The sequence below is a fragment of the Bowmanella denitrificans genome (assembly GCF_039522935.1).
In the GTDB taxonomy this organism is placed as follows: domain Bacteria; phylum Pseudomonadota; class Gammaproteobacteria; order Enterobacterales; family Alteromonadaceae; genus Bowmanella; species Bowmanella denitrificans.
In genome coordinates this window covers 1-45,872 of sequence record NZ_BAAAEI010000007.1, presented here as the reverse complement: position 1 = coordinate 45,872, position 45,872 = coordinate 1, and the positions used below count along the sequence as shown (strand labels likewise).

Genomic DNA, 45,872 nt, shown 5'->3' with positions numbered 1-45,872 from the left:
TTTATATCCCGTCGTGGGACGGGGTGAGAACCTCCCAGGTTCGACAAAAATGTCAGGAGCATTTTTGAACGTCGCTGCCTTACAGCGACGGCCCGCAGGGCGCTGGGCAGGATAGCCCAGCGTAATCCTTCCACGCAGTGACGCGAGCACCGTAGTCAGTAGTGGTCAGCTATCAACAAGAGCCGGGGCCTTTTTCTTTTAGATCGTCGAGGGACGGGGTGACTAAAACACCAGGAGTGTTTTAGAACAGCTTCAGCTGGCCCTTGGGCGAAGGCAGGATGCCGGAGTAAAACCTCCCAGGTTCGACAAAAATGCCTGGAGCACTTTTGAACATCGCGCTGTACAGCGAAGGCCCGCAGAGCGCTGGGCAGGATAGCCCAGCGTAGTCCTTCCACGCCGTAACGCGAGCCCCGCAGTCAGCTATTACAAAGCCACAGAGCCTTTTTCTTTTATTCGGTATGTCGAATGAAGGGGTCAAGGAATGTGTTGAAAGCAAGCATATTCAATTCTCGCTATGACCAAATACCACACCCTCAGTCATTCCCAATATTCAATACCCCATGATAAATCGCTATATATCATCAGGTAAAAATCCATGATTCTTCCTGTTTGGTGGTTAAATATGCCAAATAAATGAATAAATAGTTATTTGTTATGGCTTTTTAGCCGGATGGTCAGGTTGTTTTTTAGTGATCCCCATGTTACTTATCTGCACACTTATTTTCAGGGACTCGCTGGGATGAATGCCGATATTCAAGCACTTTTACTAGATGCTGGCCTGCTCTTGCTGGTTGGTATGGCGGTAGTTTTTTTATTTCTTTCCTTGCTGATTGGGGTGGTTAATCTGATTAGCTGGCTATGCAGTCGTTTTGCCGAACCCCAGCCTGCGGTGGTTACACCGAAAAGAACCCAGGTACCAGCCTCTGTCAGTGCGGCTGAAGTGGCAGCTATCAGTGCCGCTATTCATCAATATCGCAATCCAAGCTAACGGGAGAAACCATGTCCAAACCACTCGCTATTACCGAACTTGTGCTGCGTGACGGCCATCAATCCCTGCTGGCTACCCGTATGCGTCTTGAAGATATGCTGCCCATTGCCGAGAAACTGGATAAGGTTGGCTACTGGTCAATGGAATCCTGGGGCGGGGCTACCTTTGATGCCTGCATTCGCTACCTGGGCGAGGACCCCTGGCAACGTATCCGCGAATTGAAAAAAGCCATGCCCAACACGCCGCAACAGATGCTGCTACGGGGCCAGAATCTGCTTGGCTATCGGCACTATGCGGATGATGTGGTGCGTAAGTTTGTTGAACGGGCACACAGTAATGGCGTAGATGTCTTCCGCATTTTTGATGCCATGAATGATGTGCGCAACTTACAAACGGCGGTTAAGGCCGCTATTGAGGTAGGAGCACATGCCCAGGGCACCATTTCCTACACCGTCAGCCCGGTACATAATCTGGAACTGTGGCTGACCATGGCCAGAGAATTGGAAGATATGGGGGTGCATTCCATCTGTATCAAAGATATGGCTGGACTGCTTAAGCCGTATGAGTGTGAAGAACTGATTACCCGCCTTAAACAAGCGGTCGCCGTTCCTATTGCGATGCAATGTCATGCCACTACGGGGTTAAGCACGGCGACTTATCAGAAAGCCATTGATGCGGGCATCGATATGCTGGATACCTCCATTTCTTCCATGAGTATGACCTACGGCCATTCGGCGACCGAAACTATCGTGTCCATCGTTGAGGGCACGGAGCGGGATACCGGGCTGGATATGTTACTGCTTGAGGAAATCGCTGCGTATTTCCGGGAAGTACGTAAGAAGTACGCCAAATTTGAAGGCAGTTTGCGTGGTGTTGACTCGCGTATTCTGATTGCTCAGGTGCCAGGCGGCATGCTAACCAATATGGAAAATCAGCTACGAGAGCAAGGCGCTGAAGATCGTTTGGATGACGTGCTTAAGGAGATCCCCTCGGTTCGCGAAGATTTGGGCTTTATTCCGTTAGTCACTCCCACATCGCAGATTGTTGGCAGCCAAGCGGTGCTGAACGTACTAACCGGTGAGCGCTATAAAAGCATTACCAAAGAAACTGCCGCTGTATTGAAAGGGGAGTATGGTGCCACGGCAGCCCCGGTCAATACAGAGCTGCAGGCCCGGGTACTCAATGGAGACAAGCCAATTGTATGTCGACCCGCCGATCTGATTGAAGACGAACTGCAGAAGCTATCAGAGGAGCTTAAAGAAATTGCCAGTCAGAAGTCTATTCAACTGGCCAATGAGCAGGTGGATGATGTACTGACCTATGCACTGTTCCCACAAGTCGGCCTTAAGTTCCTGCAAAATCGCAACAACCCTGCTGCCTTTGAACCTGCGCCAGGGAATGAACCCAGTAAACCAGCAGCACCACAGAATACTCAGCCAAGCACCGGGCCTGCGGTCTATTCGGTTCGGGTGGATGGTAAAGTTTATCAGGTGGAAGTGGCTGAAAGTGGGGAACTGACAGATATCAAAGCGGGCAGTGAGGAAAAGGTACCCCAAGCCACGTCAGTGCAGGGAGGGGAAACTCTGAATGCGCCACTGGCCGGCAACATCGTTAAGATCCTGGTTAAACCTGGCAGTCAGGTCAGCAAGGGGGATGTTGTGGTGATGATGGAAGCCATGAAGATGGAAACCGAAGTGCGCGCGGCCCATGACGGCAGGGTGATAGAGCTGCTGGTGAATGACGGTGATGCCGTGCAATCCGGCCAACCTTTGCTGACGCTGGGATAAAACAACATGGAGAAGTTGACAATCTTGTGGCAGTCCACCGCCCTGGCTAACTTTGAGGGCGGGCAACTGGTGATGATGGCAGTTGGCTTGCTGCTGTTGTATCTGGCCATTGTGCGTAAGTATGAGCCGTTACTGTTGCTGCCTATTGGCTTTGGTGCGATTCTCACCAATATTCCGCTGGCTGGATTCAGTGAGCCCGGTGGTTTGCTTTACTATGTGTATGAAGTTGGTATTGAGACTGGAGTGTTTCCGCTGCTGATCTTTATGGGGGTAGGGGCGCTGACCGACTTCGGCGCACTGATTGCCAATCCCAGAATGCTGTTATTAGGTGCGGCTGCCCAGTTCGGTATTTTTGCCACCTTGTTTGGCGCAATTTTACTTAATTTAGTTCCCGGTTTTGAGTTTAGTCTTAAAGATGCCTCGGCCATTGCCATCATTGGTGGTGCGGACGGCCCAACCGCCATTTTCCTGGCCTCAAAACTGGCGCCTGAATTGCTTGGTGCGATTGCGGTGGCGGCTTATTCCTATATGGCGTTGGTGCCTATTATCCAGCCGCCTATTATGAAAGCCCTCACCAGTCAGGCAGAACGGGAAATTCAAATGGAGCAGCTACGCACTGTCTCCAAACGGGAAAAAATCCTGTTCCCGCTGGCCGTATTGCTACTGACCATTTTGTTTTTGCCCACAGCCACGCCGTTGGTTGGTATGTTTTGTCTGGGCAACTTAATGCGTGAATGTGGTGTGGTGGATCGTCTGAGTAAGACCGCGCAGAACGAGTTAATCAATATTGTTACTATCTTTCTTGGGCTGGCGGTGGGCTCAAAATTGTCTGCGGATAAATTCCTGACCCTGGAAACCCTGGGGATCCTGGGGTTAGGGGCAATTGCCTTTGCCATAGGCACTGCAGCCGGTGTGCTGATGGCCAAGCTGATGAACCATCTGAGCGGTGGCAAGGTTAACCCCTTAATTGGTGCGGCTGGCGTGTCAGCTGTGCCTATGGCTGCGCGGGTGGTGAATAAAGTGGGATTGGAAGCCAACCCCCATAACTTCCTGCTGATGCATGCCATGGGGCCAAATGTGGCAGGTGTGCTGGGCTCTGCGGTGGCGGCCGGTATTTTGCTGGCGTTAGTCGGCTGATAAGGCCAATACCTGACTGGTTAGAGAGTTGCTCAGGCCGTTGTCATTAATACTGACAACGGCCGCGACCTTATTCTATGGCCCTAAGCTTATATATGGGTCAGCCAAAGTAATAGTGTATAGAATCCACCGATCACGGCTGAAAAAATCAGGATATACACAAAGCCCTGCTTACCCTGAGACAGGCTGTAGCCGTTATGACGCAGATACAGATACCAAATCAGGCACAATATCGCCGGAACAAGAAAGAGCAGGCGCAGCAATACAATCTCCTTTGCGGGTAACTGGTAGTAACCCATTGATTTTATTTCACTGATAAACTTTAGCAAGGGCCAAGTTCCTTCATTGCTGTCATCTGTTCGTCTTGAAATTGCCATTTGTCTGTCATAACGGGCGTTTGTAATGGGCAAAACCCCGACAGGATGCCGCCAATGACCTTAAGTGTATTGCCCCGCCACCAGCAAATTTTTCGCTCCATTGCTTATAGTCAGGAATTGATTCGCCGCCGGTCTATTACGCCGGATGATCAGGGCTGCCAGCTGTGGCTGGCAGACAAGCTGAGCAGGCTAGGTTTTAGCTGCCAGCATTTTGAGGTGGAAGGGGTCAGTAACCTGTTGGCGATTTTGGGGCAAGGACAGAAGACCCTGGCATTTGCCGGACATACCGATGTGGTGCCACCAGGCCCATTGGATAAGTGGTTATGCGATCCTTTTGCCGGACAAATTATCGACAATGAGTTGATTGGTCGCGGTGCAGCGGACATGAAAACCGGAGTGGCGGCCATGCTGGCGGCGACAGAGCGCTTTTTGGCAGCTAAGCAGCCCTTTAATCAGCGTCTGGTCTGGCTGATCACCAGTGATGAGGAAGGTGAGGCTGAGTTTGGCTCTAAGGTGCTCAAAGCTGAACTGGACAGGCAAAACATTCACCTGGACTATTGCCTGGTTGGGGAGCCGACAGCATCAAGACAAACCGGTGATACTGTTAAGGTCGGCCGACGCGGGGCGATATCTGCCAGGCTAAAAGTCCTGGGTAAACAAGGCCATGTGGCTTATCCCCAATATGCCGACAATGCCATTCACAAGATGGGAAAGGTGATAGCGGCGCTTAACAACATAAACTGGGACTGCGGCAGCGACGATTTCCCCGGTACCAGCTTACAGATCACCCATATCGATTCAGGTGCTTTTACCGATAATATCGTGCCGGCCCAATGCAGTATCTGCTTTAATATTCGCTACAGTCACAGATATGATCTGGCTTCTTTGCAACAGTTGATACAGGAAACACTGTTACCTGTGACTAATGGCTTTGAATTGCAATGGGAGCGCCCCTGTGAGCCCTATTTTACCAGTCAGGATAGTCATAACAGCCTGATCCATGAGGTGGAGCAGGCTATTTTTCACAACACCGGTAAGTTCCCGGTATTGTCTACCTCGGGAGGCACATCAGATGGCCGTTTCTTCGCCGGGGCACGCACTCAGGTTGTGGAGTTAGGCGTACCCAATCGCACTATCCATCAGGTCAACGAACGGGTACATATTGCAGACCTGATCGCCCTTGAAGATATTTATACCGAGGTACTGCAACGTTTACTGGCCTGAACAAACTCAGATGGTTTCCTGACGTATTCAGCGGTGGGCAGGGCGATGCCTGACAAGGTATAGTATCGGCTCAGAAACCTATCGATATGGAGTTGTTGTAGAGCCATGATAAAAAGGGCGCTTTGTCGGTTGTTGCTGTTGTTCTGCCCAGTTGTTGCCCAGGGGGCGACGCAAAGTGTGGTGCTGATTTCCCTGGATGGCTTTCGCTGGGACTATATAGAAAAACACCATGCCACTAACCTGGCCGATATGGCTGTAAAAGGCGTCCGTGCCGAACGAATGCTGCCGGTATACCCGAGTAAAACCTTCCCCAACCACCTTTCTTTGATAACCGGTTTGTTACCTGTTCACCACGGTATTGTGGACAACAAGTTTTGCCACAAACAGCGCCAGGAATGCTACAAAATGGGTGATGGTGGCAAAGACAGCACCTGGATACAGGGTATCCCGCTGTGGAATCTGGCAGAGATGCATGGTGTTAAGTCGGCGGTCTATTTCTGGCCGGAGTCCGATGCCCGCATTAACGGTATGACCCCCAGTTATTATTATCACTATGCCAAACAAGCTGATTATTCGGACCGGGTGCAACAGATCCTTGACTGGTTGGCTTTACCCGTTGCCCAGCGACCGCGTTTTATCGCCGGGTATTTTTCTCTGGTTGATACCATTGGCCATGAGTTTGGCCCATCGGCTGCTCAGACCCGAGATGCCGTGCAGCAGGTTGACAAGCTTATTGGTTTATTACGTGCCGGGCTGGCAGACAAACCCGAGGTTAATCTGCTGGTGGTGGCAGACCACGGGATGGCAGAAATCCATGCTGACAAGGCCATAGACGTGCGTACCTTGCCCTATGATGATGATTTCAAACTGGTTAACAGTGGAACCCGCCTGATGTACTACGCCAAACCAGGTGTCAGCGCCGGGCAAGTTCAGCGCTTCAGGCAAGAATTGCTGGATGTCGCGAATGGGCGCTATCAGTGGCTGAATAACCAGCGTTTAAGCGCGCTTAGCTATCAGGGACATGCCGGTGTGGCGGATATTATCCTGGAAACGCAGGCGCCGGCGTTTTTTGTCGAAAAAGATTTACAAGGGCAACAAGTGATGGGGGCTCATGGCTATATTCCCAATCAGGATATGGGGGCGGTATTTGTGGCACAAGGACCAGCCTTTAAAAAGGGTCTCAGGATCCCGGCCTTTTCGAACCTGGATGTGTATCCCATTGTAGCCAGAATTCTGGGTATCAGGCCTCTTGCACCTATAGATGGCGATGGGCAGGGTCTTGAGGAGGCGCTGACCGGGTTGGTGGCACAAACGCCGCATTAGGCGGCGTTGTGCTCGGATACGCTTCCCATATAGCGGGCGCGCTTGTTTTGTTTCAGACGGGTGATATCTACCAGCACCAGGCCATCCACACAATCGTTGAAATCCGGGTCAATACCAAAGCTGAGAAACTTTACGCCGTCAGGTTCACACACTTCTGTGTATTGTTTGTACAACGTCGGGATTGCCACGCCCATATTGGCCAGCAGATGCTTAAGCTGGGTAAAGTCGGCTTTGTAGTCCTGGCCACTGAAGGCATCCTTCAAATCCTGGGGAAGCAGATAAGGCCGGTTGGAGCGGGCAATGCCTTGCTCTGAGCCAAAATACAACTGATAGAAATACACCAGCAAATCTTTAGCTGCAGGCGGTAAGCTGCCGCTGATACTGACCGGACCGAACAGATAGCGATATTGAGGGTGGCGCTTTAAAAAAGCACCAATGCCGTACCACAAATAATCCAGGCTGCGTTTACCCCAATATTTAGGCTGAACAAAGCTGCGACCCAGCTCCAAGCCCTGTTCGAAGTATTTGTCCATATCCTGACCATAATCAAACAGGCTGGCGGAATATAAGCCGGGACCGTCCTTATCCGCTGTCAGTTGCTTGGCATCACCAAAGCGGTAAGCACCTACTATCTCCAGTTCTTCATTGTCCCATAACAGCAAGTGGTAATAGTGGCTGTCGTACTGATCAATGTCGCGACGTTTATTACTGCCTTCACCTACCGCCCGAAAGGCCACTTCACGCAGTCTGCCCACTTCACGCAGAATAGGAGAGCTGCCCTGATAACGGTAAAGGTAGATATCTTTGCCATCGGCGGTAGAGCCCAGCGGTTCACATTCCTTGCGAATCGCTTTAGTGAGCTCTCGTCTGTCTTCGGGCAATGCAATGGCTTTTTGGGTGGGGAAGATGCCTTCCTTATTTAAACCGATGCGATAGAGGTGTTTCTTAAACAGTTTGACCTGCTGGCGGGCGGATATTTTTTGTCCCTGATAAGATTCAAATGGGATCATCTCGCCAATCCGCATCGGCAGGTGTTTCTTGCGTTGTTTAAACATTTCCGCCACCAGAAACAAGGTAGCGAGTGGCTTGTACAACATGGACACACCATAGAACAGCGGTGAGTTTTTGCCATCGATAAAAATAGGCAATACCGGGGCTTTGGCCATGGATGCAATGCGCAAAAAACCGCTACGCCAGCGGGTATCTCTGACGCCCTGTGGGCGCAAACGAGACACTTCGCCGGCCGGGAAGATAATCACCACGCCTTCCTCTGCCAGATACTTCTGAATATTGCTCAGACATTCCTTGGCCGTACCGCCATTCATATTATTGACCGGCAGCAACATCGGATGCAGCGGGCCAACCGCCATCAACATTTCATTGGCGACAATTTTGATGTCTTTACGTACTTCACTGACCAGCTTCACCAGCGCCAGGCCATCTAAGGTGCCGATGGGGTGGTTGGCAATGATCACCAGGCGGCCCTGAGTGGGAATGCGCTCTTTCTCGCTATCACGTACCGAATAACTGAAATTGAAATACTCAAGCACCTGCTCAACAAATTCCAGACCTTGCAGGTAGGGATAGTCGCGGGCAAACTCCTGAAACTCGCGTTCATGCAGCAGGCGTCGCAAAACGAACTTGGCGGAATTGAAAACCAGTGGGTTGGCGGATAGTTTGGGATAGTGTTTTTGTAAAACTTCGTCAACAGTAAACATGGATCACTTTCTCGGCCAGTTATTTCACCCGAGTTTAGGTCCGCCCAATGACGTTTTTGTGAGCTTTTTATTGCGGTTTAATGACGGTAGGCTGACCTAGGCCATTGCCTAAGCCGCCCGTTTGGCACTGGCCTTGCGCGGCAACGCCTGTACCTGAGTTTGAATTTGCGTCCAGTAAACTAAGTTTAACCGGCCCCGGGTGTCTTCGGTTAGGGCCGAGCAATTCTCAATCCAGTCGCCGGTATTGCAATACAATACTTCCTGGTTTTGAGTGATTTCCGGGTGATGGATATGTCCGCACACCAGACCATCCATACCCATATCCCTGGCCGTTCTACAGCCAATGTCACGATAACGACCAATGGCTTCATTGGCCCCTCTCACCCGGCTTTTGATGTAGCCTGCCAATGACCAATATGGCTGACCCAGCCAGGCACGCGCTTTGTTATACCAGCGATTGACAAATAGCAGTAAGTCGTAGGCTTTGTCGCCTATCCAGGCGTGGAACTTGCCAAAGCAGACTTCCTGATCGAACTGGTCACCGTGCAGCAGCAGCAGCTTCTTTCCATCGGCAGTGGTATGAATATACTGACGATGAATTTCCACTTCACCGAAGGCCATACCATCATATTTTTGCGCTGGTTCATCATGATTACCTGGCAGGTAGATGACCTTTGTGCCTTCATTGGCCAGTGAAATAAGGCGATGGAACAACTGATTATGGGCTTTAGGCCACATAAACTGTTTGCTCATGGCCCACATATCGACGATATCCCCTACCAAATACAGGGTTTCGATGCGGCTGTGGCGCAGAAAATCCAACAAGTACTCGGCTTTGCAGTCTTTGTAGCCGAGGTGTATGTCAGACAGCCATACGGTGCGGTAGTGGCGTTTTTCAGTCATAAATTAGCCTGCTTTGCGTCGACTTTTGTTCAAAGACTAGGCAATGCCTCTTACAAAAACGTGACGTTAATTTGAAAGTGTCGTGACAATTGCCTCTTTTGTGGGACGCGCAACAGCATCTGGATGGCTTTTTGTTAAAGCTGGTGGTGCAGACAGGAAGCAACCGAAGTGCGGTTGAAGCTAAGCAAGTGCTAATACAAGGGGAAAACATCAGAGCAGGTGGCGTATAACGGCAGTCAACCCCTGCGTTTCTATCACTCTGTATTGCTGGCAGGTGTCGCCACGTTCGAATCTATGGCACACATGCAGATTGTTGGTGTCTTTATCTATTTTGACAAAGCTGGCATTGGCATCCAGCAGTTGTCCGGATTCGCCGAACCCTTGCCAGTAAATACTCTTGGACACAATGTTGGCACGCTCATAGGTAATTAACTGTGGCATTGGGATCAGGGTGGCCGCCAGCAACAGTAAAATGCACAGTGTGACACTGATAAAAGTAAGGTGTTGTGCCTTGTTCAACAAGAATTCCCAGGTGTCTTGGCTGACAGATTGCCTGTTTTAAAGAGCGTTGGATTCTATCAGAGCAAGCTTAAACTGTCTTGACTTGCAAGGGAGGGGAAATGTATATCAACGTAAGAAAATGTAACCGTCACAGAAACATTAGCCTGGCAAGGGGCGGTATCAGCTATTTTGATTTGTCAGAAGGCGCGTTGCCCGGGACATAAAAAAAGCGCCGACAGGCGCTTTTTTTAATACAATCCCTGATAGTCAGGATTGCAGGAACGGGCATCAGGCCAAAGCGTTGATCTTAGCAACCAGACGGCTCTTATGACGGGCAGCCTTGTTTTTGTGGATCAAGCCTTTGGTAGCCATGCGGTCCAATACTGGAACTGCAGCAGCGAAAGCGGCCTCAGCAGCAGCTTTGTCACCAGTGGCGATAGCAGCGATCACTTTCTTGATGCTGGTACGCGTCATGGAGCGACGGCTGGCGTTGTGCTGGCGACGTTTTTCGGCCTGGATAGCACGTTTCTTAGCAGACTTGATGTTAGCCAAGGTGAAACTCCCAAAAGATTCTTGTCAAAATTTAAGGGTGCGGATTATTCCCATTATTGGCGTATTTGTCAAATGCTTTTGCCGCTTTATTGGACAACATTTGCGAGGGCATTTGTGTTTCTCAACATGGCCTGGATCCCGCATAATAGAGCGCTGTTTTTGTCTGGGGACTTTGTGTGTCGGTTAAGTTGCTGAAATCCGGATTGATTGTCAGTTTTATGACGTTGTTGTCAAGAATTCTGGGCTTGGCCCGAGACGTTGTTGTTGCCAATTTAATGGGCGCTGGTGCGGCGGCGGATGTGTTCTTTTTTGCCAACAAAATTCCTAATTTTTTACGCCGACTGTTTGCCGAAGGCGCATTTGCCCAAGCCTTTGTGCCTGTGCTTAGCCAAGTGCACGCTGAGGGCGATGAGCAGAAACTGAAACTGTTTCTGGCTCGTACTGCCGGGACGCTGGGGACCCTGGTGCTGGTGGTGACGTTGCTGGGCGTCATTGGTTCACCTGTGTTGGCGGCATTGTTTGGCACCGGCTGGTTTATTGATTATCTGCAAGGTGGGGCTGATGGCGCTAAATTTGAATTGGCCGCCTTAATGCTGAAAATCACCTTCCCTTATTTGTTCTTTATCACGCTTACCGGGCTTTCCGGGGCCATTCTCAATACTTTGAATAAATTTGCCGTCGCGGCTTTTACCCCGGTATTGCTGAACGTCTGTATTATCAGTGCTGCACTGTATCTATCGCCGCAATTGGCAGAGCCGGCTGTTGGCCTGGCCTGGGGGGTGTTTTTCGGTGGTTTGGTGCAACTGCTTTTCCAGTTGCCCTTTCTGTTGCGTACGGGGCTGGTAGCCAAACCCCGGTGGGGCTGGCGAGATCCCAATGTGACCAAAGTCAGAAAGTTGATGATTCCAGCCTTGTTTGGCGTATCAGTCAGCCAAATCAATTTGTTGCTGGATACTTTTATCGCCAGTTTTCTGGTGACAGGCTCAATTAGCTGGCTGTATTACTCTGACCGTTTATTGGAATTTCCCCTGGGTTTATTCGGTATTGCTATTGCGACCGTGATCCTGCCCACCTTATCCCGCAATCATGTCAGTGCTGACAGCGTTAAGTTTCAGGCTAACATGGATTGGGCCGTACGTATGGTGTGCTTACTGGGAATTCCGGCGGCAGCGGGATTGATTGTGCTTGCCGAAGCGCTGCTAACGGTTTTATTTGTGCGCGGTGAGTTTGATGCCAGTGATGCGCAGAAAGCGTCATATAGCTTGATGGCTTATGGCTGTGGGTTGTTGAGTTTTATGCTGATCAAGGTGCTGGCACCGGGGTTCTTTTCCAGACAGGACACAAAAACGCCAGTCAGGTACGGGATCTGGGCGATGGCGGCCAATATGTTGTTTAACATTATTTTGGCATTTCCGTTCGGGTATGTTGGTCTGGCCATTGCCACTGCTATGTCAGCCAGCCTCAACGCCATTCTGCTGTATCAGAAACTGCACCGAACCGCTGTATATCAAATAAGTCGCGATACAATCTTGTTTCTGACCCGGGTGATGCTGGCGACCCTGGTTATGGTAGCTTTGTTAATGTGGTTAAAACCTGCAGCCGATGTATGGCAGCAACTGCCGCTAATAGCGCAAATCACGGAATTATGCAGGTTGATCGGCTTGGCATTGTTGTGTTTGCTGCTGAGTGCCCTGGCTCTGGGATTAAGGCCCGGCGATTTGAATAAAGCGCATGGATAGATGCTTTGCCCTTGACACTGGGCTTTAATTAAGCGGACAGTCGGTTATAATCCCGTGATTTTTGCACGGGCGAAAGCCGCAACCAACAAGGGGTAGCTGGTGGAACTGATTCGTGGCCTGCATAACATCCGTGAACGACATAAAGGGTGTGTGCTGACCATTGGCAAGTTTGATGGTGTGCATTTAGGGCATCAGGCGGTACTTAAACGTTTGATTGATAAGGCCCGTACCATGCAACTTCCGGCGACTGTCATGGTATTTGAACCGCAGCCTGAAGAGGTGTTCAGCCCCGAGAGTGCACCGGCCAGAATCAGCAGGCTACGCGACAAATACGAACAGTTGCGCAAGCTGGGCGTGGATCGCTTGCTGTGCATTCGGTTTGATAAGGCGTTTTCGCAGCTGTCGGCCAGTGATTTTGTTGAAGATTTATTAGTGAAGCGCCTGGGTATCCGGTTTCTGGTGGTAGGGGATGATTTTCGCTTTGGCAAAGGTCGCAGCGGCGATTTCACCATGCTACAAAGTGAAGGCTTGCACTGTGGATTCGATGTGGTCAGTACCCGCAGTTTTCGTTTGCAGGACTGCCGTATCAGTTCCACTGAAATTCGCCGGGCTCTGGCCTTATCTGACTTTCAACTGGCAGAGGCCATGCTGGGCAGACCCTTTGGTATTTCCGGCAAAGTCGTACACGGTGATAAAAAGGGCCGGACCCTGGGATTTCCTACCGCCAATGTGTTGTTAAACCGTTGCCGGGCGCCATTAGCTGGGGTGTTTGCCGTGCGGGTTAAGGTCCAGGGGCAAACCTATCAGGGGGTCGCCAATATCGGCAATCGTCCAACCGTAAATGGTCAGCGTAGCCAGTTGGAAGTGCATGTGTTTGATTTTTCAGCGGCCTTGTATGGTCGTCATATCGAAGTGATTCCGGTGGTTAAGATCCGGGACGAAATGAAGTTTGCTTCGCTGGAAGCATTGCAACAACAGATACGGCAGGATGCCAGTAAAGCCAGAGAGTTACTCTCGGCTTAAGGGCGACTTGCCCGGTTAAGGCGTTATGCCAGCAGTGCGATACGCCTGTTCTAATAGTGGAATTGAGGATCGATGAGCGATTACAAACATACCTTGAATTTGCCGGAAACTGAGTTTCCCATGCGTGGCAACCTGGCGCAGCGTGAGCCTGAGATGCTTAAGCAGTGGACGGAAGATGGCTTGTATCACAAGATACGTGCCGCCAAGGCGGGTAATAAGCCGTTCATTTTGCATGACGGCCCTCCGTATGCAAACGGCGACATTCACCTGGGTCACTCTATTAACAAGATCCTGAAAGACATTATTGTTAAGTCCAAAACGCTGTCTGATTTTGATTCGCCCTATGTACCAGGCTGGGATTGCCACGGTTTACCGATCGAATTGCAGGTAGAGAAGAAAGTCGGTAAACCCGGCAAAAAAGTGTCTGAGGCGGAGTTTCGTCAGCATTGCCGCGATTATGCTGAAAAGCAAATTGCCGGGCAGATGAAAGATTTTATTCGATTGGGCGTCTTTGGTGAGTGGGACAAACCCTATAAAACCATGGATTTCCAATCTGAGGCAGATATTATCCGCGCCCTTGGCGGCATCATCGACAAAGGGCACCTTGAAAAGGGCTTCAAGCCGGTACATTGGTGTACCGATTGTGGCTCAGCTCTGGCCGAAGCCGAAGTGGAATACAAAGACAAGACTTCGCCTTCTATCGATGTGGCCTTTCGTGCTATCGACGAAGCGGCTATGGTCGAGGCCTTTGCCCACCCGGAAAACCATGTGGGTGAAGGACCGGTATCCGTGGCAATCTGGACCACTACCCCCTGGACCTTACCAGCCAACAGAGCCGTATCGGTAAGCCCTAAACTGGAATATGTGCTGGTGCAGGCAGAAACCGAGCAGGGCAAACAACGTCTGGTGGTGGCCGCCGAATTAATGGACCAGTGTATGGACAGATTTGGTGTCAGCCATTACCACGCCCTAGGTTACTGCAAGGGTAAGGCACTGGAAAATCTGCGTGTTGCCCATCCATTTTATGATTTTGATGTGCCGGTGATTCTGGGCGACCATGTGACGACAGAGTCTGGTACCGGCTGTGTGCATACCGCACCGGGTCATGGTGTGGATGACTTTAATGTTGGCAAAGAGTACGGTCTGGAAGTGGCCAATCCGGTTGGCGCTAACGGTGTTTATTTACCTGACACTCCTTTGTTTGCCGGCGAGCATGTATTTAAGGCCAATGACCATGTGATTGACGTGCTGAAGGAAAAAGGCGCGCTTTTGCATCACCATGCCTATGAGCACAGTTATCCGCACTGTTGGCGACATAAAACCCCGATTATTTTCCGGGCCACCCCGCAGTGGTTTATCAGCATGGACAAAAATGGTCTGCGTGCTGACTCACTGAAGGAAATCGCCAAAACCCAGTGGATCCCGGATTGGGGACAAAGCCGTATTGAAAAAATGGTGGAAGGTCGTCCAGACTGGTGTATTTCCCGTCAGCGTACCTGGGGCGTTCCCATTGCCTTGTTTGTGCACAAAGATAGCGGCGATCTGCACCCCAACAGCCATGCACTGCTCGAGCAAGTTGCCCAGGCGGTGGAGCAGAAGGGTATTCAGGCCTGGTGGGATTTAGATGCGGCACAATTGCTGGGTGAGGATGCTGATACCTATGTGAAAGTCAAAGATACCCTGGATGTTTGGTTTGATTCAGGGGTAACCCATTATTTTGTGGTAGACAGGCGAGATGATATTCCGGCTGGTGCGGATTTGTACCTGGAAGGCTCGGATCAACATCGTGGCTGGTTTATGTCGTCATTGATGACGTCCGTTGCCGCCACAGGACATGCACCCTACAAGCAGGTGCTGACACATGGCTTCACTGTTGATGCCAACGGCCGGAAAATGTCCAAGTCACTGGGCAATACCATTTCGCCGCAGGAGATCATCAACAAGCTGGGGGCCGACATATTACGTCTGTGGGTGGCTTCAACTGACTACCGCTCGGAAATCACCGTTTCCGATGAGATTTTTAAGCGTTCCGCCGATGCCTATCGTCGTATCCGCAATACGGCCCGTTTCCTGCTGGCTAACCTGAATGGCTTTAATCCGGCCACCGATCTGGTGCCTGTTGAGCAGATGGTGGCGCTGGATCGCTGGATGCTAAGCCGCGCTAAAGATGTGCAGAAAGAGCTGATTGCTGCCTATGACCGTTACGACTTCCTGGTGGTGGTGCAAAAGTTGATGCAGTTCTGCTCCATCGAACTGGGTAGCTTCTATCTGGATGTGATCAAAGACAGACAATATACCGCCAAAGCCGACAGCGTAGCACGCCGCTCTTGTCAGACTGCCCTGTATCATATTGCCGAAGCCCTGGTGCGCTGGATGGCACCTATCATGAGTTTTACCGCTCAGGAAATCTGGCAGGCATTGCCGGGTGAGCGGGAACAGTATGTGTTTACCAACAGTTGGTATCAGGCTTTGGAAGATATGTACATTGGCCAGACCCAGGGCGATGAGTTCTGGCAACAGGTGCTGGCGGTAAAAGATGCTGTCAACAAAGCCCTGGAAGATGCCCGCCGCCTCGGTGAAATTGGCGGCTCTCTGGAAGCCGATGTGCTGCTGTATTGTCAACCTGCTTTGGCCGGTCAACTGGCCAGTCTGGAAAATGAATTGCGCTTTGTACTGATTACCTCTGCCGCCAAGGTGCAGTCTGTCGATGCTCGTCCTGCGCAGTTAGATGATACTGACGTACAAGGGCTGTGGGTTGAAGTACGCAAAGCTGCGGGCAATAAGTGTGTACGGTGCTGGCACCACCGAGAAGACGTGGGGCAGCATGCTGAGCATACCGAGTTGTGCGGACGCTGTATCGAAAACGTTGATGGTGAAGGTGAGCAACGTCATTATGCTTAATCTGTTCAAAAGCACCGGTCTGCGTTTTTTGTGGCTTAGCGCAGTGGTTATTCTGATCGACCAGTTGACAAAACTGCTGGTGGTGGATGCTATGCAGCTTTATCAGTCAATTCCTCTGGTGCCATTTTTTAACTTTACCTATGTGCATAACTATGGGGCGGCATTTAGCTTCCTGAGTAATGCCGGTGGATGGCAGCGCTGGTTCTTCACTGGTATTGCTGTAACCGTCAGTGTGTTGATCTTGTATTGGCTCAGGCAAAGTAAGCGCGAACAGGTGTTATTACCCTGTGCCTTTGCGCTGATTTTAGGCGGGGCATTGGGTAACCTGATTGATCGCATGGCCTACGGTTATGTGGTGGACTTTCTGGATTTCTACGTTGGCAACTGGCACTGGCCGGCCTTTAATATCGCCGACAGTGCAATTTGTGTCGGGGCTGCACTGCTGATTATTGATGCCTTTCGGAATAACGGAGTGAAATCCGATGACTGAGCCATTAGTGGATCACAACAGCACCGTAGTGCTGCATTTTGACCTTAAGCTGGAGGACGGCTCTGCCGCTGACAGCACCAGAGTGCATAATAAGCCAGCCAAACTGCGTATTGGCGATGGTAATTTGACGCCCAATTTTGAAGCCTGCCTGATGGGCATGCACGTAGGGGAGCGAAAAGCCTTCACCCTGGCACCACAAGATGCCTTTGGCATGCCTAACCCGGATAACATCCATCATATGGATCGCAGCAAATTTGGTAGTGAAACACCGCCGGCGCCTGGCATGATCATCGCCTTCACCCAGCCGGGTGGTGTGGAAATTCCGGGTATTGTGCGTGACGTGGCGGGCGATTCTGTGACGGTTGATTTCAATCATCCACTGGCTGGTCAGAAAGTCATTTTTGATGTGGAAATCGTTCAGATCCTTAATCAGGAACTGGATAGCTAAGTACAACTGAATAACCCAATCCGTATCGCAACAAACGGTATGGGTAAGAGAGGCAGAATGCAAATCCATCTAGCCAACCCCAGGGGCTTTTGCGCCGGCGTTGACCGGGCCATTACCATTGTGGAGCGGGCGCTGGAGATTTTTGAGCCACCTATTTACGTACGCCATGAAGTGGTGCACAACAAATTTGTGGTGGACGGGTTAAAAGCGCGGGGCGCCAGATTTGTTGACGAACTGTTTGAAGTGCCGGATGACAGTATCGTGATTTTCTCTGCCCATGGTGTATCCCAGGCGGTGCGCAAAGAAGCCGAGCGAAGGGGCCTGAAGGTCTTTGATGCCACCTGCCCGCTGGTAACCAAAGTGCATATGGAGGTCACTCGCGCCAGTCACAAAGGGATTGAGTGTATTCTGATTGGTCACCAGGGACATCCCGAAGTGGAAGGTACAATGGGACAGTATGACAATCCTAACGGCGGCATTTATCTGGTGGAGTCGGTGGATGATGTCGTGGCATTGCAGGTAAAAAATCCCACGCAACTGCACTATTGCAGCCAGACCACGTTGTCGGTGGATGATACGGCCGATGTGATTGACGCGCTGCGCAGCAAGTTTCCAGCCATTGAAGGGCCGCGCAAAGATGATATCTGCTACGCCACACAAAATCGTCAGGATGCCGTGCGCGAATTGGCAGGGCGCTGTGATGTACTGCTGGTGGTGGGGGCGCAGAACAGCTCGAACTCCAATCGGCTTAAGGAACTGGCTGAAAAGATTGGTGCCAGGGCGTATTTAATTGCCAGTGCCGACTGCATTCAAACGGAATGGTTGGAGAACACCACGAATATTGGTGTAACCGCTGGTGCATCAGCCCCTGAAGTGCTGGTGCAAGGAGTGGTGAATCGCTTACGTGAAAAAGGCGCCTCAGTGGTTATTGAAACGCCAGGGCGTAAGGAAAACATTGAGTTTGCTGTACCTAAGGAGTTGCGGGTTCGCGAAGTGTCTTAGGAACATGCGCATCTAGGTATGTAACATCATACTTTGCACTATACCACAGGCGCCTTATGGCGCCTGTGTTTTTTACCGGCCTTGGAGTGAGTCAGGCCATTCAGCCCTATTCTATGGGCTTCACCGTTAGTTTTGGTTAAACCCCAACCGCGCTTGAGGCTGGTTATTAGTCAGTCTATTCCCATACCCATCCACACCTACGTATAACCAAAAGCACCTAAATATGCAGTACCTTGTACTAAGCTGAAATAGCGTCCGGTATGCGACTGGATCGGGTTTAACGTTGAGGTCAAGGTGAAAATGTCTGCTACTGGCATGAAACTGCCAATTCAACAAGTTGGGGTCGGGATGATTGAAATCCTGGTGACCCTGTTTATTTTGTCCATCGGCTTGTTGGGCGTTGCCTCTTTACAATTTATTGGTTCATTTTCCAATGCCGATGCACTGAACCGTTCTCAGGCTGTCATCATCACCCAGCAGTTGGCTGAAAGGCTGCGAGCCAGTGCAAAGATGTCGAATACTGCCAATAGTATGGTGGTGGATAACAGCTACTTTACCAATAACCTGTATAACTTTGATAATTTGGGGGCCTGCGCCAGTGGTAATACCTACAACTGTTATTGCCTGGCGATGCCAGCTGCGATCCCGGATTGCAGCAGTGGTCAATGTACACCCGGACAATTTGCCGAGTTTGATGCTTATGAGGTGTCTTGTTCTATGGCCGCCACCAACCCCGCAGCGAACATCAACCTGACTTGCAGCGACAATGATTTATTAGATGCTGATGCCTGTAGTGCCGGGTCCAGGCACCGCATTATGATTAGCTGGCCGGCGCAAAACTGGCAGAACATCGACCGGCAACTTAACGCTTTGTGTAATCCCGCCAATTCCAATGATCCCAGGGATTGTGTGGTACTGGACGTGACCTTATGAGACAGCGCGGCTTCAGTCTGGTGGAACTGATGATCACCCTGGTGCTGGGGTTGTTGATTTCCGGTGCTATTGTGCAAGTGATGGTGTCCAACCAGGTTACCGAGAGACTGAATCGCGCCATGGCCTCAGCACAGGAAGGTGGCCGGTTTATCATTGGCCGGATGCGCAATGATCTACTGATGGCCGGATTGTACGATTCTACCTCACCCAACCTCAGCCGTATCGTGGATATAGTGGATGAAGCGGCATTTTTGCAAAACCGTCCTGTTATATTACCCGGTGACTTTATCAACCGCCCGGCGCTTGGCGCCACTCAAGGAGCCAATGGTGCGCCGGATACCCTGGTCGTAGCGTTTCAAGGGCTGCGCGACTGCCGTGGCTACAAGCTTGGTTATGCCGATCCCGAAGAATTCTTTGTGGTTAATGAATATTTTCTAGACGGTGACAGCCTGAAATGCCGGGGATTCGATGGTCGGGTGTTGCGCGGTCAGCGTAATGCGGTGGGCAATAATGCCGATGCGGCGTTTTCCCTGCTGGACCAGGTACAAAGCTTTCAGGTGCTTTACGGTATCGCCGATCACCAGGTGTCCAACGACTTTTCCGCCAGACCGGTCACCTATGTGACTGCTGATCAGTTGCCAGCGCTGCGTGCTGCAAACGCAGCCATTGTGGCGATTCGAATTGCTGTGCTTGTACAGGGGGATGGCGAAGTGACTATCGATCCTGTGCCCAGTTTTAAGCTTCTTAACGAAGCCCCTATTACACCTGCAGAGAAGCGGTTATTCAAAAAGTTTGAATCCACCATTTCCCTGCGCAATGTTAAAAATCAAATGCGAAGTAGAAAGATATGAGACAGCAAGGTTTAGTGTTAGTACTGGCCCTGTTGGTGCTGATGAGCCTGACCATATTGGGGGTTTCGGCCGTTAGCAGCAGCCTGATGCAAAACAAGATGGCCATTTCCATGGAAAAGCAATTGCTGGCCTTTGATGCCGCAGAGGCAGCGATTGCCGGCGTGATCTTTGAAGCCGAAGATCCGCAAGTGCTAACCGATGATACTCTGATGGACCCGTTATCCGAAGCCCGGCAGCTCAATGCCATTGATCTGCTAAATCAACCCTTCAGTTGCTTCGACAATGTGAATTGGGCGGAACGCAGCCTGACCGCTGCGGGCCTGACACTGGGCAATGTCCATCAGGCCGCAGGCCATTACGCCAACCTTCCCGCGACCACAGCCTGGTCTAAAACGGCTTATGTGCGCCAGGAAGCCTGTCTTGGCTCCAGCAATGTGATTGGTGGCAGTAACATCAGCTGCCATGTATTTCTGGTGCGGGGCTGTGGCCAAGTGGATGGGCAGTCTTTTGCTATTGCCAATACCCTGAAAGCGGCGGTATTTGCGCCGTCCAACCAATAGGAGAGGGTAAATGAATAAATTTAGCCTAAGCCTTGTCAGTGCAATGCTCTCTACAATGATTAGTTGGTCGGCTTTTGCTGATGATTTGGAAATCTATCTGGGCACCGGTAACAACCAGGTGACCTACCATCCCAATGTGCTGTTTATTATGGATACCTCAGGCAGTATGACCAATAAAGATGGTGGGTATACGTCCAGAATGGCGCGGGTACAGCAAGGTCTTAAGACCGTCTTGCAATCTGTTACCAACGTTAATGCAGGGCTGATGCGCTTTTCCGATCTGGGGGGGCCGGTATTGTACCCGGTTCGGGCTATTGACCAACCTGTAGAGCCGGAATTTATTACTTCGGTGCTTAATCCAAGTGATGACGCGTATGAAAGTAATAGCATTGTCACGCTGGGAGGCAATGCGCTGAAGCTGGTAGATGGCACTACCACCCTTACATCAGGACTACGATTTACCGATATCAATATTCCACGCGGTGCGCAAATTACCAAAGCCTTTATTCGTTTTACCTCAGACCAATTCAATAGTGCGGCGGCCAATATCAATATTGCCGGGGAGTTAGTTGGCAATAGCAGCACTTTCTCAACGGCCAGCGGCAATATTTCGGCACGTAGTAAAACAGCCAGTTCCATTGACTGGAATAGTGACAACGACTGGCCAATAAGTGGCGAGTTGGTTAACACTCCTGATATCAGCAACGTTATTCAGGAAATCGTTGATCAGGGAAGTTGGTGTGGTGGTAATGCGCTGAATATTATTGTCACCGGTCAGGGGGTGGGTGGCACATCCGCCAGGCGTATTCATTCCCACGAAGAAGGTAGCGGCCTGTCAGCACAGTTGGTGGTGGCTTACGACAAATTAAGTGCCACGGGTTGCGCCACCGGGCAGCATACCTATCAGGTCAGTTCGACTGCCAATAACGTGGAAGAAAAGTCCAACGGCCATGATGCAACCGGTACACAGCTGACCTTTAACGACAGTTACAACGAATACATTGGCATGCGCTTTGAAAATCTGGCCATACCTCAGGGGGTGGTCATTCAGGACGCATGGATGGAGTTTACTGCTGCCGAAAATGATAACAGTAATGCATCATTCAAATTAGCCGCTGTCAATCTGGACGACACCTCTGACTTTTCGCCACATTCCCGCTATATGGTCAGAAATATGCCGAAAACCAGCAGTACCACCTGGTCCAACATTCCCAACTGGAGCAGAAACCAGGTATACCAGACCCCGTCATTGATTAACCAAATTCAGCAGGTAGTGAACCGCAGCGGTTGGGAACCCGGTAATAACTTGGTGGTTGTCGCCTATGATTTTAACGGTGATCGTGCTGCTTATACCTATGACGGCAAACCCTCGGAAGCACCGCGATTGGTGATTAAGTTTCAGGGCAATGCCACGCCAGAGACGGTCGCCACAGTAAGAGAGCATCTGCTTAATAAGGTCGACGAATTGAGTGCAGATGGTTTGACACCCATTGTGGATACCTTGTATGAAGCGGTGAGCTACTATGGTGGTTTGCCGGTGGATTACGGTCTGACTCGCGGCAACTCCAGTGTGAATGAAAATGTGCGCCGCTCCACCCGGGTTAGTCACCGACTGTCTTATGCCGGGGCTGATTCTGTCAGGCCGCCAGGTTGTAGTGAAGATGATCTCAGTGGTAAAGGCTGTATGAACGAATACATACCCTCTGGTGCCACTTATCTTTCTCCTATCACCGATATGCAATGTCAGACTAACAATCATATTGTGTTGTTGTCGGATGGCGAGGCCAATAACAACCACAGTGTGAGTAAGATTCAGGCCTTACTGGGTAAATATTGTGCCAGTGGCTATAACAGTGGTGAAAAATGTGGTGTTGACCTGGTCAAAAACATCAGTAAGTCAGCGGATTCAGTGATCGATGCACGCATTGTCACACATACCATCGGCTTTGCTGCCAATGCCACCGCCAATAACTATCTTAACCAACTGGCGTTAAACGGTGGTGGGGGTTTTTATACCGCAGACAGTGCAGAGAACCTGGTAGATGCATTCCAGAGCATTCTGAAAACGGTAAAAGACGTCAATGCCACCTTTGTATCACCTGGCGTAGCGGTAAACCAGCTTAACCGCCTGACCCACAAGGATGAGTTATATTTTGCGCTGTTTAAGCCAGCAGAGAGCACGATCTGGCCTGGCAACCTTAAAAAATACAAAATCAGTGGTGACACCATTCTCGATAGTCAGGGACTGGATGCGGTAGATGATGCCTCCGGCTTTTTCCATGACAATGCCCATAGTTATTGGTCTACCCTGGCCGACGGTAACGATGTACGTGAAGGCGGTGCGGCCAGTCGCTTAAGTTTGTTGCGTAATATTTATTTCTTTAGTGGTACCGGGTCTATCACTGCATCGGCCAATACATTGCATGAAAACAATAATGCTATCGCTGCCCCCGAGTTAGGCATTCCGGCTGCCGTAGACCAGGTGAGCACCAGAGAGGCTGTGCTAAAGTGGGCGCGTGGCGTAGATTTGTTTGATGATGACGCGGACGGTGATATTACCGATGTCAGACTGCAAATGGGCGACCCAATTCACTCGCAGCCAGTGATAGTCAATTACAGTAATACCGACAGTGCGATTCTGGTAGCCACTAACCAAGGCTTTCTGCATTCTTTTGACGCCGAAACCGGCGCAGAAAACTTTGCTATTACGCCCAAGGAGTTAATGAGTAACCTGTATGACTTTTACCAGAATAATTCCAGCTTTAACCATATATATGGCCTGGATGGCGACCTGGTACTAAGAATTCATGATGATGGCCGTAAGTTGCTTTATGTGGGGATGCGGCGGGGCGGAAGGAACTACTACGCCTTTGATATCAGCAATAAAACTCAGCCATCACTGCTGTTTAAAATAGAAGGCGGCAGTACTGGCTTTGACAAACTGGGACAAAGCTGGTCAAGACCCACAGTTACCAAAGTGCGTATAGGTGGTAGCAGCAAGACTGTGCTGATTTTCGGCGGCGGCTATGATTCTGACCAGGACAATAAAGTATTGCGCAGCCCTGATGTGGTTGGTAATGCCGTTTATATGGTGGATGCAGATACCGGTGCTTTGTTGTGGACAGCCAGTAATGCCGGAGCGGATTTAAATTTGCCGACCATGCAATACAGTATACCGGCCAGAATCTCAGTGATAGACCGGGAAAACGATGGTTATGCAGACCATATGTATGTGGTGGATACCGGCGGACAGATGTTCAGACTGGATATTCACAATGGCGAAACCGGCGCTGATTTTGTGACCGGTGCGCAAATGGCCAGTTTTTCCACCGATGGGTCGGCCGCCGACAACCGGCGTTTCTATTATGGCCCCGATGTATCGGAAATCAGCCTGGCTAACGAACACTACTATGCGGTAGCACTGGGCTCTGGTTACCGGGCGCATCCGCTGAACACCCAGATCCAGGACAATATGTATATGATCAAGGATAAAGGGGTCTTTACGCTGGATCAGGATGGTAATTACGGCTTACCCAGTACGCCAATTACCACGGCTGATCTTTATGATGCCACTAACCATTTATTGACGTCATCCAGCAGCAGTCAACGTGAAATAGAAGCGGCTGCATTTGCCAGCAAGCAAGGCTGGTATATTCGTCTAGGCAGTGGTGGCGAGAAGGTTCTGGCGTCTCCACTTATCCTCAACTACAAGCTGTTCTTTACCACCTATGTTCCGGCGTCTATCAGCCAAAGTTTGTGCGCACCGCCCACTGGTAACAGTCGTGCTTATCTGGTGGAACTGATTAATGGCAATGCGGTGAAAGATTTCAACAATAATGGTGAAAAAGAGCATGCGGACCGTCATGCCAACCTGAAACAAACCGGTATTGCGCCAGATACCAAGATCCTGATAGAAGACATTGTCAAACCCGTAGTCTGTCTTGGTACGGAGTGTACCTCAGCCGTGATTGACGAAAACGATCCTTGTGGCTCCGCCTTTGAATGTTTGGCGGAAAATATCTATGGGCGCTTTGAGCGGGTGCAGCCAAGTATTTGGAAAACTGAGCATGAACGTGAACAATAACGCAGGCTATACCCTGGTAGAGTTAATGATAGTGGTCGCTATCGTTGGCATTATTGCGGCAGTCGCCTATCCATCCTATATCAATTTTACGGTGAGTAGCCATCGCAGTGCCGCACAGGCAGACCTGATGGCGCTGGCCAGTGCGATGGAGCGACATCGTGCCGCTAATTTTACTTACAAAGGAGCTGGCGCAGCGGGGGCGGATACTGGCAGCCCCAGTGTCTTTCACGCCCATTCGCCTTCTGCTGAGCCCACTGCCAGCAAACAATACGATTTAAGTATTGATGCGGTAGCCGCCAACGGCAATAGCTATGTACTTAAAGCCACACCTGTGACTGGCACAAATCAGGCCACAGATGGTGCCCTGTATTATTACAGTGATGGACGTAAGGCCTGGGATCAGAACAACAATGGGGCTCTGGCGAATAGCGAATTTTGCTGGCGCTGTTAGTTATGACAGATCTTGCATCCCTGCCAGGGCTGGGACCCAAATCCGCCCGTTGGCTAAATGAGTCTGGCATTCATAGTTTGGCGCAACTGCAGGCAATAGGCGCAATCAGAGCCTACGCAATGGTGTCGGCTCAGCGGCCGGTTAGTTTGAATCTGCTGTATGCCTTGGTGGGGGCGTTAGAAGGACGACGTTGGCAGGATGTAGCCAAACAAGACCGAGCGTCTTTGATTATGGCGTTAGATGGATATCAGCAACTGACCCAGATGGCAAAGGAGGATGACTAGCCAGCTTGATCTGTTTTAGAGACAACTGAGATTGCCACCACCGTCTTCATGGATCCCATCCCCGTCTTCATCCTGACTTAACCTGACCCGGCCCTGTAGACTGATAACCAGGGCCCGGGCAAACTTTGCTTCACCATCTTGATGACAAAATTTGATTGTCGCCGGGGTTGAGACTGTGCCATTGCCATTAAAACGCACGGTTATGGCCGGCCCGGTTAAAACCAGACTATCAGGCGCAATGCTGGTGGCTGCCAGAATCTCTTCATTGTTGCCGCGGTTACCATCGGCATCCAGATCGTTAAACACCATCTTGGCCTGATTCCAGTCTGTGCTGCAGGTGGAAAAATCCGGGGTTGGGCAAACAATCGCGGTGTTCTGCTCATCAATGGCGTTGCTGCGGGCAAATTGCACGGCACCACTGATTTCATTGACCTGAGAAGTAATGTTATTGCGGATCAGAATATCCCGCACATTAGGGGCAACCAGGGTCAACAGAATGCCGGAGATGGCCAGCGTAATCATCAGTTCAAGTAACGTCAGTCCTGCTTGCAAGAACGGTGATGCAGAAGAAGATTGCCTTTTCATTAGACTTAACTCGTTGCTTATAAACGCCCAGCATACCTTGTTTGGCAAAACCTTGGGTATGCGGTTGGGCCAATTGTTATCAGGGGCTACCAGAGACTGCACATGCTCTGAGTATGAGCCCGCCATATATAAAGGCGAGCAAGTTAGCGGTTTTTTTTTTATGATAGTGGAAAAACCAAATGAGCATGTTATGGATGTAAAAGAGATTCTGGCAGAGATGCGGGTATTGCCTGAGATCGATCCGGCATTTGAAATCACCCGACGGGTAAATTTTATCAAATCCCATTTACGCCAATCTGGTTTGGACACTCTGGTGTTAGGCATTAGTGGTGGTATAGATTCCTGTACTCTTGGGCGTTTGGCGCAAATTGCGGTAAATGAGTTGAATCAGGAGCATCACGAAACTTACCGCTTTGTGGCCGTCAGATTGCCTTATGCCAGTCAGGCCGATGAAGCAGACGCCCAGGCCAGCATTGATTTTATCCAGCCTAGCTTGGCACTTGACGTTAATGTGCAGCCCGGCGCCGATGCCATCCATCAGCAAACCGCCGAAGCACTGGCTGCACAGGGGGTGTTACCCAATGATCCGTCGAAGCAGGACTTTGTTAAAGGTAACGTCAAGGCCCGTACCCGTATGGTGATTCAGTACGAGATTGCCGGTATGTTGGATGCGCTGGTACTGGGAACGGATCACTCAGCGGAGAACATCACTGGCTTTTACACTAAATGGGGCGACGGTGCCTGTGATCTGGCTCCGCTGTTTGGTCTGAATAAACGTCAGGTACGTTTGCTGGCCAGAACGTTAGGCGCGCCGACCAAGGTCATTGATAAAGCACCAACCGCTGATCTTGAGAGCCTGGCACCGCAGAAAACCGATGAAGCTGCGCTGGGTTTGACCTATGACCAGATTGACGATTTTCTTGAAGGTCGGCAGGTTGCTCCTGCTGTGACAGAGAAATTGGTGTATATCTATCAACGTACCCAACACAAGCGCCGCCCAATTCCCACCCTTTATGATGCTGATTGAAAGGTAACCGCAGATGAAAAAAATTGAAGCCATAATCAAGCCATTTAAAATGGACGATGTGCGTGAAGCCCTGGCCGAGGTTGGGGTAACGGGTATGACAGTTACCGAAGTGAAAGGCTTTGGTCGCCAGAAAGGTCATACAGAGCTTTATCGCGGTGCAGAATATCAGGTGGACTTTCTGCCCAAAATCAAAATTGATCTGGTTCTGCCAGACGAGCAAGCCGAACGGGCCATTGAAGCCATCATGCAAACTGCACAAACTGGCAAAATCGGCGATGGTAAGATCTTTGTTTATGACGTTGAGCGGGTGATTCGCATTCGTACCGGCGAAGAAAATGAGGATGCGGTTTAAGGTGTTGGCAGGCTAAATACCTGCCGCTTTGTCTCTCTTTTTAAGATACGACCTCTATCAATATGGCAATGCCAATATTTGCCAAAACCTACCCATTTGATGGCAAAGAAGAGCAACTGGCGGGCAATCGAGTCTTCTTGAAAAATATACTGATTTCAGCCACTGTCACGCCGAACTTCTGCATGTAAGAGCGGTTCATCATATGCTGGCTATCCATTTGGAAGAGCCAGTCATCAATACTGAATTCGTAGACGTTGTTGTCTATAGGCACACTCAATACATACTGCCAGTTGAGGGCATTACCTTTGGCCTTGCCTGTGGCAGTGCCCACCACATCGCCAGCCGTACCACTGACGGAGCCGTCAGGGTGGATCTCCAACTGCCAAATGCGAACTTGTTGTTCACCATCGTCAAAATAGAAGGTTTCATGCAGGGTGCCGTTGTTGTTCTGCCAGCTTGCCTGGATGTCTACACAAAACTGACGGGTGAGGCGCCTGGAATAATCCTGCACAATCCCCCACGCATGGATGTTGCCATCAAAGTAACCCTTTAAATCAAACTCGGGATGGTTAATCTGATGCTCATCTAAGCTGCTGCTGCAGGCGGTAAGGCATGTCAGCATAACGAGGAAGATAAGTTTTTTCATGTCTTAACCCTGCCGATAAGTTGTTCCCTGACCTTAGGGTATTCGGTATTTTCAGATAGCCAGATGGCCAGAAAGCTGTCGGCGAAGTCGGGGGCCTGAATACGCCCCAATTCCTCGCCATTGAAATAAAACACACTGGTTTTGTCTGGCTTAACCTCAAGTTCTAAAGTATCGCCACGTTTGATGTCCGGCCATAAGCTTGCAAGTTGATCCAGCCAGCCCTGACTCTGTGAGGACCATAGTCCCAGCTTTTGCCATTGCTCGGCAGTTGTCTCGAGTAGCTCTTGTGCTTTGATATCTCGCAGATAACGAATTTTCAGCACTTGTGGGAACCGCTCTGGTTGATAGGTGCCATCAGCCGTATACAAGGATGAGTCGTAGATATCCCATACCCACAGGCTCAGCCGGGCTTGCCCCACCAGTTTTAAATCACTGATTGGACTGGCCTGCACCGACAGGCTGAATAACAGGGATATTAAAACTAGATAGTACTTAACTGTCATGGGTAATCCCCTTAAATCGCCAGGCAAGATAACTAAATAACGGCATCAATAACGACCAGATCAACGCCAGAATCAGCATGGTAAAAAACAGGTTCTGCTCGAATTTCACTGCATTCAGTTGCATACCGGCAAAGTAGCTTAGTGGCCCGAACACGGCGCCAAGCAAAGCCGATAAAAACAGCCGACCTTGCAGCCAGGCCAAACCAGCATTTAATGTGCCTGAAAATGCCAGCCACAAGCCGATGAGCCAAAAGGGTAAGGTCATCATGGGGTCTGGTATAAACACAAAGAATTCCAGATGAGTCAATACAGCATCCACTATCACGCCGATGCTGGCACAGGTCACCATCAGGTATAGTTCCCGTCGCCAGTCTGGCTGCAGTAAACGCACCAGCAGCAACAAGGCCAGCACTGCTATCAGCTTTTCACGCCCCAGTACCGCTACAAACCAGCAAAGCTGGAACCACAGCAGGTTGGGTATTGCGCCAGACAGCGCATTAGCCGCGACAAATTTGGCCATAGTATTGTGGCTTCGAAAGTAACAGTTGCACGGTGCTGATGGTGCGCTGTAAAAAGCCGCCTTCGCAATAACAAAAGTAGAAAGACCACAGGCGCATAAAGCGTTCGTCGTAGCCATAAGTGGCTAAAGCTTCTTTATTGGCAAGTAAGGCCTGATGCCAATCCCTTAAGGTACGGGCATAGTGCAGACCAATATCCTCGCAGTCACGTATTTCCATATCTGTGTCACCGGCAATGTGTCTGCTGATCAGTGATGGTGAAGGGAGAAAGCCGCCGGGGAAAATATGGCGCTGGATGAAGTCTTGCCCTTTACTGTAGCTTTTCAGTCTGGCTTCGCTGATGGTAATAGACTGGAGCAGCATCAGGCCGTCGGCTTTGAGTAACTGACTGCAGCGCTGGAAGAAATTCGCCAGATAGTTTTTCCCTACCGCTTCCACCATCTCAATGGAGACGAGCTTATCGTATTGGCCGGTTAATTCCCGGTAGTCCTGTTTTAACAAATGTACCTTGTCTTCCAGTCCCATGTTCTTTATCAGGGCTTGGGTGTAAGCGTATTGCTGCTCAGAAATAGTGGTGGTGGTGACTTCGCAGCCATAGTGACGGGCTGCAAACAAGGCCAGTCCGCCCCAGCCGGTGCCTATTTCCAGCAGATGCTCGCCGGGTTTCAACGCCAGCTTGTCACAGATCACTTTGAGTTTATGTTGCTGCGCCTCAGCCAGGGATGAGTCTGCTTGGGGATAAATGGCGGCGGAGTACATCATGCTGTCATCAAGAAAATGCCGGTATAACTCATTGCCGAGGTCGTAATGGGCAGCGATGTTTTTCTTGGCACCCGACTTGGAGTTGACGGTACGCAGACGGTTTAACAAGGTGAGGGGGGTTAACAACCAGCCCAACTTTCCTTCCAGTTGGTCGAGCAGGGTTATATTCGCCGCGAATAAACGTATTACCTCTGTCAGATCCGGGCTGTTCCATAGGCCATCCACATAAGTTTCCCCTGCTGCTACTGAACCACCGCTTAATACTTTTATATAGAAAGCGGCATCCAGTACATCTACTTCAGCGTGTGGGCCTTGTGTGTCTTTACCGAACTTGTCAATCAACACCCCATGCTCTTTCAGGACCAACTGTCCTTTCGGTAATCTGCTCAGCAGCGCCATCAGGCTGCTTCTGGCCGCTTTTTCTAACCAGTTGGACTGGCTCTGTATAGTGATAGTGTTTTCGCCCGCTTGCATCAGGACTCCTTGGTACTGGACGGGTGGCCGTATACTGGTGTGCCCTTAATCAACAGTTTCAGGGCTTGCCAGTAAATACCGGCCAGGGTTTTTAACGTCATCGTGCTTAGCAATACGCTGGTCAGGCTGTTTGGGTTCAATGCTTTTTTTGTCATGGCCAGGCTGGCAACAAATTCTTTTTTCTGAGCTATGCAACTTATTTGCACCTTGAGATCGTGCTGTGGTTGATTGAATGTCCACTGGTAATGCATGTTCATCGGGTTAAAAGGAGAGACATGGAAAGCTTTGACGGTATCTATTGGGTTGGCTAGGTCGACCAGGTAGCAATGACGCTGATTCCAGGGGGTGTTACTGACTTCTGCCAGTACATGACTGAAGTAACCGTCTGCCTGACGTAGATAGTAAAAATTGACCGGGCTGAAATACAAACCGAACCAACGTAACTGACCGAGTAAGAATACCTGTCCCTGTAACGGCTTGTTGGCTAGTGCCGACATTTTGTTTCTGGCTACGTCAGCCAGATTCTGCTCAGGCTGATCAAGATAGTCACTGCGCTTGAAGCGAATAGGGGCAAAGCCCCTGGTACTGACAAAGGGCAATGCGTTAAGGGAGTCAGTGTCCTGCAGATCCAGCCAAAAAAGTTGCAACTGATATTGGAACTGATGAACCTTGGGTTTAAAGCGTTTATGCCAAACCTGGCCGCTGTAAAGACTATGCTTCACAGCGTCGCTTCAAAGCGCTGACACACGTCCAGAGCGCTGCGTACACCGTCCTCATGAAAGCCGTTGTACCAGTATGCGCCACAGAAATGCAGTCCATCCCGGCCACATATTTCCGCCCGGCGTTGCTGAGCTTGCAGGCTTTGCTGGCTGAATTGAGGGTGGCTGTATTGAAAGCGCCGCAACACTTTATCGTCACGAATAGCGGCGCTGTTATTCAGTGTGACACAAAAGGTGTGCCGGCTGTTCAGCCGCTGCAATATGTTCATGTTGTAAGTCACGGAAGCGGGACGTTGCCCTTCATTTTTTGTGCCTTTGATTAAGTAATTCCAACTTGCCCAGGCCAGTGGTCGTTTGGGCAACAAGTTAGTGTCCCGGTGCAATACCACTTCATTGCTGGCATAGGGAATGGCGCTGAGTATTTGCTGCTGGGCCTGACTGGGGGGAGCTATCATAGCCAGTGCCTGATCACTGTGGCAGGCAAAGATAACCTGGTCCACCTGGCGATCTGGCTGATTTTCGGCCTGTATCAGGTAGCCTTGTGTGTTGGGGATAACTTTGCTGACTGGACTGCTGAGCAGGATTCTGTCTGCGAATCCCCGGGTTAGCGGTGCAATATAACTTCTTGAGCCGCCGACCAGGGTATACCACTGGGGTCGATGGCGGATATTCAGCAGGCCATGATTAGTGAAAAATTGCAGGAAGAAACTGAGTGGGAAGGCCTTAACTTCCTCCAGACTGGCGGACCAGATTGCCGCGCACATGGGCAGGATATAGTTCTGGGTAAAGAAAACCCCAAAGCCATGTTGTTGTATAAACTGACCTAAAGTCAAATCCACCGGCACTTGTTTCTGGCTGTACAATGCCTTACATAGCTTGTTGAAGCGCACGATGTCGTTAAGCATCTGATAAAAGGCCGGACGCAACAGATTTCGCCGCTGGGCAAACAAACTGTTTAGATTGTTGCCGTTATATTCAAGGTTGTCAGACAGATTGTTGACGCTGAAACTCATCTCGGTGGCCTGGCGGGCAACACCAAGCTTGTCCATCAGCTTGATAAAATGTGGATAAGTCCAGTCATTGAAGACAATAAATCCGGTGTCTACGGCTTGCTGTTCACCCTCTACCTCAACATCCACGGTGTGGGTGTGGCCGCCGATATAATCGTTGGCCTCAAATAAGCAGATATCATATTTATCATGCAGCAGATGCCCACATACCAAACCAGAGATACCACTACCAATAATGGCAATTTTTTGCGTCATTACTTCTTCATCCTTTGGCAAAGCCATTGCTGTATGCCCTCGGGTAACAGCCCCATGGTTCTAATCAATAAAGCAAAACCCGTAGGAAAATAGATACTGGCCTTGTTGTTTTGTAGCCCTTTGAATAGAGATTCAGCCGCCTGCTGTGCACTGATTTGCATCGGCATGGAAAAATCATTTTTCTGCGTAAGCGGGGTTTCAACGAAGCCGGGGGACACACTTTGCACTCTGATCTGGCGTTGGCTGAGGTCGGTTTGCAGGGATTTGGTCAGATAATGCAAAGCGGCTTTGCTGGCACCATATGCCTGGCTGCGGGTGAAAGGCAGGCATCGTGCCAGGCTATCTACTATGGTCAGCTTAGTGCCCGGCCTGAGATTTGGCAGTAAAGGGGCCAGACAGTTAACCACACCGAAGAAGTTGGCGTCGAACACCCGCTTGAATAAAGCGGGGTCCCAGTGCGCTATATCTACGTATTCACAAGTGCCGGCATTGAGAACAACGATATCAGGCCGTAATTGTTGCAGAGCCTGTTGGCAAGCTTGCAGGTCGGTGATATCGAAAGACAGTGTTTGTACATTGTCAAAGCCATGCAGGTGTGCCAGTTTTTCCTGGCTACGTCCACAGGCCGTTACCCGCCAACCAGCCTGAGCACAACGAATGGCTAAGGCTTTTCCTATACCGGAGCTGGCACCTGTGATGAGAATATGTTTCATACCGCCAGCCTGCGTTTAAGCCACTTAACCAAGGGGCCAAGCAATGGCAGGTGTTCATACAGCATGGCACCAAGGTCATAGTAGTCACGTTGATAAACGATACGCTGTGTCCCAAGGTGGATTTCACTGATGCCTTCAATACTCAGCAATGTGGCACCTTTTAGCCTGGGGTGGGCGTAATACATTGTCCAATGTATGTAGGCAATGTCACCGCATAGATGTTGGGTGTGCAGGTCGAATCTACAGGTTTGGCAGGAATGCAGCAGATTAGCAAAATAGTGCTGTACCTGCTCCAGGCCCTGGTGCTGGCCTACCGGGTCGACAAAACGCACTTGCTTGTCATAGATGTCCGCTAGGCAGTGCAGGGCATCGGGTTGCAAGGTTTTATAGAAATGCTCCAGCTTATTCAGAATGGGGTTCATGCAATTCACGACATTGTTTTTTGATTCAATACGTTAGTCTGGTGCAAAAGATCAGTGCAAATAAATTAATCCGCTCGCATGTTTAACTCGTATATAAGGCAGAAAGCTAACTATCGGAGAAAATGTTGAGAAGCGAAGCCAGACAATTGGCATTGTTCCCCTTATCTGCGCATTTGTTGCCCGGAGGGCGAATGTCTTTGCGCATCTTTGAGCCTCGCTACCTGCGCATGGTGAAAGAAGCTTGTGCCGGTCATCGCGATTTTGCAGTCTGTATGTTAAACGCCAGAGGAGATAAAGTACTTAATCAGCATATTCACCCGCTTTGCACTCTGGCCAAAGTGGTGGACTTCAGTACCCTGGATGACGGTTTACTTGGGATCGTGGTCGAAGGTACTGGGTGTTGGCACATACAAGAGATCCTTAACGAATCCGATGAGCTTCGTGTAGGACGCTGCTTAGAGCAAAGTCAATGGGACTGCATTGTGCCTCCGGGCGACGGACAGATGCAATTGATGCAAAGCAAACTAAAAGAAATTTTCAGCCGGTTCCCGGATATTGAACAGCTATACCAGCAAACACATTTTTCAGATCCCTTATGGGTGCTGTTTCGCTGGCTGGAGCTCCTGCCCGTTGACCCGCTGCAAAAGCAGAATCTGTTACAGGAAAAAGATTGCCGCAAAATTCTGCATTTTCTGACAGAATTGACGCATTGATCCTTTTTCCTCACCTGCCGTATAAAGAGAATCTTAGGCAAAGGTGACGGAGTTATGCTGGTCGGAATTCAATTGGATAATCGACAATCCCAGGGTACTGCGCCCATTGATGTGGCAGACGAGATGTCATTGTGTTTGCAGGAAGTGGCCATGCAAAGATGCCAGGCTTCCTTTGCCAGACTGTTTAATTACTTTGCCCCTCGAGTACGCTCCTATGCCTTAAAACAGATGGGTAACGAGGCAGTGGCCATGGAGCTGGTGCAGGAAACCCTGACAAATGTCTGGCAGAAGGCGCATCTGTTCGATGCAGAAAAAGGCTCGCCGTCTACCTGGATATTTACCATTGCCCGCAACATCCGCTTTGACATGCTAAGAAAGCAGCAAAACCGCAAGGAAGATATTTGCGCCGATGACCTATGGCCGGTGCTGTGTGAGCAAACAGCTGCTCCAGGTGAACTAGGGCTTGATCAGCAGGTGACGCTAGACCAGGTCGGTCAGCTATTTGAGGCTTTGCCTGACAAACAAAGGCAAGTGATTGAAGCCATCTATGTACAGGGAAAATCACAGCAGGAAGTGGCGGAAAGCCTGGGAATTCCCCTTGGCACAGTTAAGTCACGCACGCGTTTGGCCTTGCAGCGATTGAAAGAGATGTTGTCAGAAGATGATTAATTTACACCCAACAGATGAACAACTTTTGCAATTTGCCCAGGGACTTGCCAGTCCTGGCCTGTCACTGATAATTGCTGCGCATATGGATATGTGCGGGAAATGTGCGGCGCGAGTAGCCCAGTTCGAAGGGTATTTGGCAGAGCAAGCTCTCTCACACCCACAGGCAGCAGAGCCTGAATTACAAAAGATGCTCGACAGCATAATGGCACTGCCAGCACAAACTGGTGTGAAGCCCGATTGCGCAACCTTTCTTGAGCTGGATGGACGAAAGTTTGCGTTGCCAAGGAGTCTGCAGCGCTATGCGGGCAAGATTAGTGGCTGGTCGCATATGGTGGGTAAACTTTGGCAAGCTCGGGTGGATCTTGGTATCGAGGGACGGGCTGATTTTATTTACATGGAAAAAGGCGGCAGTGTGCCTGAACATACCCATAAGGGTAATGAGTTAACATTGGTGCTGGACGGTGAGTTTTCTGATGGTCTGAATCACTACGATACCGGTGATTTTATTCGCTGTGATGGCCAGCATACCCACATGCCGCATACAGAAGCAGACGAAGGTTGTCTGGTATTCAGCTTGCTTGACCAGCCGTTACATTTTACTTCAGGTCTGGCTCGCTTGCTTAATCCCTTTAGTCACTTATTTTTCAAATAAAAAAGCGCCAACTGGCGCTTTTTTTATGACTTGATAACGCTGACGAGTTCAGCTTGCGTAGGGGCTGTCAGGAAAGTTAAGCTTCAAGGTTTTAAGGGTACTTTGCTTTAACTCAGGCAGGTTCAACTGATCGTAGCATTCCACCATTAGCTCCAATGCTTCACGCAAATGGGGTGAGTCCGGGAAATACTCCAGGACATATTGTCCACGATTAGCCGCTGCCACATAAGCCTGGCGTTTCATGTAGTAGCGGGCAATGGCCAGCTCATATTTTGCCAGCCTATCCTTAATAAACATCATACGTTTCTGCGCATCGGCAGCGTATTTGCTATCCGGGTACTTTTCCAGTAACTGACGGAAGTCACTAAAGGCTTCGCGAGCTTTACTTGGATCGCGGTCTGAACGGTCAATTCCTATCAGGTCCTGAAACACATTGGCATCCGCATCCATATTCACCAAGCCGCGCATATACTGCACATAGTCCACATCTGAATGATTGGGATTCAGGCGCAAAAATCGGTCAATAGTGGCCAGCGCCTGGTCAGTGTTGCTGGTTTTGTAGTAGGAATATATAAGGTCCAACTGTACTTGATGCGACAATGGACCAAATGGGTATCTTGAGTCCAATGCACTTAAGGTGGTGGCCGCGGCATTGAAGTTACCATTTGTCAGGCTTTCCTTTGCTCTGTCATATAGTGCTTGGGGGCCTTGGTTAACCAGTGCCAGGTCCTCTTCGTCAGGTGAGGACGAACAGGCGGACAGCACCAATGCGGCGCTGATCAGTATGCTTTTTGAAAAAACTCTCGTATTCATAACGCTCATTATCGTTTACGCGATTCTGCCGGGTGCAAAATTCCGCTAGAATAGACACCCTGATTGAAAATAAGTGCCCAAGAAATCACAGCATTCTAACCGACTGTGCTGGGTCATGCACATGATATTGCCGGTCAAATTACGACCTGGCCTATCTAAGCCTTTGTTCCTCCTGATAGATGACGGCTATCGGAAGGCAAATCCACTGCCCGTCGAAGCTGATAATGCAAGAAAAAATAGAGTTACATGCTGAGGTTCCAGATACATTAATTGGCAAGCGCTTGGATCAGGCTCTGTCCGAATTGTTTTCTGATTATTCTCGCTCACGCATCAAGGATTGGATCCTGGCTGGCCAGGTTCAGGTTAATCATCAGGTTTGGGACAAGCCCAGAGAAAAGTTACTGGGTGGCGAACAAGTATTCATTCAAACCAGTATTGCAGTCCAGCAGCAACATCAGGCCCAGGCCATTGCGTTGGATATTCAATATGAAGACGAGCATATTCTGGTGCTGAACAAACCTGCAGATTTGGTGGTACACCCCGGTGCAGGCAACAGCAGCGGTACCTTGCTCAATGCCTTGCTCAATCATGTACCTGATATTGGTGCTGTGCCACGTGCTGGCATTGTGCATCGGCTTGACAAAGATACAACCGGATTGATGGTGGTGGCGAAAACCATTCCGGCCCAGACTAACCTGGTGGAACAACTGCAGGCCCGAGAGATCAGCCGGGAATATGAAGCGGTAGTCAATGGTACGATGGTGGCTGGTGGCACGGTCGATGAGCCAATTGGCCGACATGAAACAAAGCGTACCAGTATGGCCATTCGAATGGGTGGTAAGCCAGCAGTGACGCACTACAGAGTGATACAGAAGTTTCGCGCACACACGCATTTGCGGCTGAAATTGGAAACCGGCCGAACCCATCAGATTCGTGTGCATATGGCGCACTTGCATCACCCTATCGTTGGGGATCCACTATACGGTGGCCGTCCACGTCCACCTAAGTCTGCCAGTGAAGAATTGCGCGAAATGCTGCGGGATTTTAAACGCCAGGCGCTGCATGCAGCACAGTTGGAACTGGCTCACCCCATCAGTGGTGAATGGCTGAGCTGGCAAGCGCCGCTGCCGCTGGACATGGTTAACCTGCTGTCCACATTGCGCGCAGATACCAAAGCCCACGATCAAGGCTGGGAATAAGTGTTTATTCTGCCGGATTGGCCTGCACCCAAGCGGGTTCAGGCCATATCCACCACTCGCCAGGGGGGTGTCAGTAAGGCGCCTTTCGATAGTTTAAATCTTGGCCTGCATGTTGGCGACAAGGCGGCTGATGTATTGGCTAACCGTCAGCAATTACCCCACTTTGAACAGATTGTCTGGCTCAATCAGGTGCATGGTAATGATGTACATTCCTTACACGCTGGTAGTTTGCAAAATGTGTCAGCAGATGCGTCGATTGCTTCTGAAGCCGGGGTTACTTGTGCAGTAATGACGGCTGATTGTCTGCCCGTGCTGTTTTGTCATCGCCGGGGACTCGCGGTTGGCGCGGCGCATGCTGGCTGGCGGGGACTCGCCGCTGGTGTGCTGGAAAATACCCTGACTGCATTACCAGGGGATGCCGGGGATTATCTGGCATGGCTTGGGCCGGCGATTGGGGCTCCAGCTTTTGAGGTAGGCGAAGAGGTGCGTGCGGCATTTGCGCAAGATGCAGCCGCTTTTCAGCAAACCAACAACAAAGGCAAGTACTTAGCGGATATCTATCAACTGGCCAGAGCCAGATTAACCAGGATAGGGGTGACATCCATTTTTGGAGGTGAGTACTGTACCTATCAGCAGCCGACAAGGTTTTTTTCCTATCGACGAGATGGGCAAACCGGGCGTATGGCCAGCCTTATCTGGTTGGAAGATCATTGATCCAGCACAAAGTTGTGCACCACCATCTACTTGATTCCCGTATAGAACATACCCATAACTAAGCTACTTGGTTTTTATGTAAGGGTATTTTATGCGTTTGGATAAAATGACCAGCAAGTTTCAGCTTGCTATCTCCGATGCCCAGTCATTGGCACTGGGCCGAGACCATCAATATATTGAACCTGCTCACCTGATGATGGCGTTGCTGAATCAGGAGGGCGGTTCCGTGCGCCCGCTAATGGAGCAAATCGGCGTTAACAACAATGCCCTGCGCTCTGCGCTTTCCGAAATCATTGAACGCTTGCCTAAAGTCCAGGGAGTGGGCGGTGATGTGCAACTGGGTAAAGACACTGCTGTATTGTTGAACCTGTGCGACAAGATTGCGCAAAAACGTAAAGATGATTACATCACCTCTGAAATTTTTGTGCTGGCGGCCTTGCAGGACAAAGGCAAGTTGGGCGAAACCCTGCGCCAGTTGGGTCTGACCGAGCAAAAGACCGAGCAGGCCATCGAAAAATTACGCGGCGGTCAGAAGGTCACGGATCCCAATGCCGAAGACGTCCGTCAGGCGCTGGAAAAATTTACCACAGATCTTACTGAGAGAGCTGAACAGGGAAAGCTGGACCCTGTGATTGGCCGTGACGAGGAAATTCGCCGCACGATTCAGGTACTGCAACGCCGCACTAAGAATAACCCTGTTTTAATTGGTGAACCTGGGGTGGGAAAAACCGCTATTGTAGAAGGCCTGGCTCAGCGGATAGTCAACGGTGAAGTGCCCGAGGGGCTGAAAAATAAGCGCGTGTTGTCGCTGGATATGGGCGCTTTAGTGGCGGGAGCCAAATATCGAGGCGAGTTTGAAGAGCGTCTTAAAGCGGTGCTCAATGAACTGGCCAAAGAGGAAGGCAAGGTCATTTTGTTTATCGATGAGCTGCACACCATGGTGGGAGCCGGCAAAGGAGAGGGCGCCATGGATGCTGGCAATATGCTGAAACCCGCGCTGGCGCGTGGTGAATTGCATTGTGTCGGTGCCACAACGCTGGACGAGTATCGTCAGTACATTGAAAAAGACGCAGCTTTAGAGCGCCGTTTCCAAAAAGTGCTGGTGGATCAGCCGTCTGTAGAAGATACCATTGCCATATTGCGTGGTTTGAAAGAACGTTATGAATTGCACCACGCGGTGAATATTACCGATCCTGCCATAGTGGCAGCGGCATCGCTATCGCATCGTTATATCAGTGACAGGCAATTACCTGATAAAGCTATTGATCTTATTGATGAAGCAGCATCCAGTATTCGTTTGCAAATTGACTCCAAACCCGAAGATATGGACAGGCTTGAACGGCGCATTATTCAGTTAAAACTGGAAGAACAAGCGTTGGCCAAGGAAACCGATGAAGCCAGTCATAAGCGTTTGGAACTGATTGAGCAGGAGCGAGAGGGGCTGGAAATCAAGTTCAAAGAATTCGAGAAGCTCTGGATAGCCGAAAAAGAGGCTATGCAAGGGACGCAACATATTAAGGCTGAGTTAGAGCAGGCTAAGTTGGATCTGGAAATTGCCAGGCGGGCAGGCGACCTTAGCCGCATGTCAGAACTTCAGTATGGCCGCATTCCTGAACTGGAAAGACGTCTTGAGCGGGCCGATGAAGTGCAGCATCAGGAAACCAAGCTACTACGTAACAAAGTGACCGATGAAGAGATTGCCGAGGTATTGTCCCGTTGGACCGGCATCCCAGTGTCTAAAATGCTGGAAGGCGAGCGCGAAAAATTGTTACGGATGGAAGATGCCCTGCATAAGCGGGTCGTTGGTCAGGCCGAAGCAGTAAGTGCGGTATCCAATGCCATCCGTCGTTCCCGCGCCGGCCTTGCCGATCCTAACCGTCCTATTGGTTCATTCCTGTTCTTAGGCCCGACAGGGGTAGGTAAGACGGAACTCTGTAAGGCGCTGGCTGGTTTCTTGTTTGATACCCAGGATGCCATAGTACGTATCGATATGTCGGAGTTTATGGAAAAACACTCGGTGTCCAGATTAGTGGGTGCGCCACCAGGGTATGTGGGCTATGAGGAAGGCGGCTACCTGACCGAAGCGGTGCGGCGTAAACCTTATTCAGTGGTATTGCTGGATGAGGTGGAAAAAGCCCATCCGGATGTGTTCAATATTTTACTGCAGGTGCTGGATGATGGCCGATTAACGGATGGTCAGGGCCGCACGGTGGATTTTAAAAATACCGTGGTCATTATGACCTCCAACCTTGGCTCTGACATTATTCAGGATAAGGCTGGCGAGGAGCAGTATGAACAAATGAAGGCCTTGGTGATGGCGGTGGTGGGGCAGCACTTTAGGCCTGAGTTTATCAACCGAATTGACGATACTGTGGTTTTCCACCCGCTTGCTCATGCGCAGATTAAAGCCATTGCAGAGATTCAACTGGCGTCTTTGAAAAAACGTCTGGCAGACAAAGGCTATGAGCTTGAACTGAGTACCGCGGCACTGGATAAACTGGCAGATGCCGGGTTTGATCCCGTTTATGGTGCCAGACCATTAAAAAGGGCTATTCAGCAACAAATTGAAAATCCACTGGCGCAAAAACTGCTGGCGGGCACAATATTACCTGAATCTGGTATCAAGGTAGAGGTGCGGGATGGGCAGTTTGTTATCGGGTAAGTAAGCACAACAAGGGCCTCTGCGGCCCTTAGTTTTTTAAACTATCCAGTAACAATACCGCATTTTCAAATTCCGGATAGTTCCGTTCTTTTACGGCCACTTCAAGTTGACTGCGGGCTTCGTCTTTACGCTCTAGTTTGTTTAATACAAAACCCAGGTGATAACGGATTTCCAGGGTGCTGGAGTCCAGTACATAGGCTTCTCTCAAACGTCCCAGTGCCTGACTGTAATCGCCTTTTCTGGCATGCAACCAGCCCAAGGTATCCAGCACCGCAGCATTTTGCTGTCCACCTTGCTGATAGGCCTGAATTGCTGTTGTCAGAGCCTTATCCAGATCGGTGGCAGCATATAGATTGGCCAGATTGTTCAGTACTAAGGCTTTTTGCGGCAAATCTGGCTGGTCAAGGACAGCCTCATAATGAGCGATGGCTTCTTGGGTCAGGTTGTGGTTTAAGTAGCTGTCCGCCAGCAATTTGCGGGTCCAGGCAGGTTGCTCTGGTAACGCTACCAGCTTTTCAGCGGCCAGGTGAAACTCGCTGACCGCAATGCCTTGTCGAGCCAGCTCATAAAACAACACCAACGCTGCTTGATTGCCGGGCTCTTTTTTCAGAGCATTGGCCAACAACTTTGCGGCTAAGGGCGCCTGTTGGCGCTGAATAGCAATTTCAGCCTGCACCAGGTAGCGAATATCCGGCGCAATCGCATCTTTGTCCAGACCATTGAGGATCTGTTCGGCCTGGTCCGGATTGTCGGCTGCAAGTTCAGCCCGCGCCAGCATCAGACTCGCTTCAACATGTCTCGGGGCAAGCTCAAGTGCTTTGTGTAAGGTTTTCATTACCCCGGCTTTGTCTTGAGCTTGCATTTGGACCTTGGCCAGGAATGTTAGCTTCTGTGCGTCATTCAACCACAGGTCATACAATATGTCGGTATTATTCTTTGCCCCCGCCAGATTATTCAGTTCAATGAATATTCTGGCCTGTTGCAATAAATAGTCTTCGTTCAGGCGGTTTGTCTGACGTAACTTGGTGACCTGCGTCAGCGCGGCACCCCAGTTTTTCCTGGCCATATAGATAGACAGCATCTTTTCATTGGCTTCCGGCAGTTCGGGATTATAAGCCAATAACTTGTTTAACCACTCCTGAGCCTGGGCATATTCCCCCATGTCGATTGCGGTATCGGCAAGCTGCAGCAAGGTTTGTGGGTTGGATGGGTTATTGCTAAGGATTTTCTGGAATAAGTCTATTGAGGCTTGTTCCTTGCCCTGCTTTTTTAATAAGACGGCCAGATTAAAAGTGGCATTCAATTCCCCCGGTACATCAGTCAGAATACTGTTGAGTTTCTGTTCGGCACTGGCCAGCCTATCACTGGCAATATCTAGAGCGGCAGATAAGTTCCTCACTGCCAGATTGTTCGCTTCAAGTGCCTGCAGTTTAGCCAGAGAAGCCTGTGCCGGTTGCAGTTGTCCCAGTTGCAACTGCAACTTACATTTCAGCAATAAAAAAGCCAGACTCTTGTCTGTAGCGGCAAAGGCACTCAGAACATCCAGTGCCTGTTGAGGTTTTTTCTGTAAATGGAGTAAGCTTGCTCTGCCCAGGGTCAAGGCTGGGTGATTGGCATAACGGCTATCCAGTTCACGCAGCAGTTGTTCTGCCCTGTACTTATTGTTTTCATTTAGATACAGGTTAAGCTGCGTGATGCCAAGATTCAGGCTTCGGTAAACCTCCTGTTGACGTTGTTCTAACAACATCAACGCTTTCCCCGGTTCTTTAGCTAAAACATAAGATTCTGCCAATACCTGTAAAGCATTCTGATCCCCAGGCTGGCTTTCAACATGCTTAAGTAAGATATTTCTGGATGATTCCAGATTACCCTGTAAAAATTCAGACAAACCATGAACATAGCTGTTACTACCTAAGTAAAATTTGCCGTCAGGATCTAACTGAGCCAGAGTTTGGCTCAGGGTTGATAGTAACTTCAGAGATTTATCCACATCCCCTTGGTAGGCAACTAACCATGCGTGCATCAGGTTCGCTGTAGGATCATTGGGTGTCTGTTCAATAATCAACTGGTTAAATTTTTCGGCGTTGGCGAAGTCACCTATTTTAAAATAGGTTTGCGTGAGCCCGCGTCGTATGATTAGGTCATTGTCATCCAGCCTATGAGCTTGGTGGAAAGATGTCAGGGCCTGTTGATAGTTGCCTTGCCTATAAGCCAGTTCGCCGCTAAGTTGCCAGGCTTTTTCATCTGTGGGGTCATGTTCTAATGCTTGTGCTACAAGTCTACCGGCTTCTTCCAATTGATTGTGGCGCATATAAAAAGCCGCCAATGTATTGTTGGCTCTGTTGCTGGCGGGGGATAAGCGCGCGGCCTGCTCAAATTCCACATTGGCCAATTGTGGCTTCTTCTGGATTAGATAAGCTTGCCCTCGCAATAGGTGCCAATCAAACTTACCGGCATCGTTGAGAGAATAATACTTATCTTCGAACGAAACCAACTCCGCAACTTTCTGTTGCATCAACAAACAAGTGCCCAGCACCGGTAAGACCAGGTTTAGATCGGCCCCTAACTGCAATGCTGACTCAAATTGTTCTTCGGCAGCAACGGGGTTACCGTTAGAAAAGTAGACTTTTCCCATTAGCAGCCGGGAAGGCAGGTGCTCTGGATTAGCTTGTAAGGCATTTTTCAAATGAATAAAGGCATCTTCGATTTTGCCTTTTTCATAGGCTTTATTCGCCGCCTCATAACTTTCTGAAAAATCAGCGGCAGCCAGAGCATTTATTAGCCCAAACCAAGTGCAAACAATTAGCAGGAACTTCTTCATAGGAGGGTGGCTTCAGGTTAAGTCTTGTTCACTAACTTTAACCCGAAGCCTGTCTTATGCAAAATCAGCCGTGACGTCTAGCTTTGAGGAGCGTTAACAATCCCAATGCGAACAACATAAGAATACCTGGTTCAGGTATGCCTGTAGAAGGCTGAGAGTATTCTGTTTTTAATCCACTCAGTTTGAAACCATCATTTCCAGCACCCAAAGCGCCATTGTTATAGTCTGGCAAGCCACTGAAGTAATTATTGTAGGCACCAATGAGCCAGTACTTGGATGTCACACTGGTTTGAGTCGAGTAGTAGTAGGACGAGCTGGGCTGGGAATCTGAATAGTTACCAATTCCCACCCAATTACTAGCAAGCAGGTTATCCCACCCTACGTTATTAAAGCCGGTAAAATTGCTGCCGCCATAAGCTGCAATAGAGACATCCGCCCAGTAGTTACCGTTGTCATATCCCCAACCTAAGCGGAAAGCATCAAGATTAATCGCCTCATTGAATTCCAACAACAAGAAGTCGGTATCGTTACTTGAACCAGCGCTGTCCACTGAATGATCGGGTGACCCGGTACCTTCTTCGCGGTTAATCAGGCCGATACCACCGTTGTACATCATCAACATAGCGGATTCAAAACGGTTATCGTTGCTACCACCGGTATCAGACCAGCCGGTAACTTTAAGTGATAAACCAGAGGAGTCCTGAAGCTGTATATAGTTTCCGTAGTTGCTTCCACCCTGGATGCTGTTTGATGGGAAAGTCCATGTTTGCGTGCCAGCATAGGCCCCGCTTGCCATCAGTCCGCAAATTAATAGTAAAGACTTTCTTAACATAGCTTGTTACCACATTAGAGTTAACTGGAATTAAATTAGCAAAATATGTTCCATAGATGAAATATTCTTTTTAAACAAATGGTTATTTGTGTTTCCGTATGCAGGCGTATGACTAACTGTAAAGCTTGTTGACACTTTAAACTAAGGTAATCCCGGCAGCGTTCAGCGTGCTAGTTAAGCATAGCCAACCTATGGTATCTTTTTGCCATTAATTTTTGGAGGGTTCAATGACTGACACCAAGCGTAAAGGTATATATCTGCTGCCTAATTTATTGACCACGGGGGGCCTGTTTTCTGGATTTTATGCCATTGTCTCGGCAATGAATGGGCACTTTGAGGCGGCCGCTGTGGCTATTTTTGTGGCCATGTTGTTTGATGGCCTGGACGGCCGGGTAGCAAGAATGACCAATACGCAAAGCGAGTTTGGCGCTGAATATGACTCCATGTCGGATATGGTGTCATTTGGTATTGCCCCGGCACTTGTGGCTTATACTTGGGGTTTGACGGAGTTAGGTAAGCTAGGCTGGTTAGCTGCCTTTATATATGTGGCTGGTGCAGCGCTGAGACTGGCGCGCTTTAATACGCAAATTGGCATTGCGGATAAACGTTACTTTCAGGGCCTGGCAAGTCCGGCCGCTGCCGCACTGGTAGCCGGCTTGGTTTGGGTCGGTGTGGAATATGAAGCTGTGGGCACTGATTACGGTGTTATTGTGGCGTTCGTTACGGCTGCAGCAGGCTTACTAATGGTGAGCAATTTCAAATATAACTCTTTTAAAGAAGTAAACTGGCAAGGTAAGGTGCCGTTTGTGGCATTGTTGTTGGTCATGTTGATTTTCGTGATAGTCGCGACACAGCCGTCACTAGTTTTGTTTATTGCTTTCCTGCTTTATGCCGTTGCAGGCCCCATCAATACGTTCAGAAGTGTAGATAAGGTTAAACTTGAACATGTTGTTGGGGATGCAGATGAACATGTGGATGCCGAATTCGGGCCTGATAAGTCACAGAATAAGCAAGATGATGCAGCAAAGTAAGAGCAATCAATGAAGTTAGGAAGGGCGCTGATAAAAGCGCCCTTCTTGTTTATACGTATCCTTGGTTTGCCTGAACGTTTCCTTAAGATAGTTACTGATACGGATGCTAATCTGTACCCCCTGTGCAAAACCTAAGGATGTTGTTCTCTCTTATATTTGTTTAACCTGTTTTTCTATGTGAATTGGGACGCCGTCATCTATATATTCCTTATTATAGGAAGATGTCCGAACCACTGAGTCCACTTGGAATAGGTGCGCCTTGTGCCTATATCATTGATTTTATTTGATTGTTTTCATCTTTTTCGGCGTTGACTCGAATCGGAGAAACTTAGATAAATAGTGTTTTCGCTCAATAAACGCGCGAACGAAATGTTTTTTGCAAAAATCCCTTGATCTGTTTTCGCTGGTCTGTAGAATGCGCACCACTTCGACGGGGCCGGCAGAAAGGCCTCCCAGTCAGCCAGGAAGATTCAAGGAGCGGCAAGCAACGAAATTTAAAAAAGT

Annotated in this window: 43 protein-coding genes; 26 read left to right on the top strand and 17 right to left on the bottom strand. The window is 49.8% G+C overall.

What is annotated here, in order from left to right; all coding sequences use genetic code 11:
- The first annotated feature begins 739 nt into the window (after positions 1-739).
- The 3 genes from ABD028_RS08475 to ABD028_RS08465 are packed head-to-tail and all read left to right on the top strand — an operon-like array spanning position 740 to position 3,912.
- A complete protein-coding gene (locus ABD028_RS08475; protein ID WP_343844152.1) occupies positions 740-988 on the top strand; it encodes an OadG family protein in 249 nt (82 codons plus the stop codon).
- Between the two features lie 11 nt (positions 989-999).
- Positions 1,000-2,775, top strand: a complete 1,776-nt coding sequence (gene oadA / locus ABD028_RS08470) for a sodium-extruding oxaloacetate decarboxylase subunit alpha (protein WP_343844150.1) — start codon at positions 1,000-1,002, stop codon at positions 2,773-2,775.
- A 6-nt stretch (positions 2,776-2,781) separates the two neighbouring features.
- A complete protein-coding gene (locus ABD028_RS08465) occupies positions 2,782-3,912 on the top strand; it encodes a sodium ion-translocating decarboxylase subunit beta (protein ID WP_343844148.1) in 1,131 nt (376 codons plus the stop codon).
- Between the two features lie 89 nt (positions 3,913-4,001).
- Here ABD028_RS08465 and ABD028_RS08460 read toward each other — a convergent pair whose 3' ends face one another.
- The gene (locus tag ABD028_RS08460) at positions 4,002-4,241 is read right to left on the bottom strand and encodes a hypothetical protein (protein ID WP_102798283.1); all 240 of its coding nucleotides are present in this window, start codon (positions 4,239-4,241) and stop codon (positions 4,002-4,004) included.
- A 102-nt stretch (positions 4,242-4,343) separates the two neighbouring features.
- On the opposite strand from ABD028_RS08460, the gene dapE reads away from it, so the two are divergent.
- Together dapE and ABD028_RS08450 are read left to right on the top strand one after the other, a co-directional pair.
- Complete coding sequence (gene dapE / locus ABD028_RS08455) at positions 4,344-5,513, top strand: succinyl-diaminopimelate desuccinylase (protein ID WP_343844147.1); 1,170 nt, start codon at positions 4,344-4,346, stop codon at positions 5,511-5,513.
- 105 nt (positions 5,514-5,618) lie between these two features.
- Complete coding sequence (locus ABD028_RS08450) at positions 5,619-6,836, top strand: alkaline phosphatase family protein (RefSeq protein ID WP_343844145.1); 1,218 nt, start codon at positions 5,619-5,621, stop codon at positions 6,834-6,836.
- Here the strand turns inward: ABD028_RS08450 and olsF are convergent.
- The 4 genes from olsF to rpsT form a co-directional block, all read right to left on the bottom strand.
- Positions 6,833-8,554: a bifunctional ornithine lipid synthase OlsF gene (gene olsF / locus ABD028_RS08445; RefSeq protein WP_343844143.1), complete on the bottom strand. Its 1,722-nt coding sequence runs from the start codon at positions 8,552-8,554 to the stop codon at positions 6,833-6,835. The two genes, ABD028_RS08450 and olsF, sit on opposite strands and share 4 nt — an antisense overlap.
- 108 nt (positions 8,555-8,662) lie before the next feature.
- Entirely contained in the window at positions 8,663-9,457 is a 795-nt protein-coding gene (locus ABD028_RS08440) for a UDP-2,3-diacylglucosamine diphosphatase (RefSeq protein ID WP_343844141.1), read from the bottom strand.
- A gap of 210 nt (positions 9,458-9,667) precedes the next feature.
- Complete coding sequence (locus ABD028_RS08435) at positions 9,668-9,976, bottom strand: hypothetical protein (RefSeq protein ID WP_102798278.1); 309 nt, start codon at positions 9,974-9,976, stop codon at positions 9,668-9,670.
- A gap of 270 nt (positions 9,977-10,246) precedes the next feature.
- Positions 10,247-10,510, bottom strand: a complete 264-nt coding sequence (gene rpsT / locus ABD028_RS08430; RefSeq protein ID WP_102798277.1) for a 30S ribosomal protein S20 — start codon at positions 10,508-10,510, stop codon at positions 10,247-10,249.
- 176 nt (positions 10,511-10,686) lie between these two features.
- Between rpsT and murJ the strand changes: the two genes are divergently transcribed.
- The 12 genes from murJ to ABD028_RS08370 all read left to right on the top strand — a co-directional run bounded on the left by murJ (position 10,687) and on the right by ABD028_RS08370 (position 25,276).
- A complete protein-coding gene (murJ, locus tag ABD028_RS08425; RefSeq protein WP_343844139.1) occupies positions 10,687-12,249 on the top strand; it encodes a murein biosynthesis integral membrane protein MurJ in 1,563 nt (520 codons plus the stop codon).
- Positions 12,250-12,348: 99 nt separating this feature from the next.
- Entirely contained in the window at positions 12,349-13,272 is a 924-nt protein-coding gene (gene ribF, locus ABD028_RS08420; protein WP_343844137.1) for a bifunctional riboflavin kinase/FAD synthetase, read from the top strand.
- A gap of 72 nt (positions 13,273-13,344) precedes the next feature.
- Positions 13,345-16,173, top strand: a complete 2,829-nt coding sequence (gene ileS, locus ABD028_RS08415) for an isoleucine--tRNA ligase (protein ID WP_343844135.1) — start codon at positions 13,345-13,347, stop codon at positions 16,171-16,173.
- Entirely contained in the window at positions 16,166-16,663 is a 498-nt protein-coding gene (gene lspA / locus ABD028_RS08410; RefSeq protein WP_102798273.1) for a signal peptidase II, read from the top strand. Before ileS ends, lspA begins: the two co-directional genes overlap by 8 nt.
- Positions 16,656-17,111, top strand: a complete 456-nt coding sequence (gene fkpB / locus ABD028_RS08405) for an FKBP-type peptidyl-prolyl cis-trans isomerase (RefSeq protein ID WP_343844134.1) — start codon at positions 16,656-16,658, stop codon at positions 17,109-17,111. Before lspA ends, fkpB begins: the two co-directional genes overlap by 8 nt.
- A 57-nt stretch (positions 17,112-17,168) precedes the next feature.
- Complete coding sequence (ispH, locus tag ABD028_RS08400) at positions 17,169-18,113, top strand: 4-hydroxy-3-methylbut-2-enyl diphosphate reductase (protein WP_102798271.1); 945 nt, start codon at positions 17,169-17,171, stop codon at positions 18,111-18,113.
- A gap of 315 nt (positions 18,114-18,428) precedes the next feature.
- A complete protein-coding gene (gene pilV / locus ABD028_RS08395) occupies positions 18,429-19,046 on the top strand; it encodes a type IV pilus modification protein PilV (protein ID WP_343844133.1) in 618 nt (205 codons plus the stop codon).
- A complete protein-coding gene (locus ABD028_RS08390; RefSeq protein WP_102798270.1) occupies positions 19,043-19,897 on the top strand; it encodes a PilW family protein in 855 nt (284 codons plus the stop codon). The genes pilV and ABD028_RS08390 overlap by 4 nt, the downstream gene beginning before the upstream one ends.
- Positions 19,894-20,457, top strand: coding sequence for a PilX N-terminal domain-containing pilus assembly protein (locus ABD028_RS08385; protein WP_343844132.1), 564 nt, complete (start codon positions 19,894-19,896; stop codon positions 20,455-20,457). Before ABD028_RS08390 ends, ABD028_RS08385 begins: the two co-directional genes overlap by 4 nt.
- 10 nt (positions 20,458-20,467) lie before the next feature.
- Entirely contained in the window at positions 20,468-24,541 is a 4,074-nt protein-coding gene (locus tag ABD028_RS08380) for a PilC/PilY family type IV pilus protein (RefSeq protein WP_343844131.1), read from the top strand.
- Positions 24,525-24,992 carry a type IV pilin protein gene (locus ABD028_RS08375; protein ID WP_102798267.1) on the top strand — a complete coding sequence of 156 codons (468 nt, stop codon included), beginning with the start codon at positions 24,525-24,527 and terminating at the stop codon, positions 24,990-24,992. The genes ABD028_RS08380 and ABD028_RS08375 overlap by 17 nt, the downstream gene beginning before the upstream one ends.
- Positions 24,993-24,994: 2 nt before the next feature.
- On the top strand, positions 24,995-25,276 hold the full coding sequence (locus ABD028_RS08370; RefSeq protein ID WP_343844130.1) for a TfoX/Sxy family protein: 282 nt from the start codon (positions 24,995-24,997) through the stop codon (positions 25,274-25,276).
- Between the two features lie 15 nt (positions 25,277-25,291).
- On the opposite strand, the gene ABD028_RS08365 is transcribed toward ABD028_RS08370, so the two are convergent.
- On the bottom strand, positions 25,292-25,861 hold the full coding sequence (locus ABD028_RS08365; protein WP_343844129.1) for a GspH/FimT family pseudopilin: 570 nt from the start codon (positions 25,859-25,861) through the stop codon (positions 25,292-25,294).
- Between the two features lie 190 nt (positions 25,862-26,051).
- Here ABD028_RS08365 and nadE point away from each other — a divergent pair, with 190 nt between their 5' ends.
- Both nadE and glnB read left to right on the top strand, forming a co-directional pair.
- On the top strand, positions 26,052-26,888 hold the full coding sequence (gene nadE, locus ABD028_RS08360) for an ammonia-dependent NAD(+) synthetase (protein ID WP_343844128.1): 837 nt from the start codon (positions 26,052-26,054) through the stop codon (positions 26,886-26,888).
- Between the two features lie 13 nt (positions 26,889-26,901).
- Positions 26,902-27,240, top strand: a complete 339-nt coding sequence (glnB, locus tag ABD028_RS08355; protein ID WP_102798264.1) for a nitrogen regulatory protein P-II — start codon at positions 26,902-26,904, stop codon at positions 27,238-27,240.
- 88 nt (positions 27,241-27,328) lie between these two features.
- On the opposite strand, the gene ABD028_RS08350 is transcribed toward glnB, so the two are convergent.
- From ABD028_RS08350 to ABD028_RS08315, 8 genes are read right to left on the bottom strand one after another with little or no spacing between them, the layout of a single operon-like run.
- Positions 27,329-27,886: a DUF3833 domain-containing protein gene (locus tag ABD028_RS08350; protein WP_343844126.1), complete on the bottom strand. Its 558-nt coding sequence runs from the start codon at positions 27,884-27,886 to the stop codon at positions 27,329-27,331.
- Complete coding sequence (locus ABD028_RS08345; protein ID WP_343844124.1) at positions 27,883-28,389, bottom strand: chalcone isomerase family protein; 507 nt, start codon at positions 28,387-28,389, stop codon at positions 27,883-27,885. The genes ABD028_RS08350 and ABD028_RS08345 overlap by 4 nt, the downstream gene beginning before the upstream one ends.
- Entirely contained in the window at positions 28,379-28,909 is a 531-nt protein-coding gene (locus ABD028_RS08340) for a DUF2878 domain-containing protein (RefSeq protein WP_343844123.1), read from the bottom strand. The genes ABD028_RS08345 and ABD028_RS08340 overlap by 11 nt, the downstream gene beginning before the upstream one ends.
- On the bottom strand, positions 28,887-30,143 hold the full coding sequence (locus ABD028_RS08335; RefSeq protein WP_343844120.1) for a class I SAM-dependent methyltransferase: 1,257 nt from the start codon (positions 30,141-30,143) through the stop codon (positions 28,887-28,889). The genes ABD028_RS08340 and ABD028_RS08335 overlap by 23 nt, the downstream gene beginning before the upstream one ends.
- Positions 30,143-30,865 carry a DUF1365 domain-containing protein gene (locus tag ABD028_RS08330; protein WP_343844118.1) on the bottom strand — a complete coding sequence of 241 codons (723 nt, stop codon included), beginning with the start codon at positions 30,863-30,865 and terminating at the stop codon, positions 30,143-30,145. Before ABD028_RS08330 ends, ABD028_RS08335 begins: the two co-directional genes overlap by 1 nt.
- The gene (locus ABD028_RS08325) at positions 30,862-32,127 is read right to left on the bottom strand and encodes an NAD(P)/FAD-dependent oxidoreductase (RefSeq protein WP_343844116.1); all 1,266 of its coding nucleotides are present in this window, start codon (positions 32,125-32,127) and stop codon (positions 30,862-30,864) included. Before ABD028_RS08325 ends, ABD028_RS08330 begins: the two co-directional genes overlap by 4 nt.
- Positions 32,127-32,840: an SDR family NAD(P)-dependent oxidoreductase gene (locus tag ABD028_RS08320; RefSeq protein ID WP_343844113.1), complete on the bottom strand. Its 714-nt coding sequence runs from the start codon at positions 32,838-32,840 to the stop codon at positions 32,127-32,129. Before ABD028_RS08320 ends, ABD028_RS08325 begins: the two co-directional genes overlap by 1 nt.
- On the bottom strand, positions 32,837-33,262 hold the full coding sequence (locus ABD028_RS08315; protein ID WP_343844111.1) for a nuclear transport factor 2 family protein: 426 nt from the start codon (positions 33,260-33,262) through the stop codon (positions 32,837-32,839). Before ABD028_RS08315 ends, ABD028_RS08320 begins: the two co-directional genes overlap by 4 nt.
- A gap of 122 nt (positions 33,263-33,384) precedes the next feature.
- Here ABD028_RS08315 and ABD028_RS08310 point away from each other — a divergent pair, with 122 nt between their 5' ends.
- Genes ABD028_RS08310 through ABD028_RS08300 form a run of 3 tightly spaced genes read left to right on the top strand, consistent with a single transcriptional unit; the run spans position 33,385 to position 35,296 of the window.
- Positions 33,385-33,975, top strand: coding sequence for an LON peptidase substrate-binding domain-containing protein (locus tag ABD028_RS08310; RefSeq protein ID WP_102798255.1), 591 nt, complete (start codon positions 33,385-33,387; stop codon positions 33,973-33,975).
- 54 nt (positions 33,976-34,029) lie between these two features.
- Positions 34,030-34,644: a sigma-70 family RNA polymerase sigma factor gene (locus ABD028_RS08305; RefSeq protein ID WP_343844110.1), complete on the top strand. Its 615-nt coding sequence runs from the start codon at positions 34,030-34,032 to the stop codon at positions 34,642-34,644.
- The gene (locus tag ABD028_RS08300) at positions 34,637-35,296 is read left to right on the top strand and encodes a ChrR family anti-sigma-E factor (protein ID WP_343844107.1); all 660 of its coding nucleotides are present in this window, start codon (positions 34,637-34,639) and stop codon (positions 35,294-35,296) included. The genes ABD028_RS08305 and ABD028_RS08300 overlap by 8 nt, the downstream gene beginning before the upstream one ends.
- 48 nt (positions 35,297-35,344) lie before the next feature.
- Here the strand turns inward: ABD028_RS08300 and ABD028_RS08295 are convergent, their stop codons facing one another.
- Complete coding sequence (locus ABD028_RS08295; protein ID WP_343844105.1) at positions 35,345-36,109, bottom strand: outer membrane protein assembly factor BamD; 765 nt, start codon at positions 36,107-36,109, stop codon at positions 35,345-35,347.
- A 224-nt stretch (positions 36,110-36,333) separates the two neighbouring features.
- Here ABD028_RS08295 and rluD point away from each other — a divergent pair, with 224 nt between their 5' ends.
- From rluD to clpB, 3 genes are all read left to right on the top strand, one after another.
- Positions 36,334-37,308: a 23S rRNA pseudouridine(1911/1915/1917) synthase RluD gene (gene rluD / locus ABD028_RS08290; RefSeq protein ID WP_102798251.1), complete on the top strand. Its 975-nt coding sequence runs from the start codon at positions 36,334-36,336 to the stop codon at positions 37,306-37,308.
- Positions 37,309-38,022 carry a peptidoglycan editing factor PgeF gene (gene pgeF / locus ABD028_RS08285; protein ID WP_343844101.1) on the top strand — a complete coding sequence of 238 codons (714 nt, stop codon included), beginning with the start codon at positions 37,309-37,311 and terminating at the stop codon, positions 38,020-38,022.
- A gap of 91 nt (positions 38,023-38,113) precedes the next feature.
- Entirely contained in the window at positions 38,114-40,684 is a 2,571-nt protein-coding gene (gene clpB / locus ABD028_RS08280) for an ATP-dependent chaperone ClpB (protein WP_343844099.1), read from the top strand.
- A gap of 28 nt (positions 40,685-40,712) precedes the next feature.
- Here the strand turns inward: clpB and prsT are convergent, their stop codons facing one another.
- Together prsT and xdp1 are read right to left on the bottom strand one after the other, a co-directional pair.
- Entirely contained in the window at positions 40,713-43,505 is a 2,793-nt protein-coding gene (gene prsT / locus ABD028_RS08275; protein ID WP_343844097.1) for an XrtA/PEP-CTERM system TPR-repeat protein PrsT, read from the bottom strand.
- A gap of 64 nt (positions 43,506-43,569) precedes the next feature.
- Positions 43,570-44,337 (bottom strand): exosortase-dependent surface protein XDP1, encoded by a 768-nt coding sequence (gene xdp1, locus ABD028_RS08270; RefSeq protein ID WP_343844094.1) that lies wholly within the window; start codon positions 44,335-44,337, stop codon positions 43,570-43,572.
- A 227-nt stretch (positions 44,338-44,564) separates the two neighbouring features.
- On the opposite strand from xdp1, the gene pssA reads away from it, so the two are divergent.
- Positions 44,565-45,368: a CDP-diacylglycerol--serine O-phosphatidyltransferase gene (pssA, locus tag ABD028_RS08265; RefSeq protein ID WP_343844091.1), complete on the top strand. Its 804-nt coding sequence runs from the start codon at positions 44,565-44,567 to the stop codon at positions 45,366-45,368.
- Positions 45,369-45,872: the final 504 nt, after the last annotated feature.

Excerpts from the sequence above, each read along its gene's own strand:
- ABD028_RS08475 (WP_343844152.1), top strand. The coding sequence starts at position 740 with ATGAATGCCGATATTCAAGCACTTTTACTAGATGCTGGCCTGCTCTTG.
- oadA (WP_343844150.1), top strand. The coding sequence starts at position 1,000 with ATGTCCAAACCACTCGCTATTACCGAACTTGTGCTGCGTGACGGCCAT.
- ABD028_RS08465 (WP_343844148.1), top strand. The coding sequence starts at position 2,782 with ATGGAGAAGTTGACAATCTTGTGGCAGTCCACCGCCCTGGCTAACTTT.
- dapE (WP_343844147.1), top strand. The coding sequence starts at position 4,344 with ATGACCTTAAGTGTATTGCCCCGCCACCAGCAAATTTTTCGCTCCATT.
- ABD028_RS08450 (WP_343844145.1), top strand. The coding sequence starts at position 5,619 with ATGATAAAAAGGGCGCTTTGTCGGTTGTTGCTGTTGTTCTGCCCAGTT.
- olsF (WP_343844143.1), bottom strand. The coding sequence starts at position 8,554 with ATGTTTACTGTTGACGAAGTTTTACAAAAACACTATCCCAAACTATCC.
- ABD028_RS08440 (WP_343844141.1), bottom strand. The coding sequence starts at position 9,457 with ATGACTGAAAAACGCCACTACCGCACCGTATGGCTGTCTGACATACAC.
- ileS (WP_343844135.1), top strand. The coding sequence starts at position 13,345 with ATGAGCGATTACAAACATACCTTGAATTTGCCGGAAACTGAGTTTCCC.
- lspA (WP_102798273.1), top strand. The coding sequence starts at position 16,166 with ATGCTTAATCTGTTCAAAAGCACCGGTCTGCGTTTTTTGTGGCTTAGC.
- fkpB (WP_343844134.1), top strand. The coding sequence starts at position 16,656 with ATGACTGAGCCATTAGTGGATCACAACAGCACCGTAGTGCTGCATTTT.
- ispH (WP_102798271.1), top strand. The coding sequence starts at position 17,169 with ATGCAAATCCATCTAGCCAACCCCAGGGGCTTTTGCGCCGGCGTTGAC.
- pilV (WP_343844133.1), top strand. The coding sequence starts at position 18,429 with ATGAAACTGCCAATTCAACAAGTTGGGGTCGGGATGATTGAAATCCTG.
- ABD028_RS08390 (WP_102798270.1), top strand. The coding sequence starts at position 19,043 with ATGAGACAGCGCGGCTTCAGTCTGGTGGAACTGATGATCACCCTGGTG.
- ABD028_RS08385 (WP_343844132.1), top strand. The coding sequence starts at position 19,894 with ATGAGACAGCAAGGTTTAGTGTTAGTACTGGCCCTGTTGGTGCTGATG.
- ABD028_RS08380 (WP_343844131.1), top strand. The coding sequence starts at position 20,468 with ATGAATAAATTTAGCCTAAGCCTTGTCAGTGCAATGCTCTCTACAATG.
- ABD028_RS08375 (WP_102798267.1), top strand. The coding sequence starts at position 24,525 with ATGAACGTGAACAATAACGCAGGCTATACCCTGGTAGAGTTAATGATA.
- ABD028_RS08370 (WP_343844130.1), top strand. The coding sequence starts at position 24,995 with ATGACAGATCTTGCATCCCTGCCAGGGCTGGGACCCAAATCCGCCCGT.
- ABD028_RS08365 (WP_343844129.1), bottom strand. The coding sequence starts at position 25,861 with ATGAAAAGGCAATCTTCTTCTGCATCACCGTTCTTGCAAGCAGGACTG.
- nadE (WP_343844128.1), top strand. The coding sequence starts at position 26,052 with ATGGATGTAAAAGAGATTCTGGCAGAGATGCGGGTATTGCCTGAGATC.
- glnB (WP_102798264.1), top strand. The coding sequence starts at position 26,902 with ATGAAAAAAATTGAAGCCATAATCAAGCCATTTAAAATGGACGATGTG.
- ABD028_RS08350 (WP_343844126.1), bottom strand. The coding sequence starts at position 27,886 with ATGAAAAAACTTATCTTCCTCGTTATGCTGACATGCCTTACCGCCTGC.
- ABD028_RS08345 (WP_343844124.1), bottom strand. The coding sequence starts at position 28,389 with ATGACAGTTAAGTACTATCTAGTTTTAATATCCCTGTTATTCAGCCTG.
- ABD028_RS08340 (WP_343844123.1), bottom strand. The coding sequence starts at position 28,909 with ATGGCCAAATTTGTCGCGGCTAATGCGCTGTCTGGCGCAATACCCAAC.
- ABD028_RS08335 (WP_343844120.1), bottom strand. The coding sequence starts at position 30,143 with ATGCAAGCGGGCGAAAACACTATCACTATACAGAGCCAGTCCAACTGG.
- ABD028_RS08325 (WP_343844116.1), bottom strand. The coding sequence starts at position 32,127 with ATGACGCAAAAAATTGCCATTATTGGTAGTGGTATCTCTGGTTTGGTA.
- ABD028_RS08320 (WP_343844113.1), bottom strand. The coding sequence starts at position 32,840 with ATGAAACATATTCTCATCACAGGTGCCAGCTCCGGTATAGGAAAAGCC.
- ABD028_RS08315 (WP_343844111.1), bottom strand. The coding sequence starts at position 33,262 with ATGAACCCCATTCTGAATAAGCTGGAGCATTTCTATAAAACCTTGCAA.
- ABD028_RS08310 (WP_102798255.1), top strand. The coding sequence starts at position 33,385 with ATGTTGAGAAGCGAAGCCAGACAATTGGCATTGTTCCCCTTATCTGCG.
- ABD028_RS08305 (WP_343844110.1), top strand. The coding sequence starts at position 34,030 with ATGCTGGTCGGAATTCAATTGGATAATCGACAATCCCAGGGTACTGCG.
- ABD028_RS08300 (WP_343844107.1), top strand. The coding sequence starts at position 34,637 with ATGATTAATTTACACCCAACAGATGAACAACTTTTGCAATTTGCCCAG.
- ABD028_RS08295 (WP_343844105.1), bottom strand. The coding sequence starts at position 36,109 with ATGAATACGAGAGTTTTTTCAAAAAGCATACTGATCAGCGCCGCATTG.
- rluD (WP_102798251.1), top strand. The coding sequence starts at position 36,334 with ATGCAAGAAAAAATAGAGTTACATGCTGAGGTTCCAGATACATTAATT.
- clpB (WP_343844099.1), top strand. The coding sequence starts at position 38,114 with ATGCGTTTGGATAAAATGACCAGCAAGTTTCAGCTTGCTATCTCCGAT.
- prsT (WP_343844097.1), bottom strand. The coding sequence starts at position 43,505 with ATGAAGAAGTTCCTGCTAATTGTTTGCACTTGGTTTGGGCTAATAAAT.
- xdp1 (WP_343844094.1), bottom strand. The coding sequence starts at position 44,337 with ATGTTAAGAAAGTCTTTACTATTAATTTGCGGACTGATGGCAAGCGGG.
- pssA (WP_343844091.1), top strand. The coding sequence starts at position 44,565 with ATGACTGACACCAAGCGTAAAGGTATATATCTGCTGCCTAATTTATTG.